This is a genomic window from Streptomyces sp. NPDC093097 (assembly GCF_044754325.1).
Lineage (GTDB): Bacteria > Actinomycetota > Actinomycetes > Streptomycetales > Streptomycetaceae > Streptomyces.
The window spans coordinates 56,385-114,055 of sequence record NZ_JBIVOW010000001.1; the positions used below are offsets into that span (position 1 = coordinate 56,385).

Here is a 57,671-nt window from a genome sequence, read left to right on the forward strand (position 1 = left end):
CGCGACGGCCAGTGGACCTGCGCGGGCTCGCCCATCCCGCCCGGCTACGTGCTCACCGGCCACAACAACGCCGGCTGCGGCAACATCGGCTCGTGGTTCCAGCAACTGCCCCGCGTCGGCCTCTCCATCTGCCCCAACACGCCTGTGCCGGCCGGCTACCGCCTTACCACCTTCAACGCCAACCTGTGCAACGGCCTCGGGGGTTGGCTCCTGGTCAAGGCCTGATCCGAACGGGTCTGCCGGAAGGCGCCGCGCGTCATGCGGTGTCTTCCGGCCCGACCGCGGAAGGCGGCCGCCGTTCGCGGCCTGTGCAGCCGGCCGGTTCGTGAGTTCCCGCGGGGGCGATCCGTGCGAGGACTTCTCGGAGATCCGGAGATCCGGAGATCCGGAGATCCGGAGATCCGGAGATCCGGAGATCCGGAGATTCGGGGATCTGGAGCACCGGATGCCGGAGTCCTGGTCATGGGGTTATCCCCAGGGAAAGTGTCGGGGCGGCCTCAGCGCGCTCGGGCTGGTGTGGGCGTCATGATCTTCTCAACAGCGGTTGACGGCACATGGGTTGGGGAGTGTTTGCATGATGGGGAATGGGAAGCGGCTTGCGGCGGTGGCTCTTGCGCTGGCCACGACGTTGGCCCCCGCGGCGGCGTACGCGGCACCGACGGTATCCGCGGCCGTCACCGCGCCGGACCCCGTCCGCGCGCTGGACCGGATCGCGCATCCGCTGCTGTCGGCGGAGCCGGGCGCCGATTCGGCTGACCTGCGCGACCTCGGGGTGATGGTCGGCGATGCCAAGGTGGTGGGCCTGGGCGAGGCGACACACGGCTCGCATGAGTTCTTCGCGTTGAAGGACCGGGTGTTCCGTTACCTCGTCGAGCAGAAGGGGTTCACCACCTTTGCCCTGGAGATGAGTTGGTCGGCGGGCCTGCGGATCGACGACTACGTCCAGCACGGCAACGGCAACGGCAACGGCAACGGCCACGGCAACGGCGACGCGCGGCAGGTTGTGCACGAGGCGATGGCAGGTTCCCCTTGGGACCGCGAGGAGTTCGTGAATCTGGTCCAGTGGATGCGGGACCACAACCGCCGGCACCCCGATCGGCCGGTCCACTTCCTGGGCGACGACATCGGCGCGCCCAGGCTCGACGAGCGCGTCTTCGACGCGGTCACCGACTACGTCCGGCGGGCCCATCCGGAGTCCCTGCCGCGCCTGGACACGCTCCTCACCGGCCTGCGCCCGCTCGACGACGCCATCGGCTACCTGAACCGACCGCTCGCGGAACGGCAGCAGAACGCGGCCAAGGCCCAGCAGGTGCTCAAGCTGATGGAAGGGCAGGGAGAGTCGGAGTCGGACAATGACGACTTCGCGTTCGCCCTGCAGAACGCCCGCAACATCGCCCAGACCTACACCTTCCTCGCCGTCAATGTCGACGACCAGGCCTCGTTGACCGCCATGGAGCGCTATCGCGACGAGGTGATGGCCCAGACCACGGAATGGTGGCAGCGGCGTACCGGTGGCAAGGTCCTGCTGTCCGCCCAGAACGGCCATGCCGGTTACACGGCCAGTGATCCCCTGACGTATCCGAAGACTCAGGGTTCGTTTCTCCGCGACACCTTCGGTGCGGACTACGTTGCCGTCGGCACCACCTTCGACCAGGGCTCCTTCCTGTCCAAGGGTCAGGCGCTGGGCGGTGAGTGGGAGAAGTTCACCGTCGGTCCGGCCGGTCCCGGCACGAATGAGTACACGCTCGACCAGGTCCGGTACCGCGATTACTACGCGGACCTGCGCAAGGCGCCTGCCGCCGCCCGCGAGTGGTTGGACGTCTCGCGTCCGACGTACGACGTCGGCACGGAGTTCCCGGTCGAGAAGCCGGCCGAGCTCGCCATCGGCCGGGCCTACGACGTCCTGGTCCACTTCCACACCGTCCGGGAGGCGAAGAAGCTGTAGTACCCAGAGGCCGGCGGCGCTGACGTAGTAGACGAGGAAAGGCCGGCGAGGGTGCATGCCTGGCCCAGGGCGGCGACATCCGGGCATGCGTGCCTGCATGCCTGCGAGCGCGGTCTCAGGACCGCCGCCCGAGTGTGAGGTACTCCCGCGCGGTGGTGGTCGCGCGGGCGGCGGCGAGGGCCAGGCAGACGCGGTCGCGGGTCAGCGGCAGGACGGCGAAGCGGATGCCGGTGGCGTCCCGTACCGCGTTGGCCAGGGCGGGGGCGACGGGGGTGAACGGGCTCTCGCTCATGGACTTGGCGCCCAGTGGCCCGAGGGCGTCCGCGGTGTCGGCGAAGTAGACCTCGGTGCGCGGCACGTCGCCGAACGCGGGGATGTGGTAGTTGCGGAAGGTCGTCGTGAGGAGGTGCCCTTCCGCGTCCCACAGCAGGGACTCGTACAGGGCCGCGCCGACGGCCTGGGCGACGCCGCCCTCGATCTGGCCGCGGCACTGCATCGGATTGACGACCCGGCCGGCGTCCGCCGCGTGGACGCTCCGCAGGATCCTGATCTCGCCGGTCCCGGTGTGCACCGCGACCCGGAAGCCCTGCACGTTGAACGCGACCGAACGGGGCGAGCCCTCGCTCGTGGCGGTCGCGGACAGCTCCCGGCCGGCGGCCCGGGAGCGCGTCGCGAGGTCGGCGAGCGGGATGCGTGCCTGGCCGCAGCGCACGTGGTCGTCGGCGGGTGCACAGGCGGCCGGCTCGACCCCGGCGCAGTGCGCCCCGGCGGCGATGATGCGGGTTCGCAGTTCCTCGGCGGCCCGGGTCGCCGCCAGTCCCGCGACGACGATCCCGGTGGAGCCGAACGCGCCGGTGTCGTGGCCGAGACGGTCGGTGTCGGCGTGCATGATCCGGATCCGTTCGGGTCGGGTGCCGAGCACGCGCGCGACGAGTTGCCGCTGTGCGGTCGTCGTGCCGTTGCCGAACTCGGCCGTGCCGGTGGTGAGTTCGTAGTGTCCGTCGGTGCGCAGGGCGATTCGGGCCTCGGCGTGGTGTCCGTGCGGCGGGATGGTGTCGATCATCCCCAGGGCCATGCCCTGGCCGACGCGCCATTCCGCTCCCGCCGGCGGTCGGGCGCCGACGTCGCGGCGCAGCGCCGAGCGGACCAGGGCCAGGCACTGGTCCAGGCCGTAGCTGCCGATCTCGACGTCGTCCGGTGCGGCGCTGAAGCTCCGCATCGGATCGCCCGGCCGGATCACGTTGCGCTCGCGGAAGGCGATCGGGTCCATGCCGAGCGCGCGGGCCAGTTCGTCCATCGCCGACTCGACGGCGAAGATCGTCTGGCTGAGTCCGTAGCCGCGGTAGGCCCCGGAGGGCACGGTGTCGGTGTAGACGGCGTAGCCGTCGACCTTCTTGTTCGGGCAGCGGTAGACGGCGATCGACTCGTTGCAGCCGTGGACGACGGTGGTGGCGTGGTTGCCGTACGCGCCGGTGTTGGCGACCACCCGCAGCTGCAGTGCGGTGAGGGTGCCGTCGCGCCGGGCCGCGGCCTTGACGTGCACGCTGACGGGATGGCGGACGGCGGTGGCGGTGAACTGCTCCTCGCGCGTCAGCTCCAACTGCACCGGCCGACCGGTGCGCAGTGCCGCCAGCGCGACGACGTCCTCGGTGAACATCTCCTGCTTGGCGCCGAAGCCGCCGCCGACCCGGCCGCACAGCACCCGGACCCGGTCCCTGGGCAGCCCGAAGAGGGTGCACAGGGCGTCCCGGGTGAGGAACGGCACCTGACTGCTGGTCCGGACGGTGAGCCGGCCGGCGGCGTCCAGCCAGGCGAGCGAGGCGTGGGTCTCCAGGTGCGCGTGCTGGAGGCGGTGACTGACGTAGGTGTCCTCGTGGATGACGTCGGCCTCGGCGAAGGCCGCCTCGACGTCGCCGAGGTCGCCGTGCACCTCGGCGGCGATGTTGCGGCCGGCGTCCGCGACGTGCTGCCCGGGCCCCTTGTCGCCGTGCAGCACCGGAGAGCCGGGCGTCATGGCGTCCTCGGGGTCGAACACGTCAGGCAACACGTCGTAGGTGACAGCCAGTCGGCGGCAGCCCTCCTCCGCGGCGGCCACGCTGTCGGCCACCACCGCCGCGACCCGCTGCCCGGCGAAGCGGACCACGTCGTCGAAGAGGCGGGTGTCGGACGGGTCGAGGTCGGGGTCCTCGTGCCGTCCCGTGGAGTACCGGCGGGCCGGCGCGTCCTCGTGGGTGAACACCGCCCGCACCCCCGGCACCGCACGCGCGGCGCCGGTGTCGATCGCGGTGATCCGGGCGTGCGCGTGCGGCGCGTGCACCAACTTCGCGTGCAGCAGGCCCTCGACGCCGACGTCCAGGGTGTAGCGGGCCGTGCCGGTCACCACCTGCGGCCCGGCCGGCGCCGGCAGGTTCCGGCCCACCGACTGCCCTTCGGGATCGTCGTCGACCCGTACGACACCGTGGACGGCGTCCTCGATCGCGCGGTAGCCCGTGCACCGGCACAGGTTCCCCTTCAACGCCTCGGGGAGGTCCCGCCGTTGCTCGGGGTCGAGCGCGGCCACCGTCATGATCAGGCCCGCCGTGCAGAAACCGCACTGGAACCCCTGCGCGGCCAGGAAGTCCCGCTGCACCGGATGCAACGCGGCGTCGCCGGCGAGCCCTTCGACCGTGGTCACCCGGCGGCCGGCGGCGCGGAACGCCGGGAAGAGGCAACTGTGCACCGGCTCGCCGTCGACGTGCACGGTGCACGCCCCGCAGTCCCCGGCGTCGCAGCCCTTCTTCACCCCGAACCAGCCCAGCTCGCGCAGATAGGTCCGCAGACACTGACCGGGCCGCGGCTCCCCGGTGAAGACCCGGCCGTTGACCTCGATCCTCATCGCGCGCCCTCCTCCCGCCGCCAGGCCAACTCGGCGCGGATCTCCTCGGCGAACCGGACGGTCATCAGCCGCCGCCAGGCCGGGGCACCGTGCACGTCGTGGTGGTAGAGCCGCGGCGGAACGGCGCGCTCCAGCGCGGTGAGGAGCTCCGCCGCCCCGGGCAGCCGGGGGAAGGCCAGGCGGACCGGGCGGACGGTGGCGGCGGTCACGGTCAGCGTGAACGCACCGTCCTCGGGCGACCGCCGGCCGATGAGCAGTGCCGCGGAACGGCCGTGCGGGGTCAGGGAGATGCGGCGGAAGGCGGTGCGGCAGCGCAGCGCGGCGGCCGGCAGGGTGACCGAGCGCAGCAGCTCACCGGGCGCCAGCACGTTGCGCTGCGGGCCGGTGACGAAGTCGAGGGCGGCCACCTGCCGCACCCCGCCGTCGGGCCGCCAGAGGGTGCAGACCCCGTCGAGCGCCGTGGCCAGCGAGATCATCGGGCCCGCGGGCAGCGCCAGACACAGGTTGCCGCCCACGGTGGCCTCGTTCCAGACCTTGAACGAACCCAGCAACGCCCGCCGGCACTGACCGATCAGCGGGGCCGCGGTCCACTCCGCAGGCGGGTCGATCCGGCCGAGGCGGGCCAACGTGCAGGTGGCCGCGATCTCCAGCCCGTCGGCGTCGACCCGCCACGGTGGCCAGTCGAACCCCCGCAGGTCGATCAGGCGGCGGAGATGGGGTTGGGGTTCGGAGAACAGCCAGGTGCCGCCCGCCAGCCAGGCATCGCCCGGCCGCCAGGTCGCCTGGGCCGCGCGGCTGGGTGCCGCCACGACCGCGGTGACGGTGTTGAGATCCATCCGAACCCCCAGGCGGGCCGGTCGGGTTGGGCGGTCAGTACGGGTGCCGGTTCGGCTTGTCCGTCCATGCCTGGTAGGCACGGGCGCCCAACTCCGGGTACATCTGCGCGATGGCGATGCTCCGTTCGCCGGGGGGCTTGCGGAAGTCCTCGTACTGGAAGGCGTCGCTGAACCCGATCTCCTCGGTGGCCTGCCAGTCACAGCTGAAGTAGACGGCGTCGATCCGCGACCAGTAGATGGCGCTCATGCACATCGGGCAGGGGGCGCCGCTGGTGTAGATCGAGCAGCCCTGGAGCATGCGCGCACGCTCCGGCAACTGGTCCGGAGAACCCTCCGGTCGGGGCACCAACTCCAACGTGTACGCGTTCTGACGCACCTCGGAGACGGAGGGCGCATCGGGGTTGAGGAGTTGGATCGCCTTGCGGATGGCCTCGACCTCGCCGTGCGCGGTCGGATCCGCCGTCAGCAGCACGCGGTTCTGGCCGCGCGCGATGATCTCGCCGTCCCGGGTGATCACCGCGCCGAACGGGCCGCCCCAGCCCTCTTCGACGGATTCGGCGGCCAACGCGACCGCCTCGGCCATGAATTCCTTGTGCCCCATGACCGGTGCCTCCGATCAGAGCGTCGCGTCCGGCTCCCCGTGGAGAATGGTTGAGCGGAAGAACCCCCACCGCTCAATCAAACATCAATCTCACAAAGGCGCCTTTATGCCCCATATGTCCTTATGAACTAGTCTAGTAAGGGTGAGTTCCCCTGCAAGCCGTGGCTCCCGCAGCGACGTCGCGACCGTTGTGATCTCGCAGAAGGTCCGCGCGGGCCGGGCGGACGACTACCGCCGCTGGCAGGAGCGCACGAACGAGACCGTGCGCGGCTTCCCCGGATTCGAGGGGACGGAGCTCTACCCGCCCGAGGCCACGGGCGAGAACGAATGGGTCGTCGTCTTCCGGTTCGCGCACCTCGACCAGCTGTCGACCTGGCTGGATTCCGAGGCGCGCCGGGCGCTGATCGAGCAGGGACGCGACCTCTTCGAGGAGCCGCCCGCACAAGAGGTCCTCGTCGGCGGCACCCCCGTCCACGACTCCGTGACCGCGGTGATCTCCCACGAGGTACGACCCGACCAGGAACAGGACTTCGTGCGGTGGCAGGACCGGATGCTGGCGGCCCAGCGGACCTTCCCCGGCTTCATGGGATCCGAACTGTTCCGCCCGGTGCAGGGCGTCCAGGGCAAGTGGGTCGCGGTCTTCCGGTTCGACAACCGCCCGCACCTCGACGACTGGCTCGCCTCCGCCGCGCGCACCCGACTCCTCGACGAGGGCCGCGACTTCTTCGTCTCCTACGACGTGCGCAAGGTCGGCTCCGCGTTCGGCAGTTGGTTCCGCTTCGACACGCGTGCGGAAGAGGGCGCACCGCCCAACTGGAAGCAGGCCATGTGCGTGCTCCTGGCGCTCTATCCCACCGTCAAGGTCCTGAACCTCACGGCGGGTTCCCGCTTCACCGCGCTCGGCGTGCCCGGATACCTCAGCCTGTTCGTCTCGAACGTGCTGAGCGTCGCCATCCTGACCTGGCTGCTCCTGCCGTTGATCAACCGCATCTTCGCCTTCTGGCTGGTGCCCGCCCGCGCCCGGCCCCTGCGCACCGAGCTGGCGGGCGCCGCGCTGGTCGCCCTGTGCTGGGCGACGTTCCTGGTGCTCTTCGCGGTGACCACCGGGTGAGGGGGCGATGGCACGCTGCCGTGTGCCGTGTGCCGTGTGCCGCAGGCGCGTGGGGGACCCGCCGTCGTGGTTCGGCGCGTGGCAGGCGGGCCGCCCGGCAGCGCTCTGCCCCGCCTCACCATGACGTCACCTGTCGGTGATCTCGGAGAGCCATGCCGTGTCCTCCGGGCCCGGCGCTTCGGGGCCGGGTGCGGGCAGCCAGCGGACCGTGCCCGAGCGCAGCGCGACCGTGGCCCGTGGCCGCATCGGCCCGTCGCCCCTGCGGGAGAGCAGGACGAGTTCCCAGACCGTCGCCGTCATGGCGTCGAGCCGGGTGGCGCAGTCGGCGGTGACGCGCAGCGGATCCCGGGTCCGGCCCAGGGACAGATGCGGGGTGAAGTCCTTGGCGGGCCCACGACAGCGCGGGAACCGCTGCTGCAGCACGCGGTGCAGACCCGCCCACGGCGTCGTGCCGTCCGCCGCCGGATCGAGCCACACGGTGACGTACGCCCGCTGCCGGAAGGTGCGCACCCGGCTCAGCCGGACGGTGAAGACCGGCGTCCCGGCCGCCGCCGCGGCGAGCAACGGGGCCGCCCGCTCGAAGTCGGACTCCGGAACGAAGCCGAAGAGCACATTCACGTGCGGCGGCCAGCGGTGGATCTGCGGATCGTAATCCCAGCGGATGTCCTGGATCGCAGGCCAGAGCTCGGCAGGCGGGACCCAGGCCACCGCGGTGCGGTTCGTCGGGGAGACATCGAGGACGTCGGCGGGCTCGCCCCCGGCGAAGCTCGGGTTCGCCCGCGGGTCCCGCACCCGGCCGGCCCCCGACGCGTCGATGCGGTCCACACCGGTGGCCCGGTCCCAGACCACCTCGCCGTCCGCCTCGATGAACATCACCCGGTGCCACGGGATGTCGCCCCCGGGCACAAAGAAAGGCAGCGGGACGCGTGCGACGGCGTCCCTGCGCTGGCTGATCCCCAGCACGAACCGGGCCGGGTCGAACCGCGGGTCCCAGCGGACCTGGTGATAGACCTCGTCGCTGGTCCGCATCACGCCTCCTCTCCCGCTTGCGCACGTCCCCTTCCTCCAGGGTGCCGCCTGCCCTGTTCTCTACGGTCGCTCCGCTCGCGCTGTGATGCGTTGCGTGCGGTGGGTAACGGTGCTGGTGTGCGTCGAGGGGTGTTCTTGGCCGATGGGTGAGGGAGCCGTCGCCGACGCTCTCTGCCGTCAGCCGCTCCCGGAGACCAGGTCGGCGATGACGTCCAGCGCCCGGTGGTCGGCGAGTTCGGCGCGCAGGGCCTCGGCGCGGTCACGGTAGGAGGGGTCGGCGAGTACCTGGTTCACCGCCGCCGCCAGGCTCTCGACGGTGGGCCGGCCGGTGCGCAGGTTGAGGCCGCTGCCGCTCCACTCCACGCGAGCGGCGACCTCCGGCTTGTCCTCGCTCTCGGCGGCGATCACCAGCGGCACGCCGTACCCGAGCGCGGTGTGCACGCCGCCGTAACCACCATTGCTGATCAGCAGGTCGGCGTGCGGCAGCAGCGCGGTGAACGGCACATACCCGGCCGCGCGACTGTTCCTGGGCAGCCCCGGCAGCGCGGCGGTCAGAAGCTGCACACCGTCCCGCCGGGCGGTGGCCGCGACCACGAGCAGGTCCTCTCGGCCGGCCAGGGCGCGCAGGGTCGGCACCACCAGCGCGGTGAGGTCCCCGTTGGCGACCGTCCCCTGGGTCACCACGACCACCCTGCGGCCCTGCGCGCGCACCGTCTCCAACTCCGGCCACCACTCGGGCAGTTCCTCGTCACGGGCAGCGGGAATCGGCAGCCCGCCGACGAACCTCACGTTGCCGGGCAGATCGCTGCGCGGGTACTCGAATCCGGGCACGGTCAGTTGGAGGAAGTGGTCGGCGGCCTCCGCGAACACCCGGGCCCGCTCGCCCTCGGGCAGCTCCACCCCGGCGGTGGCGAAGGTCCGGCGCAGATGATCGGTCACCGGTCGGCCCAGCTCGGCCAGCCGATCGGCGAGCGCGGTGTAGGCGGCCCGCTCCTGCTCGTTGACCGGGGGCAGCAGGCCCGGACCGAACGGAGCGGTGTCCCGGCTCCCGAGCATCAGCGGGAACGTGCTGACGGCCACCGCCAGAGGCCGGTTGTCGGCCTTCCGGTCCAGCGACAGGGCGACTCCGCCGAGGAAGAGGCTGTCGTACACGACCGCGGTCGCCGGGAAGTCCCTCAAGATCCGGCGCAGCTCGTCGAGTTGGGTGGGCGCCGGATCGCCGAAGATGTGCATGGCGTCCCAGGCGAGCCGTTCCGGTCCGACCGGTACGCGTTCCCGTTCCGGGAAACTCGCTGCGAGATCGCGGTCGTCGTAGTCCGCGGCCCCGGGCAGCGCCCGGAAGGTGCAGTTCGCCGCCGCGGCCTGTGCCGCGAAGCGCGACCCGCCGAGGAATAACACCTCGTGCCCCAGGCCGGCCAGATGGCCGGCGATCCGGAGCAGGGGACCGGTATGGCCGACCACGGGCGTGGCAGCGACGATGATTTTGGACATCCGAGAGTTCCCTTTCGTCCTCACCGGCTTCCCGGCTTTCCCGGCCGGTGAGGTTGTTCGTCCCGCTTGCTGAAATGCGTTCGCCAGGGATGAGGCACCCGTGAGCGGTGGGCGCCCCGGCAGCCGCGGCGGCCGTCCCCGGCAGGCCGGTGAACGGCACGATGCCGGGGTGGTCCTCGTCGACCTGCCCGTTCGGGCCGGGCGTCCCTGGGGTCCTCGGCACCACCGTGGCAGGGCTCGCTAAACGGTTGATCAACGTTTGATCGCCCCGCTGACCGCCACTCTGAGAGGGGTGTCCTCCTCGTCGCCGGGGGCGTGGGGCGCCGTCGAGGGTGCACAGGAGGGTGGGGCGGAGGGTGCCGGTGAAGATCACCGTGTGGGTGGCAGCGCGCTGACACCTCGGGTCGCCAACTCGTCAAACACGGCCACAAGTTCGGTGGGAAAGGCTGTGTTCTTGTCGAATCGGTGTGCTTCTGGGGGTAGCGGTGGCGCTGGCCGATCATGAGGTTGAACAGGTTGCGTTGAGCGACTGCGTGCCAGTCTCCGTGGTTGTCGCGCCGGCGCCGGTAGTGGGCCTCGCACCTTCAGGTTGACGTTCGTGGGGCCGAAGACCGTCCATGCGACGTTGCTGTCGCCGACCCGTTCACCGGGCGGAGCGGCCTTCTCCAGCCTTTCCCGGGCCTGCCACCAGTTGCGTTGCCGGGCATCGGCCATCACTGCGACGAGCTCCAAAGCCCCGTGCATGGCGGCCGCGTTGGCCGTGGCAGGCGACTGCCGCAGTCGCCCGACGGCCAGGGCGGCGACTTCGCCGGCCTCCGCTACGGCTCCCGGCTGATCGTGGGAGAGCGGAACGTGGCCAAGGTTCCGCACGCCGCGCCGGATTCATGCCCATGTACGCAAGTCCGCTGGGAACCCCAAGAATCCCCAGCGGTTTGCCTCCGCCCGCGTGGAGAAGGGGTGCCCGTACTCCTGGCCTCGGCGGTCGCGTCCGGTTCCCCTCCGTCTGGGTGGGGAGGTCTCCGAACGTCAGCGCTGTTCGAGGATCTCGGTCTTGCACCGGTTGTATTCGGCGACAGCGGTTGTTGCTCCGTCGAAGAAGTCCTCCCAGAAACCGAGCCGCTGCCACTCCCGTGGCGCCAGGGTCAATCTCCCGTCGTCCAGCCCGGCAACCCAGCAGTCGGGAACCCGATCGCTTACGACGGTGAACATGGAGGCGTCCCACAGGCCTGGGCTGTCGAAGGTCCCGGGCGCACTGTCGGCCGGATCCGGGATCCGAAGGAGCACGCCTTGCGCCGTGGTAATTACTTCCAGGACGGGGTATTCCGCTCCGATGCGCATGCCTGGGTGGTCGTTGTCTGCTTTGCCGGTCACGGGGTTGATGATGTGTTCACAGCGAACGATCATCCATTCAGCCTATAGAGCCCATCGCGCAGAGAAGCCCGCCCCAGCCCGCCGCACGCCCGGTCACCACTTCTTGGCGAGGGTTTCGAGGGGATCTGCGGTGCTGGCCCGCTTGATGCGTCCGGCCGCGGTGACGGCGTCGGCAATCCAGCCACGGGCCTGGAGGGTGCCGCCGAGGTGGCCCGCAAGGACATCGGTGAGGGCCTTGTGCCGAGCGTCCTGGCCGAAGGCGTCGAGGACCAGTCCGGCAAGAGAGCCGAAGACGCCCTCCTCAGCCTCGCGGACAGCGGCGGACATCGTCGCACGTATCCGGGAGAGGCCCGCGGCGGCCTTCACCCCGCGCCAGAAGTCAGCCTCGTCCCGGCCGGGCAGGGTGTTGAGAAGCGCGGCCAGCTGCTGCTCGTCATTGGTCACGTCAATCTCCTTCACGTAGGTGTCCGGTCAGTATCGGTGTCTTGTCTCCACGAGGGGCCCCCTTTCCGCCCTACTGCGCCCCTCCAGATCGACCGTGGCCGGCCGGATCTGCCGCTTCGGAACCGGGCCGAAGAGCCCGCCCCGCGCCACCGGGCCCCGCGCAAGCGCATGCTGAGGTCAGCAGGGCAAGGCGGGGCCCGCGTTGGGCGTGCGGTGCTGTGGGGTTGTTGCCGCGCTGTCGTCGTCAGGTCAGGAAGCGGCCTTCGGCATGCGCAGGGTGGTGAGGTAGTCGACCGCTGCATCGACCGTGGTCGGGCTGTTGTGCCAGGCGGTGTGGCCGTCGGTGTTCCAGCGGAGGAGTTTGCTGGTGGGGAGGGTGCGCCTGACCCGGTCGGCGAAGGGCGGGGGTGTGGCCACGTCGTGTGCGCCGGAGAGGAGGAGGACGGGAGGGAAGGTGGTGGGGACGTGCCACGTGTGCGGCTTCCAGGGGGAGCTGACCGGCCAGCCGGCGCAGCCGCTGGCGATGTCCCAGAACTCGGAGTAGCCGCGCAGGGTCGGTCCGGCCTTGCGTACCTCGCGCACGGCTGCCGGGAGGGTGGTCTCGGCGTCGGCCGGGCCGGGGATGTCCTGGCAGATGATCGAGCGGTACGAGGCGTATTCGGGGTTGTTAGCGGCGGCGAAGGGAGCGAGCGGGGCGAAGTCGTTGCTGTCGGCCGTCTTCCGCAACGCGGTCGCGAGCATCTCGTAGAACTTCGGTGTCTGGAGGCCGGTGTTCACCGCATGTGCGATCTCCTCGGGGCGCACCCGTCGGTCGGCGTCCTTGATCGCACCGTCGTCGGCGCGGTGCAGTAGCGAGGTCAGCAGGCCGCGGACGTCCTGGCCGTGCAGTGCGCTCGGTGCGTTCTCGTCGGACCAGCGCGCGAACCGTCCCACGCCGTCCTCCACGGCGGCCGCGTCGATCTCGGCCATCCGGCGCCAGGTCAGCGACCGGTCCACCACGCCGTCCACGACCATCGCCCGCACTCTCGCGGGGTAGAGCTCGGCGTAGCTCTGGGCCACCATGGTGCCGTAGGAGAGTCCGAGGAAGCTGATCGTCCGTTCTCCCAGTGCCGTGCGGACCGCGTCCATGTCCCGGGCGATGCTGCCGGTGTCGAGGTGGGCGAACAGGGGGCCGGTGCCCTGGGCGCAGTCCTTCGCGAAGTGCCGGTTGCTGCGCACGAGTGCGGCGGCGGCCGAGCGGTCGGCGGGGAACCTGCTCACCGAAAGGTCCACCGGTGCAGGGCAGTTCAGCGGGGGATTGATGCCGGTGCCGCGCGGCTCCACGGCGACGATGTCGAAGCGGTCACGTATCCGCTGCGGGAAGTACTGCTCGCGGGCCTGTGCGTCGCGGAGGTATCCGACCTCGCCGTCTCCGGGGCCGCCGGGGTTGAAGAAGAGCGTCCCGACGCGGTGTTCGGGATCGGCCGCGGGCAGGCGCGCGACGTCGACGGTCGTGCGGGGAGAGGTCCCGGGCCGGGACCAGTCGACCGGCACGGAGAGCTGCCCGCACCGCAGCGTCTCCGACGGGTCCGCCCCGCTGCACCGCTGCCAGTCGATCCGTGGCGCCGTCGGTGACGCGGCCTGCGCGGGGGCGGTGAGCCCCATGGTGGCGAGGACGGACAACGCCACCGCTGTCATCTTCTGCAAACCGAACCGCATGGGTATTCCCCTCACTTGTCACTTGTCACTTGTGCTGTTGGTTGTGGTGCGATGTGTGCGTCAGGCAGTCGTCCGGGTCTGGGGTGCCTGGCTGGTGCTACGTCGTGCGGAGGGCGGTGATGACGGTCATCCGGCCGACGCGGCGGGCCGGCAGGACGGCGGCTGCGAGTCCGGTGAGCACGGTCAGTGCCAGTGCCGCCAGTACCAGAAGTACGGGTGGGCCGCCGGTCGTTCCCACGGTGGAGGTGACCGAGCGGGCGGCCGTCCAGCCGTAGCCGAGGCCAAGGGCGGTGCCGGTCACCGCGGCGGCCAGGGACAGCAGGAGCGCCTCCATGGTGAGCATGCGGCGCAGCTGCCCGCGGGACATCCCGATGGCGCGCAACATGCCGATCTCGCGGGCGCGTTCGGTGATGCTGAGCATCAGCGTGGCCGCGACGCCCAGTCCGGCGATGGCGACCGAGAAGCCGAGCAGCGCCATGGTGATCAGCATCATCCGGTCCAGCAGCGAGCGCAGACCCTGCGCCTGCGCTTCGGTGTCGGTGACCCGAACGTCGGGGTGGTCGGCCAGTGCCCGGTCCATGGCCCGGCGGGCAGTGGGGTGGTCGGTGCCGGGGGAGGGGCTGATCCAGGCCGTGGTGACGGCCGCGCCGGGGGCGAGCCGGTCCAGGGTCGCCGGTGTCACCAGCAGGAAGGCCCCGCTCTGGAGCGTGAACGGCAGGCTGCTGCGCCCGGGTTCGATCCGCAGGGTGGTGCCGGGTCGGCCCGCCGCCTTCGCCACCTGGTGTACGCCGGCGTTGTCGAGGCCGCTCAGCGCGGTGCCGTCGGCGAGCGTGCGGGCCCGGTCGATGCCGTCGGTGCGGGTGTTGAGCCGGGCCGGGTCGACGGCGGCGACCAGGGTGCCGTGGCCGTCGATCTCCACGGTCGCCGAGCGGACCGGCGTGACGACGAGCCCGCGCTGCGCACCGAGCGCGGAGAGCGCCCCGGCGGGCAGCGGGCCGCCGGTGGGGGCTGCCGAGAAGACTGCGGGCTGGCGCGCGGAGACCAACGGCACCAGGGAGTTGGAGGTGATCGACAGTGCGGTGACGGCGCTGACCAGCACCGTCACGCCGAGCAGCAGCGCCGAACCGGTGGCGCCGGTCCGCGCGGGGTTGAGCCGCAGCTGTTGGGTGGCGAGGCGCCCGGCTGTGCCGCCGAGCCGCCGCGCGGGGGCGCCCAGCGCGGCGACGACCGCCGGCAGCAGCCGGTGGCTGAGCCGCAGCACCCCGAAGAAGCTGCTGATCGCGCCGAGCGTGACGGCGAGCAGGGAGAGCGGCGGTGCGCCCAGCGCCCCGAATGCCAGCAGTGCCACGCCCGCGAGCAGCAGCGCCGCGGACCACGCGGCGGCGCGCAGCCGGGCCGGACCGTCGCCCACCGTGCGCGCACCGCCGAGCGCGGCCAACGGCGGCACCGCCGAGGCGGCCTTGGCCGGACCGCGGACGGCCAGCAGGGTGAGCAGGACGCCGAACAGCCCGGCCAGGACGACGACCACCGGGGACGGCAGGAGCGAGAGGTGCACGGGCCCGAGGTCGGCGGTACGGGCCAACGCCGTACCGGCGGCACAGAGCCCGGTCCCGAGCAGCGCCCCGGCGGCCGAGGCACCCACCCCGAGCAGCAGGCCCTGACGGCGGATCAGCCGATGGATCTGCGCTCGGTCGGCGCCCACGCAGCGCAGCAGGGCGAGCTGTTGGGTGCGCTGCCCCAGCACCACCGAGAAGGTGTTGCTGACCACCATCCGCGCCACCGCGAGGGCGATCAGGACGAAGGAGAGGGCGGCGATCAGCACCACTCCGTAGAGCGTCTTGCTCTGCCGGGTCGCCTCGGTGACGGACGCATCCCGGGTGCGGGTCTCGACGGTGGGGCCGAGCGCGGCGCGCAGCGTCTGTGCGCCGCGCGCCCGCGAGGCGTCCGGCAGGAGCCGGACGTCGAGCTGGGTGGCGGTGACCCCGGTGCCGTACTGCCGCACCGCGCCGTCCGGTACGCCGATGACCGGGTGCCCGGCGAAGCTGGGCGCGCCGCGGCCGTCCAGGGTGCCGACCAGGTGGGCGGTGGCGGTGCCGCCGTCGGCGCGGACCAGTCGGATGTCCGCGCCGGGCGCGGCGGCGATCCGCCGCGCGGTGTCGGCATCGAGCAGGACCTCGCCCGGGGCGCTCGGCCACCGTCCGTCCTTGAGCAACTGCCAGCGCAGCGCCGGGTCGGCGGCGACCGAGCTCACCACCGCGGCGTCGCCCAGCGGCCGCCCGTCCGCGGTCAGCACCCCGCCCCGGCCGGTCAGTCGCAGTGCCACCCCGGCCACACCGGTCACCTGCCGCGCTCGGGCGGCCGTTTCGGTCTCCAGTGCTCGCTTCGCCACGGGGGTCACCTGCACGTCACCGGGCCCGACCTCGGCGGCGGCGGTCTGGCTGAAGGAGTCCACCAGCGCCCCGCTGCCGCTCACGGAGGCGATCAGGAAGGCCACCCCCAGCGCGATCGCGGCCCCGGTGAGGACCAGTTGCCGCAGCTGTCCGCGCAGCTCGGCCACGGTGTATCGGTACGTCGTCATCTGCCCTCGGTTTGTCCACCCTGAGCAGCTATGACGTGCCGTCAGGAACACCACCGAGCCTATGGACCGGCCCCCTCCTTCCTCGTCAGCATCAGGTACGCCTTGTGGTCAGCCTCAGGTCGCGCCCGCCCGCACCGCGTCAACCCTCAGAGGTATGCCCGGGCCCGTTCCCCTGACGTGCGGGGTGGTCAGGCCGCGTGGAGCGCGACCGTGGGGTCGAGCCGGGAAGCCCGGATCGCCGGGTAGAGACCGGCCAGGACACCGATGACGAGCGTTGCGCCCAGACCGCCGCCGAGCGACCAGAGCGGTACGACGGCGACCCAGCCCTGCGCCGCGGCGAAGGCGAACGTGGCCGCCGCGCCGAGCGCCGCCCCCGCCACCCCGCCCAGCGCCGACAGCAGCAGCGACTCGGTGAGGAACTGGAGCCGGATCGCGGCCCTGGTGGCACCGATCGCCCGGCGCAGACCGATCTCCTGCCGGCGTTCCAGGACCGAGACGACCATGGTGTTGGCGACACCGACCCCGCCCACCAGGAGGGCGACGGCGCCGAGGCCGAGCATCAGGCCGGTGAGTCCCTTGTCGGCGGCGGCCTTCGCCGCCAGTGCGTCGGAGGGCCGGGACACCTTCACGGAACCCTCGTTGCCGGGCATGACCGTCCGCGCCAGCACCGCCCGGACGTCGTCGACCGAGGCGTCCGGGGACCTCTCGAAGACGGTCGTGGGGTGGCCGTCGAACCCCAGATACCTCTGCGCCGCCGGGAAGCCGACCAGGGCCATGCGGTCGAGGTTGGGGACGAGTTCGACGGGGCTGAGGATGCCGACGACCACGACGTACCGGTTGTTCATCATGATCTTCTCGCCGGGCTCGGTGATGCCCATCCGCTCGGCCGCGACGGCTCCGAGGACGGTGACCGGGAGTCGTTCACCGGCGCGGTCGAGCCAGCGGCCCTTGGCCACCCTGGAGTTGAGGGCGGTCAGCAGGTCCGTCCGGACGGCCTGCGCGGTGACTCCGGCCGGCTGCTCCTCGGGAACGACGTCGCTGCGGCGGATGCGGGCATCCAACTGCCCGATGGCCGTGGCATGTTGCACCGGGCCGATGCGCTCGACCATGGCCTCCACGTTCTTCGGCAGCTTCACCTCCCGGCCCAGGGCGTCCTTGCCGGCCTCGACGGTGAGCAGATTCGTCCCGAGGCGGTCGAGCCGGGACATCAGGTCGGCCCGGCTGGACGTGGAGAGGCCGACGACCGCGACCATGGTGGCGATGCCGATCGCGATGCCGAGGGCGGAGAGCACCACGCGGGCACGGCGGGCGCGCAGTCCGAAGGCGCCGACCCGCAGGATGTCGGCCGCGGCGAGGCGGGCGGGTTTCAGCGCCGGGCCGGTCATGAGGCCGCCCCGCCGGAACGGGAGTCGCCGACCACGGCCCCGTCCCTGAACCGTATGCGGCGGGGCAGCGAGGCGGCGATCTCCTGGTCGTGGGTGATCACGCAGATCGTCGTGCCCAACGCATGGAGTTCGTGGACGAGTTGCATCACGATCTCGCCGGATGCGCTGTCCAGCGCGCCCGTCGGTTCGTCGGCGAGCAGCAGGTCCGGCTCGCCGACCAGGGCGCGGGCGATGGCGACGCGTTGCTTCTCCCCGCCGGACAGCTCGTCGGGCCGGTGCGAGAGCCGGTGACCGAGGCGGACCCGCTCCAGTGCGCTACGGGCCCGTGCCCGCCGCTCCTTGCGCGGCACGCCCGCGTAGAGCAGGCCGTCCGCGACATTGTCGACCGCGTCCCGGCCGGGGGACAGGTGGAAGTGCTGGAACACGAAACCGATGTGCCGAGCCCGCAGCGCGGACAGTCGACGCTCGCCGAGCGCGGCCACATCGTGTCCGGCCACCCGGACGCTGCCCGACGTGGGCCGGTCGAGGGTGCCGATCAGATTGAGCAGCGTGGACTTCCCCGACCCGGACGGGCCGACGATCGCGACGAGTTCGCCCCGGTCGACGTGCAGGTCCACACCGCGCAGGGCGTGCACACCGCCGGGGTAGGACTTGGCGGCGGCCTGGAGTTCGACGAGTGTCATGGCTTGGCCACTCCGACCCTCATGCCCGCGGAGATGCCGCCGCCGCTGACCTCGATACGCCCGTCGGCGGTCATGCCGGTCGTGACCCGGACCATCCTGGCGGTACCGCCCTGGACGATCTGCAGGCCGTAGCCGCCGTTCTCGCCGCGCAGCGCGACGACCGCCTCGACGGGCACGGTCAGCACGTTCCGGCGGCTCTCGCTGACGAACTTGACGCTGGCGGTGGCCTTGGCGTCCTCGGTGGCGAGGGCGGACCGGTCACCGTCCAAGGCGACCTCGACCGTGATGCCGTCCTGGCTCGGCTCGGCGGAGCCCCCCGGCGTCTCGGGCCCGACGGTTCCCGCCACCTTGCCGCCGACGGCCCTGCCGCTGGGCAGGGTGACCTCGACCTTGGTGCCCCGGGACGTCAGCGCCGCGTCGGTCTGGTCGAGCCGGGCCCGCACGACCGGTGTGGTCGAGGCGACGGTCAGCACGGGCTTCTCCGGGCCGATCTGGTCGGCGAGTGCGGCGTCGGCCGCCACCACCCGCACCGCGCCGGGCTGGAAGACGATGTCCCCCCTGCCGATCCGGCCGTCCGCGTTCTCGATGCCGAGCGACTTCTGCCAGCTCTTGACCGCGGCTTCGGTGCCCTTGTCGTAGCGGGTGTCGACGTAGAGGTTCGCGCCGAACCCCAGGTCGCGCAGGTTGCGCTCCAACTGCAGGACGTCGGGGCCCCGGTCACCGACCTTCATCGCCCGGAACACCGGCGTCGGCCCGTACATGAGGATCACCGGCCGGGCATCGCGCTCGTACAGCCGCTGCCCGGCCACGACCGTCCGGCCCTCCTCGGCGGCCTTGGTGACCGTCCCCTCGACCGGGGACTTGACGGTGCGACGCCGTGCGAAGTCGAGGTGTCCGTCGACGGTCTTGCTCTGCACGAGGTCGGTGCGGGTGATCTCGGTCGTGGCGGGAGGCAGGGCGCCCTTCTTCTCCGCCTGCGCGTCCCGGTCACCGCCGCCGAGGACCAGGGCTCCGGCGCCGAGCGCCGCAACGGCCGTCACCGCACCGGCCGCGACCAGTGCCTTTCGTCGGGTCACTGCATGCCGTCCAGACCGTCGAGCAGCTTGTCCTTGCACGTCTGGCGGGCCTGCTTGTACGCGGGGGATTCGGTGTCGATCTGCGGCGCCGCCGGGCTGGGGTCGCCGCCGGGCATCACGTTGCCGCCGGAGAGCGTGGGGTTGGTGAATTTCGAGACGCCGTGCTTCCGCATGCAGGTGGCGTGCGCCAGGAACGACTCGTACTCCTTCTGCACGTCGCGCTTCGGCTCCAGGCGCATGGCGGCGGACATCTCCGTGCCGCAGGCCCCCCTCTTGCCGCCCTTGGACGCCTCCTGGTTCCCGGGCCTCCGGGCGATCTCGTCGATCTTCGTCCAGTCGAGATAGCCGCTCAGCTTCGGGTCGGGAAAGTCCTTGATGCCGCCCTTGCCGCGCATGCACTGCACGTACGTCATCTGCGCGTCGTAGAAAGCGCCCTTGTCGCCGGCGCCGCCCTGCGTGCCGGAACGCGCGGTGTCCTGGCCGGCGGAGGCGGTGTCCCCGGGAACGGAGGCGATGTCCTCGCCCGTCTTGAGCCCGTCGCCCCCGCTGCCGCAGGCGGCCGAGAAGACCAGTACGGGAAGCGCGAGGAGCGCCGCCAGACGAAGACGGCCCGCGGCACGGGATGGTGTTCGCATGTCCATGCCGTCAACGCTCAGCCCCTCACATGATGGGCGGTGGATGCCCGGATGATGGGGACGTAACAATCGGCCGCGCGGCGCGATCCTCCGGGCCGACCCGGTCTGACATGGGCAAACGCTCCCGCATAATCGGGGTCATGCCGCATGTGCTGCTCATCGAGGACGACACCTCCGTACGCGACGGGATGGAACTCGTACTGCGCCGACACGACTACGACGTATCCGTGGCCGGCGCCGGCGAGGAGGCTCTCCCCCTGCTGGACGGCCTTCCCGGGAAGCCCGTCGAGCTCGTGGTCCTCGACCTGATGCTGCCCGGCATGGACGGCTTCGAGGTCTGCCGCGCCATCCGGGCCCGCAGCACCATCCCGGTGATCATGCTCACGGCCCGCGGCGACGACCAGGACATCGTCACCGGCCTCGAAGCGGGCGCTGACGACTATGTGGTCAAACCGGCCACGTCCTTCGTACTTGAGGCGCGTATCCGGGCGGCACTGCGCCGTGCCGAACCGGTGCCCGGCTCCGTGCCGGGAGAGCAGCACGCCGGGCTCTTCATCGACCGGGTCGGCCTGACCGTGACCAAGCTGGGCACGCCCGTCCCCCTGCCGCCGATGGAGCTGCGGCTGCTGCTGGAGCTGTCGGCATCCCCGGGCCGGGTGTTCAGCCGGGAGCAACTGCTGGCCTCGGTCTGGGACCTCGACTACCTGGGCGACTCGCGACTGGTGGACGCCGCCGTGCGCAGGCTGCGCACCAAGATCGAGGACCTCCCCGCCCAGCCCCGGTACATCCAGACGGTCCGGGGTTTCGGCTACCGGTTCGGCCCTCTGTGAGCCACGGATGAGAGATCTCCGGGCCCGTATGGGCGGGCTGCGCATCCGCCTGGTGGTCACGTTCGTCCTCGTCACCCTGATCAGCGCGGTGACCTCGACCACGCTCGCCTACCGCGAATCCCGCAACGCCGTGCTGGAGCGGGCCCAGAACGCGCTGAAGACCGATTTCCGCAGCCGGGTCAGCGATGTGGCGACCGACCTCGACATACCCCCCGACCAGAGCACGCTCACCCGCTTCGCCGCGAGCGTCTCGCGCGGGCTCGGCGGTGACCTCGTCGTCGCCCGGTACCACGACCTCACGGCCGCCTCGGATTCCCGGGCGGACCAGACACGGATCACCCCTGAGCTGCGGACCGCGGTCAGGACCACCGGCCGGATGCGGTTCCAGCGCGTCGAGTGGCACGGCGAACCGTTCCTGGTGATCGGTGCGTCCGTGGCCTTCGACACCGGGCGCACCTCCGACCTCGACGTCTTCACCATCGCCCCGCTCAGGGCCGAGGAGGAGGACATCGCCGTACTGCTGGCCACCGTCCGGGCCGGAACCGTCCCGGTCGTCCTGCTGGCCGCGGCACTCGCCCTGCTCGCCGCGCGCACCGTGCTCCGCCCCGTACGGGACCTCGGCCGGGCCACCCGCATGCTCGCCGCCGGTGAACTCTCCACCCGTGTCACGGTGAGGGGGCGCGACGAACTCGCCCAGCTGGCAGAAACCTTCAACGACACCGCCGAGAGCCTTCAGACCTCCGTCGCCGAGCTGCGTGAACAGGAGGCGCGGGCACGCCGGTTCGTCGCCGACGTCTCACACGAACTGCGCACCCCGCTCGCCGCGATGACCGTGGTGTCCACCGTGCTGGACGAGGACGTCGACCAGCTGCCGCCGGACTCCGCCCTGGCCGCCCGCACCGTCAGTACGGAGATCGCCCAGCTCACCCGACTCGTCCAGGACCTCATCGAGATCTCGCGCTTTGACGCCAGAACCGTCTCGCTCGACGCCGTCGAGACCGACCTGGCGGAGCTGGTCCGCACGACGCTCACCCGGCGAGGCTGGCTCTGCGAGGTGCGCACGGATCTCGCCGACGGAGCGCGGGCGGTGGTCGACCGGCGCCGGCTCGATGTCGTGGTGGCAAACCTCGTCGGCAACGCGCTGCAACACGGGGCCCAGCCCGTGACTGTGGTGCTTCGCGCCACGGACGAGGAGATCACCGTCGAGGTCACGGACTGCGGACCCGGCCTGCCCCCTGAGGTCCTGCCGCAGGTCTTCGACCGCTTCTACAAGGCCGACACCGCTCGCAGGCGGTCCGAGGGCAGCGGCCTCGGCACCGCGATCGCGCTGGAGAACGCCCAGTTGCACGGCGGCACCATCGAAGCCGCCAACCGCGCGGAGGGCGGCGCGGTCTTCACCCTCCGGTTTCCCCGCAACCGTCCGAAGGATGTGCCATGAGGACCCCCCGCCTCCGCGCCGCCGTGGCCCTGCTCCTGGCGGCCGTCGCCGGCTGCGGCATCAGGCCCACGGAAGTCGTCGACGCCGGTGAGCCCATAGCGGGCCTCGCCAAGGGCATGCGGATCTACTTCGCCTCGGACACGGGGCTTCGCGGCGTCTCGCGGCCGGGCGTGCAGGTGCGCAACCTCGACTTCGCCCTCAAGCTCCTCTTCGCCGGCCCGAACGAGGCGGAGCAGAAGAGCGGACTCACCAACCTCGTGCTGCTCAACGGCTCGTACCACGCCTTCGCCACCGGCAACCGCGTCACCCTTGACGCACCGGACACCTACCTCTCCGCCGACGACCGCCTCCGCAACGGACAGTTGGTGTGCAGCCTGGCCCGCGCCCAGGCGGTCCTCCACCCCACACTCCGCCCCGACGACATCCAGGTCACCCTCCGTCCCAAGGGCGAGCCACTGGGCCCGTACCAGTGCTCCTACTTTCTGGGCAGTTGAGGCAGTTGAGGCAGTTGAGGCAGTTCGGCGGGAGGGCGGCACCCGTCGCACCCGCGCCGGCGGCGTCCGCGCGCTCCTCGCCGTCACCCGACCCGAGCCCCGTACCGCGGACCCGTCACGTTTCAGTAACCTGGCTGAAACCCTTGACGTTTCTCCTGGCTCGTTCTTAACCTCACTGCACCGCTCCTTGGCAGTTCCAGCAGTTCCAGCAGTTCACGTGCTGCGGCGCTTTCCGCAGTGTTTTGACAGGCATAGACAACAGACCACCTGTCGGTGGCTTCGTCGTGCCTTTTTCTGTGCCTTCCCCGTGCCGCCGGCAGGTCTTCCTCGAAGGCGGATTCATGGCACAACGTCCGGGCGTCTTTGGCGTCACCGACGTCGTTGCGCTCATCGACGGGCTGGGAAAGATCACCGGCCGGGCGCAGGTCATCTGGTTCCTCGTGTTCGGAGGGCTGTTCCTCGACGCCTATTCGAACGCGGCGCTGAGCGCCGGTCTGGGACCGATGACGTCCCAGATGGAGCTCACCAGCACCCAGGTCTCGATCCTCACGGCCACCGCACCGGCCCTGGCGATCCTCTTCAACCCCCTCGGCGGCTGGCTCGCCACCCGCATCGGCCGCGTCCCCCCGCTCCTCATCGCCAAGGTGTTCGCGATCGCGGGCGGTCTGCTCGCCGCGTTCGCCGGCGACTTCACCGTCGTCTGGCTCGGCCGGGTCCTGGTGGGCATCGCGTACGGCATCGACTTCGCGGTCGCCATGGCGCTGCTCGCCGAGTACACGCCCGCGAAGCTGGGCGGCCGGCTCAACCTGTGGCAGGCCGTCTGGTACGTCGCCACCACCAGCAACCTCGCCCTGGCCCTGGTCTTCTTCCACCTGGACGTCGGCGCCGACATCTGGCGCTGGTCGGTCGGTTCGGCCGCGGTCGTCGCCGCCGCGCTGCTGCTGGCCCAGGCACTGATGCTCAAGGAGAGCCCCGCCTGGCTGGCGAGCAAGGGCCGGCTGGCGGAGTCCGTCGCCAACCTGGACCGGATCTACGGGATCAAGGCCGTCGCCGGTACGCCCGACGCGACGACCCGCACCGCGGCCCAGGCACCCGCCATCGGATTCCGCCAGGCCGGGCTCCTGTTCAAGGGCGAGTACCTGCCGCGCACGATCCTCTCCTCGGTGATCTCGCTCGGGCAGTCGATGCAGTACTTCGCGGTCGGCTGGTACCTCCCGCTGATCAGCCTGGCGATCTTCGGCGAGAGCTTCGAGAAGGCCACCGTCGGCTCGATGGTGTTCAACGCCTTCGGTATCGCCGGCGGGTTGCTGTCCGCGTACTTCGGCCGCCGCCTGGGGCTGCGGCTCAGCTCCGCCGCCGGATTCGCCGGGGTCTTCGTGGCCCTGGTCGCGATGGGGCTGACCTTCGAGAAGGCGCCCATGGCCGTGGCGTTCCTGCTGCCGGTGCTGTTCATCCTCTGCCACTCGGCGGGCCCCGGAGCCAACGGCAAGTCCATCGCCGCGCTCTCCTACAGCAGCGACGTCCGCGCACTGGGCACCGGCGTCACCGGGATGGTCGGCAGCTTCGGCAGCGTCGTCGGACTGTATGTGTTCCCGCAGATCAAGGACTCGCTCGGACTCGCCGACACCTTCCTGGTGCTGTCCGCCGTACCGCTGCTCGGCCTGCTCACCTGCCTGGTGATCAAGTGGGACCCGATGCGGGCCGCCGCGCCCGACGAGGCCGCCGGACCGGACCGCGACACCACCGCGACGCCCTCCGTACCGGTGCGCTGACCGCCGCCGGACCCGGCGCACCGCACGACGGTCCCCTCCCCGCCGCATCCGCCTCTCCCCATCCGCCCCCTCCGCACGGCTCGCTCGCGATGTCCGACTGAAAGGGCTGCCATGACGCAGACATTCCCCGGCGCCTCCCCACGGCGCGGTGTGCTGTCCATCGACGAGGGCACCACGGGCACCCGGGCCGGAGTCGTGCTCGACTCGGGCGCCACCCATGAGGTGTTCTACCGGCCGATCAAGGTCAGCCATCCCGACGACCTCTCGGTCGAGCAGGACCCGATGGAGATCTGGACCGCCACCGTCGAGGTGGCCCGCCAGGCATGCGGCCGGGCACGCGAGGAGGGCATCGAGATCACCTCGGTCGCGCTGTCCACACAGCGGGCCACGGCGATGCTCTGGGACCGGGTCACCGGACTGCCCCTGCTGCCCGCCGTGGTGTGGCAGGACCGCCGGTACGCACACGAACTCACCGCCTACGAGGCGGAATGGGACGCCGCCCTGCTGGCCCGGCAGGGCAGGCCGGTCGGCGCCCGCTCCCCGTTCCTCTGGGCCGCCCGGCAGATCGCCGCACACCGGGAGGCGGCCGAGGCGCACCGGGCCGGACGGCTGCTCTTCGGCACCGTCGACACCTGGCTGATCTGGCGCCTCACCGGTGGCGCCGTACACGCCACCACCCCGACCAACGCCGCCTCCACCGGCGGATACCTGCTCGACCGGCACGCCTGGGACGAGGAATGGATCGGCCACCTCGGCTTCCCCCTCGACCTGCTGCCCGAACTCCGCTCCGACGACGCCGGATTCGGCACCACCGACCCGGCCGCCCTCGGCAGCGCCGTCCCGCTGACCGCGTCCATGGGGGACCAGCACGCCGCCCTTGTCGCACTCGGCGGTCTCGCCACCGGACAGGGCATGTGCATGTACGGGACCGGCGCCTTCGTCGACGCGGCGACCGGCACCACACCCGCCCTGCCCCGACCGGACATCGCCGGAGTCCTCGCCCAACCCGGCCGCCGGCAGGGCGACATCACCCACTACAGCCTGGAGGCGTACACCTCCACCGCGGGTTCCGCGCTGCGCTGGCTCTGCGACGATCTGCGGCTGTTCGCTTCGCCGGAAGAACTCGGCGCGGAAGCGGGCCGGGTCCCCACCCGGCCGGGCCGCACCCCGCGCTTCGTGCCGGCGCTCGCCGGGGTCCGTACGCCGGTCTGGCACCCGGAGGCCACCGCGTCCCTCAGCGGGCTCACCCTGGCCACCACCCGCGCCGACCTCGCCCGCGCCGTGCTCGACGGGATCGCGCACTCGGTGTGCGACCTGATCGACGGGGTCGCCGACACCATGGGCACCCCGTTCACCCGGCTCCGGGTCGGCGGCGGCGTCTCCGGCAGCGACCCGCTGATGCAGATCCAGGCCGATCTGACCGGCCTGCCGCTGGAACGGGTCGCCGACTCCGCCACCGCGAGCCTGCGCGGCACCGCGTACCTGGCCGGCGTGGCCCAGGGCCTGTGGTCCTCGCTCGAAGAGGTCGTCGAGGCGCAGCCGCAGGGCCGGGTCTTCGAGCCCTCGCTCACGGCGGCCGAGCGCACCGCGTCGCGGGCCGCCTGGCACGACGTGCTGGACACCCAGCTGACCGACCCCGCACCAACACCCCTGTGACAGCCCACCTTTGTGACAGCCCACCGCCGAACCCGCACCCCCCACTGACGGCCCCCGGCCGTCGCACCGGCGACCCGCACCCGATGGGGCCGCCGCACCGAAACACCAGGAGTTGATGTTGTGATCACCATGCCCGCCCGGAAACCGCGGCGCACCGCCGCGGCGACCCGCCGGACACCGCTGCTGCTCGACCGGGCCGACCTCAAGCGCCGGTTGGCCGACGACACCTACGACGTGCTGGTCATCGGCGGTGGCGTCACCGGCGCGTACGCCGTGCTCGACGCCGCCTCGCGCGGTCTGCGCGCGGCCCTGGTCGAGAAGGACGACTTCGCCTCCGGCACCTCGTCGAAGTCGTCGAAGATGGTGCACGGCGGCCTGCGCTACATCGAACAGGGCAATGTCAACCTGGTCCGGCACTCACTCCTGGAGCGCCACCGCTTCCGCAAGAACGCCCCGCACCTGGTGCACCGGCTGCCGTTCCTCTTCCCGATCCTGGAGAAGGAGGGGGTCTTCGACGCCCGCCTGGCCAAGGGCTTCGAGGGCCTGCTGTGGACGTACGACCTGGTCGGCGGCTGGCGCATCGGCAAGCTCCACCAGCGGCTCACCGTCCCCGAGGTGCTCGCCCAGGCACCGACACTGCGCGCGGAGAACCTCAAGGGCGGGCTGATGTACTTCGACGCCCGCACCGACGACGCCCGCCTCGTCCTCACCCTCGTCCGCACCGCCGCCGCGCTCGGCGCGACGATCCTCAACGGGGCCACCGCAGAAGCCCTGTTGATGCAGCGGGGCACGGTGTGCGGGGCCCGGGTCGCCGCGGACGGCGACACCCTCGACATCCGCGCACAGGCCGTCGTCAACGCCACCGGAGTGTGGACCGACGAACTGGACGCGAAGGCGGACGAAGGCCACCGGCCGCAGATCCGGCCCGCCAAGGGCGTCCACATCGTGGTGCCCTGGGACAAGGTGCGGATCAACTGCACGGTCACCGTGCCGATCCCCGGCCGGGCCCGCCGCGCGACCTGCACCCGCTGGGGCAACAACGTCGTGCTGGGCACCACCGACGAGGACTACCAGGGATCCCCCGACGACGTGCACTGCACCCGCCAGGAGATGGAGTTCCTGCTGGAGGGCGCCAACACCGCCTTCGAGGGCGAGCTCACCCCGGACGACGTGGTCGGCTCCATCGGCGGACTGCGCCCGCTGGTCGGCGGCAAGGAGGGCGCCACCCTCGACATGCGCCGCGACCACCACATCACCGTCGGCCGCACCGGCATGGTGACGGTGACCGGCGGAAAGCTCACCACCAGCCGGCACATGGGCGAGCTCGTCATCGACAAGGTGATGGCCCTCCTCGGCCGTAAGGGACGGAGCCGCACCACCGACCTGCCGCTCCTCGGCGGCGCCGGTTACGACTCCGAGGCCGTCGCCGCGTCCGGCGGCATCGCCGCGCACCTGGGCGAACGCTTCGGCACCGAGGCCCGCTTCGTCGGCGACCTCATCCAGGACGACCCCGCGCTGGCCGAACCGATCGTCGCGGGACTGCCCTACACGAAGGCGGAGGTGGTCTACGCGGCCCGCGCCGAACTGGCCCGGTCCGTCGACGACGTCCTCTCCCGCCGCACCCGGGCCCGGCTGTTCGCCCGGGACGCCTCCGCCGACGCCGCCGCGGCCGTCGGCGCGATCCTCGGCCGGGAACTGAACCTCACCCAGGCGGAGGTCGAGCGTTCGGTCGCCGAATACCTCGCAGCCGTCCGTCACGAAAAGTCCGTACTCCTCGAAGGGGCAGCAGCATGATCAGCCGTCAGACCATCACCCACCCGTTCAACCGCGGCAACTACACCGTCGGCGCCCCCAGCTTCGCCAAGTGGGCGCAGAACACCCCGATCGGCGACGGCGAGGCCGCGCTCCAGGCGAACCCCGTCGAGGTCCCGGAATCCGTGGTCGAGGCGCTGCGCGAGGCCGCGCACGCGGTGCACACCTCCCGCGAGGAGGTCGTCACCCGGACCCGTGACTGGTGGGCCGGATCGATGATCGGCGAGACCGAGGGCCGCCCCGCGACCCCCAACGCCGTGATCGTCGAGGCCGCCGACGCCGACCAGGTCGCGGCCGTGCTGCGGATCTGCCACCAGGCAGGCATCCCGGTCACCCCGTCCGCGGGCCGCTCCAACGTCACCGGCGCCGCACTCCCGGTCTTCGGCGGCGTCGTCCTGGACGTGTGCGGACTGAACAAGATCGTCGGCTTCGACGCCGAGTCGAACGTCGTGGACGTCCAGGCCGGCATGTTCGGCGACCTCTTCGAGAAGCAGCTCCAGGAGGAGTACGGCGTCACCACCGGCCACTGGCCGTCCGCGTTCGCCGTCTCCACCGTCGGCGGCTGGATCGCCTGCCGCGGCGCCGGCCAACTCTCCACCCGCTACGGCAAGATCGAGGACATGGTCGTCGGCGTCGACGTCGTGCACGCCGACGGCACCCGGGCCACCTACGGCGACTACGCCCGCGCCGCGGTCGGCCCGGATCTGCGCCAGCTGTTCATCGGCTCCGAGGGCACCCTTGGCGTCATCGTCTCGGCCCGGCTGCGCGTCCACCCCCTGCCGGAGTACGCAAGCGCCGCCGCCTACGGCTTCACGACCTTCGCCGAGGGCCTGGACGCCTGCCGCAGGATCATGCAGCGCGGCGCCACCCCGGCCGTCCTGCGCCTGTACGACACCCTGGAATCGGGCACCCACTTCGGCCACCCGGAGACCCACCTCCTGCTCATCGCCGACGAGGGCGACCCGGCCATCGTCGACGCGTCGCTCACGGTGGCGAGGGAGGTCTGCGAGGAGTCCGGCGCCGCACTGGACGGCCAGGCCGTCTTCGCACGCTGGCTGGACGAGCGGATGCTGGTCGGCAAGTCCGCCGACGGCTTCACGCCCGGCCCCGGCTTCGTCGCCGACACCCTGGAGATGGCCGCGTCCTGGACCGACCTCCCGGTGATCTACGACGAGGTCGTCGCCGCGATCCAGGCAGTGGACGGCACCCTGGCCGCCTCGGCCCACCAGTCCCACGCCTACACCGACGGCGCCTGCGTCTACTTCTCGCTCCGCGGAGACGTGGCGCCCGCCGCACGCCGCGACTGGTACCGCACGGTGTGGGACGCGGCCAACGCCGTGCTCATCAAGCACGCCGCGGCGCTCAGCCACCACCACGGCTGCGGTCTGCTGCGCGGCCCCTACCTGGAGGAATCCCTCGGGGCCGGCTTCGCCACGTTCCTCGCGGTGAAGAACGCCCTGGACCCGGAGGGCATCCTCAACCCTGGCAAGCTGGGCCTTCCCAGCCGCTTCGGTACGTCCCCGCTGAGCTGACCTCAGCAACCACGGACCCTTGATCCCAGGTAGGCCCCCGCCATGACTCCTCTCCCGTCCCGGTCCGGCGCCGCGCTCGATGCCCGGCTGGTCTCCGCACTGGCCGAGGTCCCGGTCGTCGCCTCGGTCGTCGGCACCCAGCTACTGCGGCAGTTCCTGACCGCACCGGCCAAGGTGTGCATCGCCGCCTCGCTCCCCGTCGGGCAACTGCCCCAGGTGGTACCGGCGCTGTGCCGGGCCGGGAAGACCGTGTTCGTGAACGTGGACAGCAGCCCCGGTCTGGCCCAGGACCGGGGCGCGCTGGAGTTCATCAAGAACATGGGCGCGCACGGCGTGGTCAGCACCCGGCTCTCGCTCATAGAGAAGGGCCGGCCGCTCGGCCTGCTCACGATGATGAAGGTGTTCGTCACCGACCGGTCCACCCTGCGCCGCTCCATGGACGCGATCTCGCGCGGGGCGCCGGACCTGGTCGAGATCATGCCCGCCCCGATCGCCGCGCGGATGAGCGAGCAGGCCCAGCGCGCGATGTCCCCTTCGGTGGCCGCCGGATTCGTGGAGACCCCCGCGGACGTGGCGCTCGCGCTGGCCCTCGGGTCCGTCGCCGCCGCCACCTCCGACCCCCGCCTCTGGCACCTGCGCCGGGACCAGCTGCCGCCGGTCCCGCCCGCCGCCCTGAAGAGGCCCGCCGCACCATCCCAGGAGTAAGCCCCCATGTCCTACGTCGTCATCGCCCGCTACCGCACCAGGGAGGGCGAGGAGAACACCGTCCTCGCCCTGCTCGACACCATGGCCGCCGCCTCCCGCCAGGAGCCGGGCAACCTCGCCTACCGCGTCCACCAGGGCACCGAGGACCCGCGGGCGATCGTGCTGTACGAGGAGTACGCCTGCGAAGCCGACTTCACCGCGCACTGCGCCACCCCGCACTTCCAGGAGATCGTGCTCGGCAAGGTCGTCCCGCTGCTGGACAGCCGCGACGTGCTGCGCTGCACCCCGCGTCCGGAGGCGCGGATATGAAGACCCGTGCGGTGGTGCTGCGCGCCGTGTCGACCGCCCGCCCCTACTCCACGACCCGTCCGGTCGAGGTGGAGGAGCTGGAACTGGGCGCCCCGCGCGAGGGCGAGGTACTGGTCCGCATCGCGGCCGCCTCGCTCTGCCACTCGGACCTCTCGGTGGTCAACGGCGACCGGGTCCGCCCCCTGCCGATGGCGCTGGGGCACGAGGCGGTCGGCGTCGTGGCGGAGACCGGACCGGGCGTCAGCCGGGTCCGTCCCGGCGACCACGTGGCCCTGGTCTTCGTACCGAGCTGCGGCTTCTGCCCCGACTGCGCCGCCGGCCGACCGGCCCTGTGCGCCCAGGCCGCCGCGGCGAACGGGGCAGGGGCGCTGCTGCACGGCCCGCCGCTGCTGACCGACGGCTCCGGCACCCCGGTCCACCACCAGCTGGGCGTCTCCGCGTTCGCCGAACACGCGGTGCTGGCCCAGGAGTCGGTGGTGCCGATCCCGAAGGACATCCCGTTCGCGGTGGCCTCGATGTTCGGCTGCGCGGTCCTGACCGGCGCCGGAGCGGTCATCAACACGGCGGCCCTGCACCCCGGCCAGTCGGTGGCGGTCTACGGCCTGGGCGGCGTGGGCCTCTCCGCCGTACTGGGCGCCCGCGCGGCGGGCGCCTACCCGGTCATCGCCGTCGACCCGGTACCGGACAAGCGCGAACTGGCCCTCCAACTGGGCGCCACCCACGCCTACGCCCCCGACGAGGCCATCGAGGCGATCCGCGAACTCACCCCAAACGGCGTCGAGTTGGCCATCGAGGCAGTGGGCAACGCCAAGGTCATGGCCGACTGCCTGACGGCCGTGACCCGGGGCGGCACAGTCGTCTCGGTGGGCCTCCCCGCCCCCGACCGGATGCTGGAGGTCCCGGCGCTGACATTCGCGGGCGAAGGCAAGTCCCTGCTGGGTTCGTACATGGGCGACGCGGTACCCCGCCGCGACATCCCCCGGTTCCTCGGCCTCTGGCGGGCGGGCCTGATGCCGGTGGAACGGATGCACACCGGCACCCTGCCCCTGACCGACATCAACACGGCCCTGGAGGAACTGGCCTCGGGCCGAGCCATCCGCCAGGTCATCGACACCTCGGGGCTACTGGACACCTGACCCGGCCGGCCCCACCGCCACGGCGCACGACGGCGCCCCTTCCCGCCACGGAGGGGGCGCCGCCACCGGGACGGGAAGTACATCGGCCACACCAGCCAGAGTTCCCCCCAGCGCCGCGGCTCGAAAATGGTCACCGTCCTCGACGGCGAGGGCCATGGCGTCTACCCGAACCGCAACGCGTGCACGGACGGTACGGTCACGGACCAAAGCACGTGATGCAGCCGGCAAGGCCATGGATCGCGCCGCCGCCCTGAACCCCTTCGGATGACCATGAACCAGCATCAGCACCCCACACCCACCTGGAACGCACCAGGAACAGGCGCCCCCGCCCCCTACGCCTTCACGGTCGGTGTGCACAATCCGATCCCGGTCAACGGCCCTCACCCCCACGGCCTGCCAGCCGACGCCGAAATGAGCTCAACGATCACGCTGGCCGGGGCTGCGGCCGGTGACGTTCCCCTTGCCCGGGTGTACGAGGAACGATCGGCCCAGCGCTGGAGCCGCAAGTCCCCACGCTGCCTGTGGATCCACAGCGGCCCCGAGGGCACCCTGATGAGCACAGTCCAACCGACCGCTCCAGGCGTCCACGAGGTATCTGCGGCAGATGGCACACCACTTGCCCGGATCACGCGTCGCACCGGACGGTGGCTTCCCTGGCCTCGGCGCATCCGCTGGACGGTACAGACTCACACCGCATCCCAGCAGGTCACCGGCAAAGTCGGCAGCTGGTACGCGTGGTGGGGATACGCAATGACGGCCCCGCTCTGGCTGCTCTTCTGGCTCTGCCTGCTGAGCTACTCCCTGTTCGACGGGGGAGACTTCGACGCAGACATCGACGGCCCGACCCGGACCCGCTGGCGCACGCTCGGCCACGGCACGGCCCTCGACTACCGCGGCATCGAAAAGGCCTACCACCTCAAGCCGGCACACTTGGACATCCGAGTCGCCTACGCCCAGGCGCTCCTCCATGCCTGGGAACGCCGACGCTGAACTACTGAAAGCCACGTCGCCTCGCATGGTGACTGCCTCCGACCGACGGCACGGTGCTCGGCCCGCCGCCGATCGCCGGAGTCCTGCCCCGCCCGGAATGCCTTTGCTGGATGGCGATCCACGTCAGGTGAGGTGTGCGGAGCGGTCCGGTGGATGCGATATGATCATGATGCAGCTTCGGCCCGCGGGAGTGGGTGGGAGTCGCGCGTCTGTGGTCCAAGGAAAGACGTCCACCAACCGGTGGGAGATGCAGGTGCAAGGCCTGCCGGGCGCTCCAGCAAAGGGCCTTCCTCGTTGCGAGGGAGGCCCTTTTTGCTTTCTGCCGCTCCTTCTGCGGGTTGGGTGCCTGGATTCTGGCCGCCAGGTGGCGGTAGTAACTACCACTGACAGGACATGAGTTGAATGCGTGGTCGTGTTGGCGTTCGAGCTCACCCGGTATGCCTGTCCATGGTTGGTTGATAGGGGTTGCCGTGCCTGCGTCGATGTCGGGGGATGAAGTCCTGCAGTGGCTCACCAGGAATGGCTGGAGTCCGGGCAGGACTGTGGGGGAGACGGCTCGCGATTTTGTTTCCGAGGTGGTTGCCGAGTCTGAAGCCGAGGGATTTCCGGCAGTCCCCTTCGGTGCGGCCTTGAGGTTCATTGCTACCTATGGCGCGCTTGAGTTGACACACCCAAATGACCCCGAGAGTAGGTTGATCACCAATCCGACCGGCGGCTATGAAGGTGATTTCGGTGAAATCGCCGAGCTGTCACGAGAGTTGGGGAAGCGCCTGTTCCGGATCGGGTACGACCTTCCTGACGGAGGGATCTTCGTCGTGGCCGAGGGTGGAGAGTTCTACTGCATCCACCACACGGGCGCGTACTTTCTCGGCTCTGACGAATTCGAGTTCTTCAGCAACTGGGTGAGGGGTGACCTGCAAAGTCTCTGACCGTGGTGGAAACCCGGGCACGAAGTGGGCAGCGCACGCGACGTGTTGGCCCGAGCTGGTTGGCAACCGGAGGTGTGGCTCCCCGGTGAGCCCGCGCTCGCGGGACTGGGTGCGCTGATCGAAGGGCGTCGACCTCTGAGACGGATTCGGCGAAGTACCGGACCAAGGCCGATCCTCAACCCGCCTCGTCCGCAGGCCAGTTGAGCGTGGTACGAGCCTGCCGTACGGCTTTCTCCGGTGTCAGGCGCGTGCCGCGCGCGTACGCCGCCTCGAAGGCGGGTTCGCCCAGGGCTGCCTGTGCCGCGGCGGTGATGCGGTCGGTGTCGCCGCGTTCGGCGGGTGGTAGTGGGGCGCCTGCGCCGCGGCGTGCCGCGTCCGCCGCCCCGAGCAGTGCGGCGGCGCAGTCGGGGCCCGGCCCGCGTCGGTCCAGGGCCGCGGCGCCCGCGAGGCCCTCCGCGGACAGGGCGAGAGCACGCGGCTCGTCGAGGTGGCGGGCGACGTCCAGGCCGCGCAGGTGATGGCGCACGGCCTGGTCCGCGTCGCCGCGGAGTTCGGCGAGGAAGCCGAGTTCGGCGAGGAGCAGATGGTCGCCCGCCGGGGAGGACACATCGGCGTAGCCGTCGCGGATGTGCAGCAGGTGCGCCTCGGCCGTATCGAGATCGCCGGAGCGGCGCGCGCCGAGTGCGAGGCCCATCTCGGCATGGATCCGGCCGTAGGTGTAGCCCTGTTCGGTGGCGCTGCGGCGCGCCTGCTCGTGCAGGTCGCGGCCCCGGTCCCAGTCACGGGCGAGCAGCGCGAGCCGCCCGAGCCCGGAGAGCCGTGCCGACACCTCCGTCTCCAGTCCCAGCTCCCGTGCCAGGCACAGCCCTTCGCGCTGGAGGCGGGTCGCCTCGGCGTACTCGCCTCTGATCTCGGCGAGCGAGGCGAGCGGCGACACGGTCTGCAATTCGCCCCAGCCGTCGCCCAGTTCACCGAAGAGGGCGGCGCTGCGCAGTCCGTCCCGGCCGAGCGCGTCGAGGTCGCCGCGGACCAGGGCGATCATCGCCCGCAGGCCGAGCGCGGCGGCCGTTCCCCACCGCTCGCCCGCAGTGCCGGAGAGGGCGAGCGCCCGGGCGTTGTGCTCCTCGGCGGCAGTGATCTCGCCCGCGCTGAACAGGCCGTACGCGCACAGCCACAGGGCGCGGGCGCGGCGCACGGGGTCGGTGACGGCGTCCGCGTGCGCGGCGGCGGTCGCCGGGACGCGGTCGCCGGTGAGGTGGGCGAACGCGGCGTGCAGCAGGGCGAGTTCCGGGACCGGTGTCCCGGAGGCGGTGGCGATGACCGTCGACAGGCTGCGGCGCGCCTCGGTGAGCCGGCCGCGCAGCAACCACCACCAGGACAGGGCGGTGGCGAGCCGCACGGCCTCGTCCGCCCCGCCGGCGGCGGCTCTGCGCACCGCTTCGTCGAGCGCCGCACGCAGATTGCCGGCCTCGGCGTCCAGACAGGCGAGCTGGGACCGCTGTTCCGCGCCACGCAACCGGGGTTCGGCGCGCTCCGCCAGCGCGAGGTAGTGCCGCAGATGGCGTTCGCGTACAGCGGTGACGTCCCGCATCTCGTGCAGCCGGTCCCTCGCGTACGCGGCGACGGACTCCAGGAGCCGGTAGCGGCGCCCGGTGGGCCCGTCGACGACGGCCACGAGCGACCGGTCGACGAGCCGCGTCAGGGCGTCGACCACTTCCTCACGGCCGACGCCGTCGCCCGCGCACACCGCTTCGGCGGCGGCCAGGTCGCAGCCGCCACTGAGCACGCCTAGGCGGCGCAACACGATGCGTTCGGGCGCGCTCAGCAGTTCCCAGGTCCAGTCGATCATCGCCCGCAGCGTCTGCTGGCGGGCGGGCGCACCGCGCTGCCCGGCGGTCAGGACGCGGAACCGATCGCCGAGCCTGGCGGCCAACTCCCGTACGCCCAGGGCGCGGACGCGCGTGGCGGCGAGCTCCAGGGCGAGCGGGAGACCGTCCAGGCGGCGGCAGATCTCGGCAACCGCGTCACGGTCGGCGGGCGCCAACGTGTCCGGATCCGGCAGAAAACCAGGGGCACGGGCGGCGGCGCGCTGGAGGAAGAGCCGTACGGCGTCGGCGGTCCGCAGCGGCTCGACCAGGAACACGGCCTCGCCCGCCAAACCGAGGGGCTCCTGGCTGGTGGTGAGGACGCGGAGATCGGGCGCGGTCCGCAGGAGCAACTCGGTGAGTTCGGCCGCGGCATCGACCACATGCTCACAGTTGTCCAGGACGAGCAGGGCCCGGCGGTCCCGCAGCGCGGCGGCGAGCCGGTGCGCGGGGGAGGAGGCGGCAGCCGACGCGGTGATGCCGGGCACGGCGGACGGGGCGTCGTCCCGGATGCCGAGGACGGAGGCAACGACCTGGGCGAGGTCGCCGGTGGAGGTGGTGGCGCGGACTCCGGCGAGCTCCACGAGCCAGCCGCCGTCGGGGTGTTCGTCGGTCGCCGAGGTGGCGGCCGCCACGGCGAGGCGCGTCTTTCCGACCCCACCGGGTCCGGTGAGCGTCACCAGGCGCTCCTTGGACAGGAGACGGGAGAGTCGAGCGAGGGGCTCGTCGCGGCCGATGAGGGCAGTGAGCGGGACGGGGAGGTTGGAGCGGGCGGACCTCGGGGGTGGCTCGGTCGCCGACAGGCCGGTGCCTGGAGCCGTCGACCCGGTGATCGGGGAGGCCGGGGAGGGGCCCAGCTGGGGGTCCTGGCGGAGCAACGCCTGGTGCAGTGCCACGAGCGCCGGGCCGGGATCGACCCCGAGGTCCTCCGCAAGGCGGGACCGCAGGTCCTCGTACGACGCGAGGGCCTCGCTCTGGCGGCCGGCCAGGTAGAACGCCCGCATCTGGAGGGCGCGCAGGCGCTCCCTCAGTGGGTGCCTGGCGACGAGGTCGGCCAGTTCTCCGGCGAGCAGGACATGGTCCCCCGCTTCCAGGCGGGCTTCGGCCTGCTCCTCCACCACGGAAAGCCGTTGTTCGGCGAGGCGCCGCGCGGCCCCCCGCACGAACTCCTCGTCCGCGAAGTCTGCGTACGCGGGCCCCCTCCACAGATCGAGGGCCTCGGTGAGCAGAGCCGCCCGGGCACGCGGGTCCCGCACCGGACGAGCCCGAGTCACCAGGGCGTGGAACCGCTCGGCGTCGACCTCGTCGGAGGCGGGGTCGAGCACCAGCCGGTAGCCCGGAGCCTGCCGCACCACACGGTCTGCGCCGAGCACGCGGCGCAGCTGGGACACCTTGGCCTGGAGAGCGCCCGCCGGCTTGCCCGGCAACGCGTCGCCCCACAGGTCGTGGAGGAGACGGTCCGAGGAGACCGTACGCCCTTCGTGCGCGAGGAGATCCGCGAGCAGCGCCCTGACCTTGAGCTCGGGGACCCGGACCGGTTCCCCCTGGTCGTCCCACACCGCAAGTGGGCCGAGCACCCCGAATCGCATGCGGACAACGGTACATCCGGCTGCCTGGCGGCCGGCCGGACTGCCAGGACGCGGGGATCGAGCAGCGCCTGGTACACCCTGCCGCAGGGCCATGGCCCGCAGCGGACCGTCAGCGGTTCCGAAGGCTTTCCGAAGCGCCCGCGAGCACAGTCGATTCCGCGCGGAGTGACGTGGTGCGCCCGGCAGTTGGACCCGTCGGGAGGGAGCGGCAGGCATGACCAGGTACGCGGGCCTGACGGCCCCGGTCCGCCAGGCCCAGGCATCCGCAACACCCCGTGCGTACCGACGCACCATGTCCCCAGAAGATCCGGAGTAGCAGGCATGAGCAGTTCACTCGACACAGCTGGAACCGCGGCCGCTCCCGGCGAGAACGGCCGCGCCGCACCACCCAGGCAAGCCCGCAAGGGCGGAGCCGAGGAGCAGCAAAGGCTCCCGCTCCTGGCTTTGTCGGCGCTCGCCGTCGCCGTCTTCCTCACCAGCCTCACCGAGACCCTCCCCGCGGGCCTGCTCCCCGCGATGAGCGGCGACCTCCGGGTGAGCGAGTCCGCGACCGGCCAGACCGTCACGATCTACGCGATCGGTACCGCCCTGACCGCGATCCCGCTCACCGCGGCCACCGCGGGGTGGCGGCGCAAGCGCCTGCTGCTGACCGCGATGGCGGGCTTCGCCGTCGCCAACACCGTCACGGCGGTGTCGTCGAGCTACGGCCTGACGATGGTGGCGCGGTGCGTCGCGGGCGTCGCCGCCGGACTGGCCTGGGCCCTGCTCGCCGGCTACGCGCGGCGCATGGCCCCCGTCCCGCTGCAGGGCAAGGCGATCGCCCTCGCCATGGCGGGCATTCCGGTCGCGCTCTCGCTCGGCGTCCCCGCCGGCACCTTCCTCGGCGAGACCCTCGGCTGGCGCGTGGCGTTCCTGGCGATGACGGTGCTCACGGTGGTGCTCCTGCTGTGGATCGGCGCGGCCGTGCCCGACTACCCGGGGCAGGAGCGCGGCGATCGGCCGAGGATGCTGCGGGCGCTGCGCGTCCCGGGCGTGGCCCCGGTCCTGTTCGTCACGCTCGTCTTCGTCCTGGCCCACACCGTCCTGTACGCCTACGTGGCCACGTTCCTGAACGACCTGGGCATGGGCCGCAGCACCGGCCTGGTGCTGCTCGTCTTCGGTGCCGCCTCCCTGCTCGGCATCTGGATCGTGGGCGCCCAGATCCACCGTCGGCTGCGCTCATTGAGCATCGCCAGCGCGTTGTTGGTGGCCGTGTCCGCGGCGCTGCTGGCCGTGCTCGCCGACAGCACCGCCCTCGTGTACACCGCGGCCTTCCTGTGGGGCCTGGGCTGGGGCGGCGTCCCCACCCTGCTGCAGACCGCCGCGAGCGACGCGGGCGGCGACTTCGCTGACGCAGCCCAGGCGATGCTCGTCACGCTGTGGAACGTCGCCATGGCCGGCGGCGGCGTCCTCGGTGGGATCCTGCTCAACCTGATCGGCAGCGGCTCCTTCCCCTGGACCGTGCTGGCCCTCCTGCTGCCGGTGCTCGCGGTCATCGTCCTCGCCCGACACCACGGCTTCCCCGCCAGGCGCCCCGGCGCATAACGCGGCGGACGGGCCTCGGCTCCGAGGCGCGGGACGCCCCGGAGCGCCGTCCGCGCATCCGTTTCCCCCTGATGCGGGACCACTGGCGCACCGCGGTCCTCTGCCGCGGGACCGACAACGCCCCGGGGCACGCCAGGCGGGTCAGTGCCGCCTGGCGTAGCTCAGGACCTGTGAGCGCGCCTTCTCCTCCGTCAGGCCGAGGGCCTCGGCCACCTTGCTCCAGGACAGTTCGTCGAGCTGGATCTGGCGGGCCGCCGAGGAGGCGATCCAGCGCGTGGCGCGTTCCACCCCGGCCGCGGCCCGCAGCGCGGCCAGCGGAGCGTCGTCGGCGAGCTTGGCCAGGCGTTCCTCCAACTCGGACGTCAGGTCGCTGACGTCCTGGGGGAGCGGGATCTGGCGGGCTTCGACGTCATCGATGTGCGTCGCCCAGTCCTCATAGGGACCTTCGATCTCGTGGTAGCGGTCCTCGGCGACCTGTGCCCAGTCGATCGGGTAGAGCCGGGTGCCGCGCCATCCGCACGAACAGGCGGCACGCGCCCCGGTGGCCACCGGCCGGCCCCCGTCGCCGTCATACGCCCACCACTCGGTCGTGGACGGCATATAACTCCCGCTCCCCACATCGAAATACGCGGGCCCCGGCTCGCTGCCGTCCGCCAACACGGCCCCGGCCTCCCCCTCGTGACAGGAGCCGAACTCCTCTGTGCGCCACGCCATCCCGCGCCTCCCTTCACCTGTTTCCGGCCGCATATGCCTAGGGCCAGCCTGCCGAACAAAGAAGTCCGGGAAGCCCCGAACACCCAAAAGAAGTAGGGGAGTTTTCCGTCCCGAGGGTGGTCGCGGCATGCGGGCCGCGGCCTGATCCTCGGTCTCGACGTCGGCCTCAACCTTCGGCCGGTCCGTGAACTCGGCGTCGTCGACTTCCCGTTGGTTCTCGTGGGAATGCAGACCTTTCTGGATTTCCGGTATCGGCTGTCGACGGTGCCGCTGCCCGCAGGTCGTCCGCAGGCCGTCCGGCGGCTGCCTGACAGCCGCCCAGTGGCTCCGGACAAGGGGGCAGGCCGTCGGGCGGTCCGAAAGAGCGCTGCTCAGGCAGATGATCCGGCGGGGTGCGCCCCCCTGCGACCCCCGTGCGGGCCGGCCGCCCGGGTCCGCGTCGATCATCGCCGCCCGATCGCCGCCCCGATCACGGCCTGGTTTCCCGCCCTGCCCCGAGCGAGATCTCGGGCACAAGCCTCCCCGGCCCCCGCAATGGTCAGGAGCCCTCCCGGCGTGATCGATAATCGATTATCGCCGTGAGATAGGGCGCAGGATTAGACCAAATTATTGAAAAGGTAAATAAGGTGGACACGGATCTCTACGCACAGCAGAACGGATGTAGCCCGCCATGGACATGAGCGCGGCCAGCAAAAAGAACCTCAGCCTCTTCGCCCTGATCATGATCGGGCTGGGGTCCATCTTCGGCTCCGGCTGGCTCTTCGGAGCCGGTCAGGCCGCACAGGTCGCAGGCCCCGCGGCGCTGGTCGCCTGGGTTATCGGGGCCCTCTTCATCGGCATGATCGCGATGTCGTACGCCGAGGTCGGGGCCGCCTACCCGCTGCCGGGTGCCATGGCGCGCTTCGGTTCGCTCACCCACGGCCCGGTGCTCGGCTTCGTCAGCGGCTGGGCGGTGTGGATCGCGATCGCCTCGCTGATCCCGATCGAGTCCATCGCGGGCACCCAGTACATGTCGTCCTGGAGCTTCGGCTGGGCCCAGGGGCTCGTCTCCGACGGCAACCTCACGGCCTCCGGCACGCTGATGGCGCTGTTCCTGACCTTCGCCCTGTGGTTCGCCTGCTACTGGTCGGTCGCGCTGCTGGCCCGGGCCAACACGCTGCTGACCCTGGTGAAGTTCGCCATCCCGGTGCTCGCGGTCGCCGCGCTGATCGCCTCCGGCTTCCACACCGGCAACTTCACCGGCCACGGCGGCTTCGCCCCCAACGGCTGGTCCGCCGTGCTGACGGCCGTCACCACCTCGGGCGTGATCTTCGCCTTCAACGGCTTCCAGGCCGTCGTCAACCTCGGCGGCGCCGCCCGGAACCCCGGCCGGGCCATCCCGCTCGCGCTGGTCGGCGCGCTCTCCCTGGGCCTGGTGATCTACCTCGCCCTCCAGGTCGCGTTCCTCGGCTCGGTCCCGCCGGAGAAGCTCGCCGCGGCCGGCGGGTGGCACGGGATCAACTTCGCCTCCCCCTTCGCCGACCTGGCCAAGCTCCTGATGCTGCACTGGGTCGTCACCCTGCTCCAGTTCGGTGCGTTCATCTCGCCGTCCGGCGCCAACATCGGCAACGTGGCCTCGGCCTCGTACATGGCGCAGAACCTCGCCGAGACCGGCTTCTTCCCCAAGAAGATCGCCGAGGTGCACCCCCGCTACGGCACCGCCCGCCCCGCGATGTGGCTCAACCTGGGCGTCTCCGTGCTCCTGCTGCTCACCATCGGCCACAGCTGGGAGGCCCTGGCCAGCGTCGTCTCGGCCGCCATGGTCGTCTCGTACCTGATCGGCCCCATCGCGGTGGGCGTCCTGCGCCGGACCAGGCCGGACCTGCCGCGCCCGTTCCGCCTGCCGGCCGCCTCGGTGCTCTCCCCGATCACCTTCGCCTTCGCGGCGTGCGCCCTGTACTGGTCGAAGTGGCCCAACACCGGCAAGGTGACCCTGCTCGTGCTGATCTCCGTGCCGATCACGGCCGTGGTGCTGCGCCGCCGGGGCGAGCAGAAGCTGGGACGGAAGTTCGCCGCGGCCTGGTGGATGATCGGGTTCCTGCTGTGGCTGTCGGCGCTGTCGGCGCTGGGCAGCCCGGCGTTCGGCGGCAACGGTGTGCTGCCGGACGGCGTGGACATCGCGCTGGTCGCCGTCTCGGCCCTGGGCTTCTACTTCTGGGCGGTGCGCGCCGGCGTCCAGGCCCACCGCGAGGGTCTGACGGACCCCGACCCCGAACTCGCCACCGAGCCCGAGCCCGAGCGCGGGCCGGAGCCGGAGCCGCACGTCGTCCCCGGCCAACGTTCCGGGGACCGCGAGGCCCTCGTCTCCTGACGCGAAGCCCGCTCCCGAAACGACACCCGCGGACAGCCGCCGGGACAGGCCATGGCCCGTCCCGGCGGCTGTCCGCTTTCGTTGACCTTCGCTCGCGATCTCGACCCTGAGCCCGCCTCCGACGACGCGGAGACGGGCCCAACCGGGACCGTTGCGGTTCTCCTCGGTGCCTGGACCTGCCTCACGGCGCGGGTCGGTGGTCCTCGTTCTCCTTCAGCTCGGCCAGCACCTTCCTGCTCGCGAGGGTGAAGGGATGTTCCGGGCCAAGGCTGTCGGCTCGCCGTGCCACCACGTCGTCCATGAGATCCACCGCCGCCTCGACGTGCCCGAGCCTGTGCCGGATGCGGGCGTGCAGCTGCTGCGCCGCGAGCGCGATGGGGTAATCGGGCCCGAAGCGACGCTCGTACAGGGCGGAGACGAGCCGAATCTCCTCATCGGCCTCCTGGAACCGCCCCAGCACATAGAGCGCCCAGACATGGTTGTGCCGGGCCCCCAACGTGACCGTGTGGTCCGCGCCGAGGTGCCGTTCGCAGTCCGAGGGCAGGGAGAGCAGCGCTGCGTGCTCCTCCGTGCCGAGTTCGGCCGCCGACAGCATCGTCAGCAGGCTGGCCTGGGAACGCAGCGTCAACGGGTGTGCGGGTCCGAGCGAGGCCAGTCGGCCCGCGATCGTGGCACGGAGCAGCGCGAGGGCCTCCGCCCGTCCGCCGAGATTCCGGAGAACCAACTGGAGCCCATGGGCGCTGTCCAGGGTGTCCGGATCATCAGGCCCGCACAACCGCTCCTGAACGTCCTTGACGTGCCGCAGCAGCGGCTCGGCCTCGGCGTACCTTCCCAACCGGAAGAGTGCCCGACCGGCCCTCGAACGTGCCGCCAGCACCACGCGGTGCTCCGCGCCGAGGGCCTGCTCCGCGAGCTCCACCGCACCATGGGCGGTCTCCCAGGCAGTGAGGTAGTCGCCGGTACGGTGCAGGGCGGTGGCCAGGCGCGTGGCGATGCCGACCAGCCCGGCCGTCACGGCGGGCGTCGCACCACGCCGCAGCATGGCGAGGACATGCGGGCTGAGCAGGCGCAACTGCGGGTCTTCCGGGCCGGCATCGGGCAGTTGCGGAACGGCCGCGTCCAGCAGCCTGCCGGCCGTCGAGCCGACGGTGGCCAGCGATTCCGGCGGCGTCGCGGCGGCGACGCTGTCGAGCAGGACCCCGTGCGTCTGCACGCACCGCACCCCGACGTCGACCAGTTCGGTCAGCGACTGGTCGAGCAACGCCCGCAACGCGGTCTCCGTACGGGCCCGGGGGAGCGCGCCGCCGATCTCCGGACGGTTCAGGAGGGACAACGGCAGTGGCTCCGGGGCGAATCGGGCGAGCAGCCGGAGCAACGTCACCGCTTCGGGCAGGCCGCGTGCTTCGAACGCGTCGAGGGTGAGGTGCCAGGTGCGCCCCACCAGGTGGCGCGGGTCTTCGTTCGACAAGATGTCAGCTCCTTGGTCGATGAGCTGGACGCGCTCTCCTTCGTCGAGGTGCCGCCGGTAGGCGTCCATCGTCCAGGGGTCGAGCACCTGGTGGGACAGGAAGCCGCCCGCCAGCGTCAACGCGAGCGGCAGCCGCCCCAGCCGGTCCGCGATCTCCGCGGCCTGCCCCAACGTGCCGCTGTGCGGGGCCAGATCGCACAGCACCCGCGCGGCGTCCTCCCGCGGCAGCACCCCGATGTGCTGCAACTCCGCTCCCGGCCACCAACGGGCGGCCGCACGACGGGTGGTGACCACGACGATGCCGCGGGGGCTCGTCCGCAGCCAGCCGCCGTCCCGCAGGATCTCGGGATCGTCCGCGTTGTCCAGTACCAGCAACCACGGTTCGGCGGACCGGTCGAGGTGTTCCCACACGAGGTCCGCGCCGGGCCGCAGGCCGTTGCGGGCGGCCAGCAACTCGCCGTCCGTGGCACCGCGGTCGGCCGCGACGGCGAGCATGCCGGAACGCAGCCCGGCGCGATCGGAGGCGTTCACCCAGAGACCGACGCACCCCGCGGTCCGCGTCGCGAACCCGAAGACGGCATGGGCGACGGTGGTCTTCCCGCAGCCGCCCATGCCATGGAGCACGAAGGCATGGCCGCCCTCGCCCGCCGTGACGCTTCTCTGCAGACGCTCCAGCACTTCGGCGCGGTCGCGCAGCACCACCGGCGCCCGGCCCATCGCCGGGTGGCGCACCGAGTCCGGCCCGGCCAGGCCGGGTTCCTCGCTGCCGTGGTAGTGGTACTCGCTGATGTGCTGGTCCCGGGAGGACTGGTAGACGCGGCCGCCGTCCTCGGCATGGCCGTCCATCGCGCCCCTCATCGCTCGTTGATGTGCATGTCCCGGCCCGCCTGGTAGATCCGCGCCCGCCCGGACGCGGTGGCGCGCTGAGTGATCCGCGCGGCGCCCGGGGCGGTGTCCGGGCTGAACTCGTCGAGCAGCCCGCGCAGTTCCTCGACGACTTCCGGATGAGCGAGCAACAGCCGGCGGAGGCACCCCTCCCACTGCTGCCGCAGTTCACTCAGCATCTCCTGGTCGTCTGCCGAGTGGGCGCGCAGGACTTCTTCGCGGCTCGCGTCCAATTCACCGGAAATGATGCGCGCTCTGTCAGGCTGGAGGCGCTGCCACAGTCGGGTGAAACGCTCACGGGTGTGTTGCCAGGCCTCCGTTGTCATCAGAGTTACCAAGGTGGTTCCAGCGGTTTGTGCGAGCGACGTTAATTCCGGATCCACAGTTCCCCCAATTGAATGATTGCTGCTCTGAATTTCTTCCCATAAGTCCACAAAACGGGCCATCGGTGGCCATGTGGGGTTGCGGGACGGTCTCAAGGTCAGCATGGTGGCATCGTCAATCCGAACGGGCAAGTGGCTCGTGGGGTATTCCTCTGACATGTGCCGGAGTCCGCTTTTCCTGGACGGCTCGGTGTTTGCTACTGGTCGCCCGCACGTTCGGACGCTAGGGTGGAAACGTTTCGGATCATTTGAGGAGGTGGGGTTATGGCCAGGCCGTGGGAAGCCGACCCGACGACGCGTTTCAAACGACGTCTAGGGAAATCCCCGCAAGAATTAGGGGTCACCACTGACGACCCTGACTGCCCAGACGTCTGGGAGCTTGAGAACGGAGATGTCGCCATCATCGGCAGGGACCTCACGGATACGCTCGGGAAGGCACTTCCGGCGGGTGTGTCGGTCGGCGATGACGAGCGTCTCGTGGTCATTCCGAGGAGCATGATGATCGCCGCGAAGTCGGATATCCCCAGTGTTTGAGTCGTTCCAGCGCGGCACCTCAGAGCATCTGGACCGGCCGACGTACCACCAGGACTTTCGGCACCACTACGAGAACGGCATCCGCTTCCTGCGGAAGCTTGAGCGGGGGCAGAGCTTCAAGGAGCGAGGATTCCCCAGCTGGGAGGCTTTCGCCGCCGGCGAGTGGAGCGAAGCGCTCTCCCTGATCGAGGAGAAGCGTGCCATCTATACCGCGCAGTTCCAGAAGGCCGCCGATCTCGGGATTCTCGGGCGCCGGCTCCGCGTGGTCGAATTCCCCGTCACCCCGTACGTCCAGTGGGAGTTGTTCGTGCTCCGGCTGCGCGTGCAACTGGGCGACAATATTCGCGTGATGGATTCCCGCCGCATCGCGGAGCTCGAAACCGATCACCTTGTTCCCGAAGTCGTGATCCTCGGCGACGAGGTCATGTATGAGGTGGTCTACGACGACGACGGGAACGCGGCGGGAGCCAATCGGATCGCGGACCGGGCGGCGATCGAGGAAACCTCCGCGGGCTTTGACGCGCTTTACCGCCAGGGTGAAGATTTCATGGAGTTCTTCGACCGGGACATCGCGGAGCTCGACCCTCCGGTGGTCGGCCAGCGCGTGGGAAGTTGCTGACCTGGGGCAGACGACTCCGCTGCGGAAAACGGTGGCAGGTGGCCGGCGATGCGATCGCCGGCCACCTGCCGCGCTGCGTCGTGGCCGGTTTGTCGCGCCGGTCGCCCTGAGGGCGGGAACTCTGCGGTCCGTCATGCCACGATGGCTGCCGCGGCGGGCCGTTGCGGCCCTCGGCATCGGGTGCCAAGTGCTACGGGGAGGACACGGAGTGTCGGCTCTGGGGGAACTGAAACTGGCCGTCGACGGGCCGGACGGAGAGGCCCAACTGCGGTCTCTCCAGCAGTGGTTGGCGTCGGACGACGCGCTGCGCGGCCGGGTGCGGTGCGCTGACGCCCCGCCGCAGCCCGGCCATATGGGCAGCTCCCTGGAGGTGCTGACCGTGGTGCTCGGGTCGGGCGGGATCGCCGGGCTGGTCGCGCCGTTGTGCACCTGGCTGACCAGTCGGCGCCCCGATGTCGCGGTCAGTATCGAACGCGCCGACGGCCGCAAGGTCAGCGTGGACGTCAAGCGGGCCACCGACCCGCAGGCCGTGCTGCGCGAGGCGCAGTCGCTGTTCGACTCGCTCGACGGACCGGGCGAATGACCGGGCGAATGACCGGCCGCTGAGCTCCCGGCGGGGCTGCCGGTCGGGGCACCGGGGCGGGGACTCCGGCCATTGAGCGCCGGAGTCGGTGCGGGAGCGGCCACCGGCGCGGGGCGGCCATCGGCGCGGGAGCGGCCACCGGCACGGGGGAGACCGCCGGCGCGGGCCGGTGAGCGGTCCCTGCCGGTTGCCCCGGCGTCGTGCGGCCCGAACCCTCGTCGCGCCGTGCCCCGGAAGGGGCGTCGGAGGGGGATATGCGGCGGGCCCCGCGTGCGAAAGGGCTTCAATAACGCACCGAAATCCGCCCTGCATAGCCTCCCGCTACGAGCCTTGAGTGTGTACCAGGCCACACGGCTCCGCAGACGTCGCAATGCCGAGAGCACGAGCCCTTCGTCGGGCCACGAGGAGTTCCGGAAGATGAGCGGTTCCAAGACTGCGGGTGCGGCAGCGTCCGGCACCGAGAAGCTCTGCGGGGGCGTCCCGGCGCACTGGCAGGGCCAGTCGCAGGCGATCCCTGAACTCAGACTTCCCGAACTCGTCGAGGCGCAGGTGCGGCGCACTCCCGACGCCGTCGCCGCGACCTTCCGCGACGAGCACCTCACCTACCGCGAGTTGAACGAGCGGGCCAACCGGCTGGCCAGGCTGCTGGTGGCCCAAGGCGCCGGCCCCGAGCGGATCGTCGGCGTGATGATGCCGCGCTCGCTGCACCAGATCGTCTCGCTGGTGGCCGTGGCCAAGTCCGGTGCCGCCTACCTCCCGGTGGACATCGAGTACCCGGCCGAGCGGATCGCCTACATGCTCGGCCACTCCGACCCGATCTGCCTGCTCACCACGGCGGACGCGCCGGCCGCCGCCGGACTGGAAGACCGCCTGGTCCTGCTGGACGACCCGGCGGTGGCCGAGGCGCTGCGCGGACTCCCGGCGGGCGACCTCACGGACGCCGAGCGGATCGCGCCGCTGCACCTGGCCAACCCGGCCTATGTCACCTACACCTCGGGCTCCACCGGAACGCCCAAGGCCGTGACGATCGAGCACCGTTCCCTGGCCGACTACCTCGCCTGGGCACGCAAGGACTACCCGAGCCTGGGCCCGGGCGGCACCTCGCTGTGGCACTCGCCGGTCTCCTTCGACATGACCGTCACCGAGCTGTGGGGCCCCCTGGTGTCCGGTGGCCGGGTGCTGGCCGCCGCGCTGGAGGAGGACGCCTTCGCCGACTCCGTCTCCTGCACGTTCATGAAGGCGACCCCCAGCCACCTGCCGATGCTCAACCTGCTGCCGGACGGCTACTCGCCCACCGGCGAACTCATGCTCGGCGGGGAGGCCCTGCTCGGCGCCGCGCTGGAGGAATGGCGCCGCCGCCACCCCGAAGCCACCGTCATCAACGTCTACGGACCGTCCGAAATCACCGTCAACATGGCGGAGTTCAGACTGGCGCCCGGACTGCCGACCCCTGAGGGCGTGCTGCCGCTCGGCCGGCTGATGGACAACATGCGCGGCTACGTCCTGGACGACCGGCTGCGCCCGGTGCCGCCCGGCGTGACCGGCGAGCTGTACATCGCGGGCCCCGGACTGGCGCGCGGCTACTTCAAGCGGCCCGCGCTGTCCGCCGAGCGGTTCGTCGCCGACCCGTTCGGCGCGCCGGGCGACCGGATGTACCGCTCGGGCGACCTGGCGCAGTGGCAGGAGGACGGGCAGCTGGTGTTCCGCGGCCGCGCCGACCACCAGGTCAAGGTCCGCGGTTTCCGGGTCGAACCGGGGGAGATCGAGGCCGTGCTCACCCGGCATGCGCAGGTCTCCCGCGCGATCGTGCTGGTGCGCGAGGACCGGCCCGGCGACCAGCGGATCGTCGCCTATGTCAGCACCGCGGAGGGCGCCGCCGCACCGGACGCCGCCGCCTTGCGGGCGCATGCCGCGGAGGTCGTGCCGTGGTACATGGTGCCGTCGGCGTTCGTCGTGGTCGAGGAGTGGCCGCTGACGCCGAACGCCAAGGTCGACCGCAAGGCGCTGCCCGCCCCGGAGTACACCACCGGCACGGGCCGCGCCCCCCGCACTCCCGCGGAGGAGGCCCTGTGCGGTCTGACCTCCGAGGTGCTCGGCCTGGACGGGGTCGGCATCGACGACAACTTCTTCGAGCTGGGCGGCCATTCGCTGCTGGCCAACCGGCTGACCAGCCGGATCCGCGCCGCCTTCGACGTCGAACTGCCGATGAGCGCGGTGTTCGAAGCGCCGACCGTGGCCGAACTGGCCGCCCGGGTGGCCGACGCGGGGACGGCGCGTGCCGCGCTGGCGCCGATGGCGCGGCCCGCGCGGCTGCCGCTCTCGCTCGCCCAGCAGCGACTGTGGTTCCTGTACCAGCTGGAGGGCGCGAGCCCCACCTACAACGTGCCGGTCGCGATCCGGCTGACCGGTGACCTGGACCGTACGGCCCTGGAAGCGGCCCTGGCCGACGTGGTGGAGCGGCATGAGGCGCTGCGCACCCGCTTCGCGGCGGAGAACGGCGATCCCCACCAGGTGATCCTGGACGGTGAACAGGCCCGTCCGACGGTCGAGTTCGTCGAGCCGGGCGGTCAGGGAGAGCTGGCGGCGGCGCTGGCCGAGCAGGTCGCGCACGGCTTCGACCTCACCGCCGGAGTGCCCCTGAAGGTCACGCTCTACCGGGTGTCCGACCGCGAGCATCTGCTCCTGGTCCTGCTGCACCACATCATCACCGACGGCTGGTCCAGGGACCCGCTCACCCGCGACCTGTCCGCCGCCTACCGCGCCCGCGCCACTGGCCGGGCACCTGCCTGGCAGCCGCTCCCCGTCCAGTACGCGGACTACGCCCTCTGGCAGCGGGACGTGCTCGGCGACGAACGCGACCCCGACAGCAACCTCGCGCGTCAACTCGCCTTCTGGAAGCAGGAGTTGGCGGGATCGCCCGAGCTGCTGGAGCTGCCGTCGGACCGTCCCCGGCCGGCCCGCGCCAGTCACCGGGGCGCGGTCACCCGCTTCGCCGTCGGCGCGGAACTCCACGCACGGCTGGTGGAGTTCTCCCGTGCCTGCGATGCCACGGTGTTCATGGTGCTCCAGGCCGGGCTCGCTGCCCTGCTGTCGCGCCTGGGCGCCGGGACCGACATCCCCATCGGCACCGCGGTGGCCGGACGCTCGGACGAGGCGCTGGACGATCTGGTCGGCTTCTTCGTCAACACCCTGGTGCTGCGCACCGACGTCTCGGGCGACCCCACCTTCCGCGAACTGCTCGCCCGGGTACGCGAGAGCGACCTGGCCGCCTACGCCCACCAGGACACCCCCTTCGAGCGGATCGTGGAGGCCGTCAACCCGGTGCGGTCGCTCTCCCACGCGCCGATCTTCCAGACCATGCTGACGTCCCAGAACACCCCCGAGGACGGCCTGGCGCTGCCCGGACTGGACGCGGCGACGGAGGGCGTGGCCAAGCCCGCCGTCCAGTTCGACCTCTCCTTCCACACCAAGGAGAAGGCGGACCAGGACGGTGCGCCCACGGGCATCGACGGGATGCTGGAGTACGCCACCGACCTCTTCGACCGCGCCACGGTCGATGCGCTGACCGCCCGATTGGTACGACTGCTCGACGAGGCCACCGCCCAACCGGACGTGTCTGTCGGCGCGTTGGAGATCCTGACCGAACAGGAACGCCGGCAGGCACTGGTGGAGTGGCAGGGCCGGCCGCACGCGCTGTCGGGCGAGACGCTGCCCGCCCTCATCGAGCGACAGGCCCGGCGCGTGCCCACCGCCCCGGCGGTCGTCCACGGCGACACCAGCCTCACCTACGCCGAACTGAACGAGCGGGCCAACCGACTTGCCCGGCTCCTGGTGGAGCGCGGCGTCGGCCCGGAGCGGTATGTCGCGGTGGCCCTTCCGCGGTCGGTGGACCTGGTGGTGACGCTACTGGCCGTCACCAAGGCCGGCGGCGCCTATCTCCCGCTGGACCCGTCCTATCCCGCGGACCGGCTGGGATTCATGCTGCAGGACGTGGCACCCGTCCTGATCGTCACCGCACAGGGCGTGCTCGACCACGTCCCCGCGCCCTGCCCGGTGCTCGCCCTCGACGCCCCGGAGACCGCCGCCGGGCTACCCGAGCGGGACGCCACGGACCTCACCGACGCCGACCGCCACAGCCCGCTGCTGCTGGACAACGCGGTCTTCGTCATCTTCACCTCCGGCTCCACCGGCCGGCCCAAGGGCGTCACCGTGCAGCACCGCTCGCTGGACGCCTACCTCAGCTGGACCCGGGACGCCTACCCCGGCGTCGCCGGACGGGCCCTGGTGCACTCCCCGGTCGCCTTCGACCTCACCGCGACCGGCCTGTTCGCCCCGCTGACCTCCGGCGGCTGCGTCGAACTGGTCGGACTCGACGGCCGCGCCCCGGCGACGGACGACCGGCCGCGCCCCACGTTCGTCAAGGCCACCCCCAGCCACCTGCCGCTGCTCATCGAACTGCCCGCCCAGTTCTCGCCCGAGGAGCAACTGGTGCTCGGCGGCGAGTCGCTGATGGGCGAGGTGCTGGACGAGTGGCGGGGACAGCACCCCGGCGCCACCGTCATCAACGAGTACGGCCCCACGGAGACCACCGTCGGCTGCTCCGAGTTCCGCATCGAACCGGGCGACACCGTCCCGGCGGGCGTGGTCACCATCGGCCGGCCGATCTGGAACACCCAGATGTACGTGCTCGACGCCCGGCTTCGCCCGGTCCCCACCGGCAGCCCCGGCGAGGTGTACATCGCCGGCGACCTGGTGACCCGCGGCTACCACCGGCGACCGGACCTCACCGCGGGCCGCTTCGTCGCCAACCCCTACGGCCCGCCCGGCAGCCGGATGTACCGCTCGGGCGATATCGCCCGGTGGCGGGCGGACGGCCGGATGGAGTTCCTCGCGCGCGTCGACGACCAGGTCAAACTGCGGGGCTTCCGGATCGAACTGGGCGAGATCGAGGGCATCATCGGGGCGCATCCGCGGGTCGCCCAGGTCGCCGTGATCGTCCGCGAGGACCAGCCCGGCGACCGGCGACTGGTCGGCTACGCCGTCCCCGCCCCCGGCCAGAGCCTCGACTCCGCCGCACTCCGCCGCCACGCGGCCGCACAGCTGCCCGACTATATGGTGCCCGCGGTCTTCGTCCTCCTCGACGCCCTCCCGCTGACCGTGAACCGCAAGCTGGACCGCAAGGCACTCCCCGTGCCCGACTACGGAGCGACGAGCGGCACCGGCCGCGCACCGCGCACCGCGCAGGAGGAGATCCTGTGCGGCGCCTTCGCCGACGTCCTGGGCCTGCCGCGGGTGGGCGTGGACGACAACTTCTTCACGCTGGGCGGGCATTCACTGCTGGTCACCCGCCTCATCGCCGGTATCCGCCGCACGCTGGGGACGGAGCTGTCGATCCGGTCGGTGTTCGAGGCGCCGACGGTCGCGCAGCTGGCCGCGCGACTGGGCGACGCGACCGCGACCGCCCCGCCACTGGTGGCGGCCGCCCGCCCCGAGCGACTGCCACTGTCCCACTCCCAGCAGCGACTGTGGTTCCTCCACCAGGTGGAGGGCCCCAGCCCCACCTACAACGTGCCCGTCGCCGTCCGGCTGACCGGTGACCTGGACCGTGCTGCCCTGGCGGCGGCCGTCGCCGATGTGGTGGGGCGCCATGAGGTGCTGCGCACGCGCTTCGTGGAGCGGGACGGCGAACCGTGCCAGATGGTGCTGAACGGTGAAGAGGCCGCTCCGGAGGTTGAGTTGGTGGAGCTCGGAGGTGGTGCGGAGCAGCTGGCGGAGGCGCTGGCCGACCGGGCCGCGTTCGGATTCGACCTCGCGGCCGGCGTGCCGGTGAAGGTCACGCTCTTCCGGGTCGCCGAGCGCGAGCACGTCCTGCTGATCCTGCTGCACCACATCGCCAGTGACGGTTGGTCGATGGGTCCGCTGTCGCGGGACCTGTCCGCGGCGTACACGGCGCGTGCCGCGGGTCGGGCGCCTGACTGGCGGGCGCTGCCGGTGCAGTACGCGGACTATGCCTTGTGGCAGCGGGAGGTGCTCGGCGACGAGGGCGACTCCGGCAGCGTCCTTGCGCAGCAACTCCACTTCTGGAAAAAGGAGTTGGCCGGGGCGCCGGAACTCCTCGAACTTCCCCTGGACCGCCCCCGCCCCGCGGTCGCCGGCCACCGCGGCGCGACCGTGGAACTGGCCCTGGACGCCGAACTGCACCGGGGACTGCTGTCCTTCGCCCAGAACTCGGGCGTCACGCTGTTCATGGTGCTGCACACGGCGGTGGCCGTGCTGCTGTCCCGGATGGGGGCCGGTACCGACATCCCCATCGGCACCGCGGTGGCCGGACGCTCGGACGAGGCGCTGGACGATCTGGTCGGCTTCTTCGTCAACACCGTGGTCCTGCGCACCGATGTCTCCGGCAACCCCACCTTCCGCGAACTGCTCGGCCGGGTGCGCGAGACCGACCTGGCCGCCTACGCCCACCAGGACGTGCCGTTCGAGCGGGTCGTGGACGCCGCGGGGGTGACCCGGGTGCTCTCCCACACCCCGTTCTTCCAGGTCGCGCTGAATCTGGAGGACGGCACCGCCATCACGCCCGCCATGCCCGGGCTCCAGGTGCGGCCCGAGCCGATCGGCGCCCAGGGCGCCAAGTCCGAGCTGGTCTTCGGCCTGAGCGAGCGGCGCACCGCCACCGGTGAGCCCGCGGGACTCACGGGTGAACTCGTCTACGCCACCGACCTCTTCGAGCACCGCAGCGCCGAGGCCCTCGCCGAACGCCTGGTCCGCATGGTGCGGACCCTCGTGGCCGACCCCGATCGTGCGGTGGGCGAGGTGGAGATCCTCACGGCGGGGGAGCGGCAGCAGCTGCTGAACGGCCGTAATGCCACTGGATGTTCGGTTCCTGGGTTGACGATGCCGGAGTTGTTCGCGGCGCAGGTGGCTCGTACGCCGGAGGCGGAGGCGGTGGTCTTCGAGGACACCGTGGTGTCGTATCGGGAGCTTGATGAGCGTGCCAATCGGTTGGCTCGGTTGCTCATCGGGCGTGGGGTGGGGCCTGAGCGGTTGGTGGCTCTGGCGATGCCTCGGTCGGCGGACATGGTGGTGGCGGCGGTTGCGATTCACAAGGCCGGTGGTGCGTATCTGCCCATCGACCCTGACTATCCGGCGGACCGTATCGCCTACATGCTCGACGACGCCGACCCGACCTGCATCATCACGACCAGTGGGGTCGACCTCCCCGCTACCAGTCACCCGCGTGTCCTGCTGGACGGCACCGAGGCGACGACTGGCGATCTCCCCACCGGTCCGGTCCAGGACGGCGAGCGGATGGCGCCGCTGGAGCTGCACCACCCGGCGTATGTGATCTACACGTCGGGTTCCACGGGCCGTCCGAAGGGCGTGATCGTCACTCACACCGGTATCGCCTCGCTCGCCGAAGCGCACACCCGCCATCTCGACGTCCAACCGGGCTCGTGCATCCTGCAGTTCGCCTCCCTCAGCTTCGACGCCGCCACGTGGGAGCTGATCATGGCCCTCACGCACGGTGCGACGCTGGTGATGGCGCCTCCTGCCCGGCTGGCGATGGGGGAGCCGCTGACGAAGCTGCTCACCGAACAGCGGGTGACGCATGCGACGTTGCCCCCTGCGGTGCTCGGTGTGCTGCCGGCCGGGGGTCTGCCGGAGGGTATGACGTTGGTGGTGGCGGGGGAGGCTTGTCCGCCGGAGCAGGTGGGTCGGTGGTCGGTGGGGCGGCGCATGATCAATGCGTACGGTCCGACCGAGGCGACGGTCTGCGCGACGATGAGTGAGCCGCTGGCCGGTGCGGTCACGCCGCCGATGGGTGACCCCATCGCCAACGCCCAGGTCTATGTCTTGGATGCTGCTCTGCGTCCCGTGGCTCCGGGGGTGCCTGGCGAGCTGTACACCACCGGTCCCGGGCTGGCCCGCGGCTATCTCAACCGTCCTGACCTGACCGCGGAACGGTTCATCGCCAACCCCTACGGCGCCCCGGGCTCGCGTCTCTACCGCACGGGCGACCTCGTCCGCTGGGCGGCGGACGGCAGTCTGGAGTACCTCGGTCGCACCGACAACCAGGTCAAGATCCGCGGCCACCGCATCGAACTCGGCGAGATCGAAGCCGTCCTCACGGCCGCTCCGCAGATCGTCCGGGCGATGGTGCTGATGCGCCAGGACCGTCCCGGGGACCAGCAGATCGTGGCCTATGTCGAGGCGCAGACCGGCGCGTCCGGGGCGGCGCAGCTCGTCGAGGAGCTGCACGCGCGGTGCACCGAGCGGCTGCCCGGCTTCATGGTGCCGTCCGCGATCGTGCCGGTCGAGGACTGGCCGCTGACGCCGAACGGGAAGGTGGACCGCAAGGCCCTGCCGGCCCCCGACCAGCCGACCGGGTCCGCCGACGGCCGGGCGCCGCGTACGCCGCAGGAGGAGAAACTCTGCGCGATCTTCGCGGAGTTGCTGGGCGTGACCGGGGTGACCATCGACGACAGCTTCTTCCGGCTGGGCGGCCATTCGCTGCTGGTGACCCGTTTGATCAGTCGGGTGCGGTCGGCCCTGGGCGCGGAACTTCCGGTCCGCGCGGTCTTCGAGAGGCCCACCGTCGCCGGACTGGCCGAGGAGATCGGCACGGCCCGCCGGGCGGTGCCCGCACTCCGCCGTATGCGCAGCTCCTGACCCCTACTCGCACCCGCTCGCCTTCAGTTCCAAGAGGAGTTCCGCCCATGTACCCGTTGTCGTTCGCGCAGCGGCGGCTGTGGTTCGCTTTCCAGGTGGAGGGCCCCAGCCCGACCTACAACATCCCGATCGCGATCAGACTGACCGGCGACCTGGACCGTACGGCCCTGGCAGCGGCCGTCGCCGATGTGGTGGAACGGCACGAGGTACTGCGCACCCGCTTCACCGAGCAGGACGGCGAGCCCTGCCAGGTGATCCTGGACGCCGAACAGGACCGGCCCGCGGTCGAGTTCGTGGAGCTGGACGGCCCGGAGCGGTTGGCGGAGGTGCTGGCCGAGCGGGCCGGGTACGGGTTCGATCTCGCGGCCGGGGTGCCGGTGCGGCTCACGCTCTTCCGGGCCGCCGCGCGTGAGCATGTGCTGCTGATCCTGCTGCATCACATTGCGGGGGACGGCTGGTCGATGGGTCCGCTGTCGCGGGACCTGTCCGTCGCGTACACGGCGCGCATCGCGAGCCAGGCACCGGACTGGGAGCCGCTGCCGGTGCAGTACGCCGACTACGCCCTGTGGCAGCGCGAGGTCCTGGGTGAGGAGAGCGATCCCGGCAGCGTCCTCTCCCAGCAGCTGGACTTCTGGCGGACGGAGCTGGCCGGGGCGCCGGAACTCCTCGAACTCCCCCTGGACCGCGCCCGCCCGTCCGCCGCCAGTCACCGCGGCGCCGCGGTGCGCTTCGCCCTGGACGCCGAACTCCACGCGCGCATAGCGGAGTTGGCTGAGGCGAGCCAGGTCACGGTGTTCATGGTGCTTCAGGCCGGGCTCGCCGCCCTGCTGTCGCGCCTGGGCGCCGGTACCGACATCCCCATCGGTACGGCGGTGGCCGGACGTTCGGACGAGGCGTTGGAAGACCTGGTGGGCTTCTTCGTCAACACCGTCGTGCTGCGCACCGACGTCTCGGGCGACCCCACCTTCCGGGCACTGCTCGCCCGGGTCCGCGAGACCGACCTGGCCGCCTTCAGCCACCAGGACCTCCCGTTCGAACGCGTGGTGGAGGCGGTCAACCCGGTCCGGTCGCTGTCCCACGCGCCCGTCTTCCAGACGCTGCTGTCCTTGCAGAGCGCGTCGGAGGGCGGGTTCACCATGCCGGGCCTGGAGGTCGCCGTCAGCGACCTGGACACCGGCGTCGCCAAGGTCGACCTCACCTTCTCCCTGCGGGAGCGGCACACGCCCCGGGGCGGCCAGGCAGGCATCGAGGGCGAAGTGCAGTACGCCACCGACCTGTTCACACAGGAGACCGCACAGGCACTGGCCGACCGGCTGGTGCGCCTGCTGAGCGCCGCGGTGACGGATCCGGACCGCCGGGTCGGGCAGGTGGAGATCCTCGCGGCGGCGGAGCGGGCACAGCTCCTCACCGGCTGGAACGACACCGCCCGCGACGGCGCCGCCCGTACGATGCCGGCGCTCGTCGAGGCGCGGGTGTCGGCCGCGCCCGACGCGCCGGCCCTGACGTACCGGGGCCGGACGCTCAGCTACCGGGAAGTCGACCAGCGCGCCAACCGCCTGGCCCGGCTGCTGATCGCCCACGGCGTCGGCCCCGAGCACATCGTCGCGCTGGCGCTGCCGAAGTCCGCCGACATGGTGGTGGCGGCCCTGGCCGTCCAGAAGGCGGGCGGCGCCTATCTGCCGGTCGATCCGTCCTATCCGACGGACCGGATCGCCTACATGCTGGCGGATGCTGCGCCGACCTGCCTGGTGACCACCTCGACGACGGCCGCGAGCCTGCCCGCCGCGTCCTGCCCGCAGGTCGTACTGGACGACACCGCCGTCACCGCGCGGCTGGCGGAAGTCTCCGACGCCGCCGTGGACGACGGCGAGCGCTCCGCCCCGCTCGACGTCCACCACCCCGCCTACGTCATCTACACCTCGGGATCGACCGGCCGCCCCAAGGGCGTGGTCGTCACCCACCGCGGCCTGGGCGACCTGTCGGCGAGTGTGGCGGAGCGCTATCTCCTCGACCGGGACAGCCGGGTGCTGCAACTCGCCTCGCCCAGCTTCGACGCCTCGGTGCTGGAGACGGTCATGGCGCTGACCAACGGCGCCACGCTCGTGGTGCCGGACGGGCAGCAGCTGGCCGGTGCGGAACTGGCCCGGGTGCTGGCCGAGGAGCGGATCAGCCACACCCTGATGCTGCCCGCGGCGCTGGCCACCCTGCCCGCCGAGATCGAGCTGCCGCACCTGCGGACGCTGGCCACCGGCGCCGACAAGATCGGCACCGAACTGGCCGCCCGGTGGTCCCGGCGGCACCGCATGATCAACTCCTATGGCCCCACCGAGGCCACGGTCGTCGCCGCCATGAGCGACCCCCTGACCGGCGACGGCACCCCGCCGATCGGGGGCCCGGTCGTCAACGGGCGGATCCACGTCCTGGACAGCGCACTGCGCCCGGTGCCCACGGGAGTCGCCGGCGAGCTCTACACCGCCGGACCCGGCCTGGCCCGCGGCTACCTCGGACGCCCGGCACTGACCGCCGAACGCTTCGTCGCCGACCCCTACGGCCCGCCCGGCTCGCGGCTCTACCGCACCGGCGACGTGGTGCGCCGACGCGCCGACGGCACCCTGGAGTACCTCGGCCGCAGCGACAACCAGGTCAAGCTCCGCGGCTTCCGCATCGAACCGGGCGAGATCGAGGCCGCCCTGTCCCGAGCCGCCCATGTCACCGACGCACTGGTCATGGTCCGCGAAGACACGGCCACCGGGCAGCAGTTGGTGGGCTACGTCACCACCGACGGCACGGCCCCCGAACCCGCCGAGCTCCGCGCCCACCTCGCGACCGCACTGCCCGACTACATGGTCCCGGCCGCCTTCGTGGTGCTCGACGGCTGGCCGCTGACCCCCAACGGCAAGATCGATCGCAAGGCCCTGCCCGCCCCCTCGTTCGCCGGCACCACCGGCACCGGACGGGCTCCCCGCACGCCCCGCGAGGAGATCCTGGCCGGCGTCTACGCCGAGGTCCTCGGCCTGGACACCGTCACCGTCGACGACAACTTCTTCACCCTGGGCGGCCATT

General features: G+C 71.6%; 39 protein-coding genes and 1 pseudogene (2 of these 40 cut by a window edge). 23 read left to right on the forward strand and 17 right to left on the reverse strand.

Features of this window, described 5'->3' with window-relative positions; all coding sequences use genetic code 11:
* Both ACIQE0_RS00285 and ACIQE0_RS00290 read left to right on the forward strand, forming a co-directional pair.
* Positions 1–225 carry the 3' portion of a hypothetical protein gene (locus ACIQE0_RS00285; RefSeq protein WP_402327914.1) on the forward strand. It extends 390 nt beyond the left edge of the window, so the window shows 225 of its 615 coding nt (coding positions 391–615); its start codon lies beyond the left edge, outside the window; its stop codon occupies positions 223–225.
* A 349-nt stretch (positions 226–574) separates the two neighbouring features.
* On the forward strand, positions 575–1,945 hold the full coding sequence (locus ACIQE0_RS00290) for an erythromycin esterase family protein (RefSeq protein ID WP_402327916.1): 1,371 nt from the start codon (positions 575–577) through the stop codon (positions 1,943–1,945).
* Between the two features lie 115 nt (positions 1,946–2,060).
* On the opposite strand, the gene ACIQE0_RS00295 is transcribed toward ACIQE0_RS00290, so the two are convergent.
* Genes ACIQE0_RS00295 through ACIQE0_RS00305 form a run of 3 tightly spaced genes read right to left on the reverse strand, consistent with a single transcriptional unit; the run spans position 2,061 to position 6,257 of the window.
* Complete coding sequence (locus ACIQE0_RS00295) at positions 2,061–4,820, reverse strand: molybdopterin-dependent oxidoreductase (RefSeq protein WP_402327917.1); 2,760 nt, start codon at positions 4,818–4,820, stop codon at positions 2,061–2,063.
* Positions 4,817–5,656 (reverse strand): FAD binding domain-containing protein, encoded by an 840-nt coding sequence (locus tag ACIQE0_RS00300; protein WP_402327919.1) that lies wholly within the window; start codon positions 5,654–5,656, stop codon positions 4,817–4,819. Before ACIQE0_RS00300 ends, ACIQE0_RS00295 begins: the two co-directional genes overlap by 4 nt.
* Before the next feature lie 34 nt (positions 5,657–5,690).
* On the reverse strand, positions 5,691–6,257 hold the full coding sequence (locus ACIQE0_RS00305) for a nucleoside deaminase (protein WP_402327921.1): 567 nt from the start codon (positions 6,255–6,257) through the stop codon (positions 5,691–5,693).
* Positions 6,258–6,399: 142 nt separating this feature from the next.
* Between ACIQE0_RS00305 and ACIQE0_RS00310 the strand changes: the two genes are divergently transcribed.
* Positions 6,400–7,368, forward strand: a complete 969-nt coding sequence (locus ACIQE0_RS00310) for an antibiotic biosynthesis monooxygenase (RefSeq protein ID WP_402327923.1) — start codon at positions 6,400–6,402, stop codon at positions 7,366–7,368.
* 126 nt (positions 7,369–7,494) lie between these two features.
* Here the strand turns inward: ACIQE0_RS00310 and ACIQE0_RS00315 are convergent, their stop codons facing one another.
* From ACIQE0_RS00315 to ACIQE0_RS00360, 10 genes are all read right to left on the reverse strand, one after another.
* Complete coding sequence (locus tag ACIQE0_RS00315) at positions 7,495–8,397, reverse strand: RNA repair domain-containing protein (RefSeq protein ID WP_402327925.1); 903 nt, start codon at positions 8,395–8,397, stop codon at positions 7,495–7,497.
* A 177-nt stretch (positions 8,398–8,574) separates the two neighbouring features.
* Complete coding sequence (locus tag ACIQE0_RS00320; protein ID WP_402327927.1) at positions 8,575–9,888, reverse strand: glycosyltransferase; 1,314 nt, start codon at positions 9,886–9,888, stop codon at positions 8,575–8,577.
* A 1,026-nt stretch (positions 9,889–10,914) separates the two neighbouring features.
* Positions 10,915–11,292 (reverse strand): hypothetical protein, encoded by a 378-nt coding sequence (locus ACIQE0_RS00325; protein WP_402327929.1) that lies wholly within the window; start codon positions 11,290–11,292, stop codon positions 10,915–10,917.
* A 60-nt stretch (positions 11,293–11,352) separates the two neighbouring features.
* A complete protein-coding gene (locus ACIQE0_RS00330) occupies positions 11,353–11,703 on the reverse strand; it encodes a hypothetical protein (protein ID WP_402327930.1) in 351 nt (116 codons plus the stop codon).
* Positions 11,704–11,952: 249 nt separating this feature from the next.
* Positions 11,953–13,401 (reverse strand): alpha/beta hydrolase, encoded by a 1,449-nt coding sequence (locus ACIQE0_RS00335; protein WP_402327932.1) that lies wholly within the window; start codon positions 13,399–13,401, stop codon positions 11,953–11,955.
* 97 nt (positions 13,402–13,498) lie between these two features.
* Positions 13,499–15,979 (reverse strand): ABC transporter permease, encoded by a 2,481-nt coding sequence (locus ACIQE0_RS00340; protein WP_402327934.1) that lies wholly within the window; start codon positions 15,977–15,979, stop codon positions 13,499–13,501.
* A gap of 188 nt (positions 15,980–16,167) precedes the next feature.
* Complete coding sequence (locus ACIQE0_RS00345) at positions 16,168–17,364, reverse strand: ABC transporter permease (protein WP_402327936.1); 1,197 nt, start codon at positions 17,362–17,364, stop codon at positions 16,168–16,170.
* Entirely contained in the window at positions 17,361–18,047 is a 687-nt protein-coding gene (locus ACIQE0_RS00350) for an ABC transporter ATP-binding protein (RefSeq protein WP_366330152.1), read from the reverse strand. Before ACIQE0_RS00350 ends, ACIQE0_RS00345 begins: the two co-directional genes overlap by 4 nt.
* Positions 18,044–19,123, reverse strand: coding sequence for a peptidoglycan-binding protein (locus ACIQE0_RS00355; protein WP_366330151.1), 1,080 nt, complete (start codon positions 19,121–19,123; stop codon positions 18,044–18,046). Before ACIQE0_RS00355 ends, ACIQE0_RS00350 begins: the two co-directional genes overlap by 4 nt.
* Entirely contained in the window at positions 19,120–19,764 is a 645-nt protein-coding gene (locus ACIQE0_RS00360) for a hypothetical protein (protein ID WP_402327939.1), read from the reverse strand. The genes ACIQE0_RS00355 and ACIQE0_RS00360 overlap by 4 nt, the downstream gene beginning before the upstream one ends.
* 134 nt (positions 19,765–19,898) lie before the next feature.
* Between ACIQE0_RS00360 and ACIQE0_RS00365 the strand changes: the two genes are divergently transcribed.
* From ACIQE0_RS00365 to ACIQE0_RS00425, 13 genes and pseudogenes are all read left to right on the forward strand, one after another.
* A complete protein-coding gene (locus ACIQE0_RS00365; RefSeq protein ID WP_366330149.1) occupies positions 19,899–20,588 on the forward strand; it encodes a response regulator transcription factor in 690 nt (229 codons plus the stop codon).
* A 7-nt stretch (positions 20,589–20,595) separates the two neighbouring features.
* Complete coding sequence (locus ACIQE0_RS00370) at positions 20,596–22,026, forward strand: ATP-binding protein (RefSeq protein WP_402327941.1); 1,431 nt, start codon at positions 20,596–20,598, stop codon at positions 22,024–22,026.
* Positions 22,023–22,520: a hypothetical protein gene (locus ACIQE0_RS00375; RefSeq protein ID WP_402327943.1), complete on the forward strand. Its 498-nt coding sequence runs from the start codon at positions 22,023–22,025 to the stop codon at positions 22,518–22,520. The genes ACIQE0_RS00370 and ACIQE0_RS00375 overlap by 4 nt, the downstream gene beginning before the upstream one ends.
* A 341-nt stretch (positions 22,521–22,861) precedes the next feature.
* Entirely contained in the window at positions 22,862–24,292 is a 1,431-nt protein-coding gene (locus tag ACIQE0_RS00380; protein ID WP_402327945.1) for an MFS transporter, read from the forward strand.
* A 111-nt stretch (positions 24,293–24,403) separates the two neighbouring features.
* Entirely contained in the window at positions 24,404–25,948 is a 1,545-nt protein-coding gene (locus ACIQE0_RS00385; RefSeq protein ID WP_402327947.1) for an FGGY family carbohydrate kinase, read from the forward strand.
* A 120-nt stretch (positions 25,949–26,068) separates the two neighbouring features.
* Positions 26,069–27,742, forward strand: coding sequence for a glycerol-3-phosphate dehydrogenase/oxidase (locus ACIQE0_RS00390; RefSeq protein WP_366330144.1), 1,674 nt, complete (start codon positions 26,069–26,071; stop codon positions 27,740–27,742).
* Positions 27,739–29,292 (forward strand): FAD-binding oxidoreductase, encoded by a 1,554-nt coding sequence (locus ACIQE0_RS00395; protein ID WP_402327949.1) that lies wholly within the window; start codon positions 27,739–27,741, stop codon positions 29,290–29,292. The genes ACIQE0_RS00390 and ACIQE0_RS00395 overlap by 4 nt, the downstream gene beginning before the upstream one ends.
* A 42-nt stretch (positions 29,293–29,334) precedes the next feature.
* Entirely contained in the window at positions 29,335–29,997 is a 663-nt protein-coding gene (locus ACIQE0_RS00400) for a glycerol-3-phosphate responsive antiterminator (protein WP_402327951.1), read from the forward strand.
* A gap of 6 nt (positions 29,998–30,003) precedes the next feature.
* Entirely contained in the window at positions 30,004–30,306 is a 303-nt protein-coding gene (locus ACIQE0_RS00405; RefSeq protein ID WP_402327953.1) for a putative quinol monooxygenase, read from the forward strand.
* On the forward strand, positions 30,303–31,442 hold the full coding sequence (locus ACIQE0_RS00410; protein WP_402327955.1) for a zinc-binding dehydrogenase: 1,140 nt from the start codon (positions 30,303–30,305) through the stop codon (positions 31,440–31,442). The genes ACIQE0_RS00405 and ACIQE0_RS00410 overlap by 4 nt, the downstream gene beginning before the upstream one ends.
* 750 nt (positions 31,443–32,192) lie before the next feature.
* Complete coding sequence (locus ACIQE0_RS00415; protein ID WP_402327957.1) at positions 32,193–32,432, forward strand: hypothetical protein; 240 nt, start codon at positions 32,193–32,195, stop codon at positions 32,430–32,432.
* Between the two features lie 205 nt (positions 32,433–32,637).
* Positions 32,638–32,709: pseudogene (locus ACIQE0_RS00420) on the forward strand.
* 193 nt (positions 32,710–32,902) lie between these two features.
* Positions 32,903–33,361, forward strand: a complete 459-nt coding sequence (locus ACIQE0_RS00425; RefSeq protein WP_402327959.1) for an SUKH-3 domain-containing protein — start codon at positions 32,903–32,905, stop codon at positions 33,359–33,361.
* 175 nt (positions 33,362–33,536) lie between these two features.
* Here the strand turns inward: ACIQE0_RS00425 and ACIQE0_RS00430 are convergent, their stop codons facing one another.
* Positions 33,537–36,815, reverse strand: a complete 3,279-nt coding sequence (locus ACIQE0_RS00430; RefSeq protein ID WP_402327961.1) for a BTAD domain-containing putative transcriptional regulator — start codon at positions 36,813–36,815, stop codon at positions 33,537–33,539.
* A gap of 321 nt (positions 36,816–37,136) precedes the next feature.
* Between ACIQE0_RS00430 and ACIQE0_RS00435 the strand changes: the two genes are divergently transcribed.
* Complete coding sequence (locus ACIQE0_RS00435) at positions 37,137–38,399, forward strand: MFS transporter (protein ID WP_402327962.1); 1,263 nt, start codon at positions 37,137–37,139, stop codon at positions 38,397–38,399.
* A gap of 141 nt (positions 38,400–38,540) precedes the next feature.
* Here the strand turns inward: ACIQE0_RS00435 and ACIQE0_RS00440 are convergent, their stop codons facing one another.
* A complete protein-coding gene (locus ACIQE0_RS00440) occupies positions 38,541–39,113 on the reverse strand; it encodes a hypothetical protein (RefSeq protein ID WP_402327963.1) in 573 nt (190 codons plus the stop codon).
* Between the two features lie 670 nt (positions 39,114–39,783).
* On the opposite strand from ACIQE0_RS00440, the gene ACIQE0_RS00445 reads away from it, so the two are divergent.
* Entirely contained in the window at positions 39,784–41,463 is a 1,680-nt protein-coding gene (locus tag ACIQE0_RS00445; RefSeq protein WP_402327965.1) for an APC family permease, read from the forward strand.
* Between the two features lie 181 nt (positions 41,464–41,644).
* On the opposite strand, the gene ACIQE0_RS00450 is transcribed toward ACIQE0_RS00445, so the two are convergent.
* Together ACIQE0_RS00450 and ACIQE0_RS00455 are read right to left on the reverse strand one after the other, a co-directional pair.
* Positions 41,645–43,789 (reverse strand): tetratricopeptide repeat protein, encoded by a 2,145-nt coding sequence (locus ACIQE0_RS00450; protein ID WP_402327967.1) that lies wholly within the window; start codon positions 43,787–43,789, stop codon positions 41,645–41,647.
* On the reverse strand, positions 43,786–44,304 hold the full coding sequence (locus ACIQE0_RS00455) for a hypothetical protein (RefSeq protein WP_402327969.1): 519 nt from the start codon (positions 44,302–44,304) through the stop codon (positions 43,786–43,788). Before ACIQE0_RS00455 ends, ACIQE0_RS00450 begins: the two co-directional genes overlap by 4 nt.
* A 159-nt stretch (positions 44,305–44,463) precedes the next feature.
* Here ACIQE0_RS00455 and ACIQE0_RS00460 point away from each other — a divergent pair, with 159 nt between their 5' ends.
* The 5 genes from ACIQE0_RS00460 to ACIQE0_RS00480 all read left to right on the forward strand — a co-directional run.
* Positions 44,464–44,733 (forward strand): hypothetical protein, encoded by a 270-nt coding sequence (locus tag ACIQE0_RS00460; RefSeq protein ID WP_402327971.1) that lies wholly within the window; start codon positions 44,464–44,466, stop codon positions 44,731–44,733.
* Entirely contained in the window at positions 44,726–45,352 is a 627-nt protein-coding gene (locus ACIQE0_RS00465) for a DUF6879 family protein (protein ID WP_402327973.1), read from the forward strand. The genes ACIQE0_RS00460 and ACIQE0_RS00465 overlap by 8 nt, the downstream gene beginning before the upstream one ends.
* 208 nt (positions 45,353–45,560) lie before the next feature.
* Complete coding sequence (locus ACIQE0_RS00470; RefSeq protein ID WP_366330131.1) at positions 45,561–45,935, forward strand: hypothetical protein; 375 nt, start codon at positions 45,561–45,563, stop codon at positions 45,933–45,935.
* Between the two features lie 417 nt (positions 45,936–46,352).
* Positions 46,353–54,608: an amino acid adenylation domain-containing protein gene (locus tag ACIQE0_RS00475; protein WP_402327975.1), complete on the forward strand. Its 8,256-nt coding sequence runs from the start codon at positions 46,353–46,355 to the stop codon at positions 54,606–54,608.
* A 47-nt stretch (positions 54,609–54,655) separates the two neighbouring features.
* On the forward strand, positions 54,656–57,671 hold the beginning of the coding sequence (locus ACIQE0_RS00480; RefSeq protein WP_402327977.1) for an amino acid adenylation domain-containing protein. 4,817 nt of this gene lie beyond the right edge of the window; 3,016 of the gene's 7,833 nt are visible here — the first part of the coding sequence; its start codon is at positions 54,656–54,658; the stop codon falls past the right edge of the window.

What these genes read in the sequence shown, in the direction of transcription:
- ACIQE0_RS00290 (WP_402327916.1), top strand. Translation starts at nt 575, where the DNA reads ATGATGGGGAATGGGAAGCGGCTTGCGGCGGTGGCTCTTGCGCTGGCC.
- ACIQE0_RS00295 (WP_402327917.1), bottom strand. Translation starts at nt 4,820, where the DNA reads ATGAGGATCGAGGTCAACGGCCGGGTCTTCACCGGGGAGCCGCGGCCC.
- ACIQE0_RS00300 (WP_402327919.1), bottom strand. Translation starts at nt 5,656, where the DNA reads ATGGATCTCAACACCGTCACCGCGGTCGTGGCGGCACCCAGCCGCGCG.
- ACIQE0_RS00305 (WP_402327921.1), bottom strand. Translation starts at nt 6,257, where the DNA reads ATGGGGCACAAGGAATTCATGGCCGAGGCGGTCGCGTTGGCCGCCGAA.
- ACIQE0_RS00315 (WP_402327925.1), bottom strand. Translation starts at nt 8,397, where the DNA reads ATGCGGACCAGCGACGAGGTCTATCACCAGGTCCGCTGGGACCCGCGG.
- ACIQE0_RS00320 (WP_402327927.1), bottom strand. Translation starts at nt 9,888, where the DNA reads ATGTCCAAAATCATCGTCGCTGCCACGCCCGTGGTCGGCCATACCGGT.
- ACIQE0_RS00325 (WP_402327929.1), bottom strand. Translation starts at nt 11,292, where the DNA reads ATGATCGTTCGCTGTGAACACATCATCAACCCCGTGACCGGCAAAGCA.
- ACIQE0_RS00335 (WP_402327932.1), bottom strand. Translation starts at nt 13,401, where the DNA reads ATGCGGTTCGGTTTGCAGAAGATGACAGCGGTGGCGTTGTCCGTCCTC.
- ACIQE0_RS00340 (WP_402327934.1), bottom strand. Translation starts at nt 15,979, where the DNA reads ATGACGACGTACCGATACACCGTGGCCGAGCTGCGCGGACAGCTGCGG.
- ACIQE0_RS00345 (WP_402327936.1), bottom strand. Translation starts at nt 17,364, where the DNA reads ATGACCGGCCCGGCGCTGAAACCCGCCCGCCTCGCCGCGGCCGACATC.
- ACIQE0_RS00350 (WP_366330152.1), bottom strand. Translation starts at nt 18,047, where the DNA reads ATGACACTCGTCGAACTCCAGGCCGCCGCCAAGTCCTACCCCGGCGGT.
- ACIQE0_RS00360 (WP_402327939.1), bottom strand. Translation starts at nt 19,764, where the DNA reads ATGGACATGCGAACACCATCCCGTGCCGCGGGCCGTCTTCGTCTGGCG.
- ACIQE0_RS00365 (WP_366330149.1), top strand. Translation starts at nt 19,899, where the DNA reads ATGCCGCATGTGCTGCTCATCGAGGACGACACCTCCGTACGCGACGGG.
- ACIQE0_RS00370 (WP_402327941.1), top strand. Translation starts at nt 20,596, where the DNA reads ATGAGAGATCTCCGGGCCCGTATGGGCGGGCTGCGCATCCGCCTGGTG.
- ACIQE0_RS00375 (WP_402327943.1), top strand. Translation starts at nt 22,023, where the DNA reads ATGAGGACCCCCCGCCTCCGCGCCGCCGTGGCCCTGCTCCTGGCGGCC.
- ACIQE0_RS00380 (WP_402327945.1), top strand. Translation starts at nt 22,862, where the DNA reads ATGGCACAACGTCCGGGCGTCTTTGGCGTCACCGACGTCGTTGCGCTC.
- ACIQE0_RS00385 (WP_402327947.1), top strand. Translation starts at nt 24,404, where the DNA reads ATGACGCAGACATTCCCCGGCGCCTCCCCACGGCGCGGTGTGCTGTCC.
- ACIQE0_RS00395 (WP_402327949.1), top strand. Translation starts at nt 27,739, where the DNA reads ATGATCAGCCGTCAGACCATCACCCACCCGTTCAACCGCGGCAACTAC.
- ACIQE0_RS00400 (WP_402327951.1), top strand. Translation starts at nt 29,335, where the DNA reads ATGACTCCTCTCCCGTCCCGGTCCGGCGCCGCGCTCGATGCCCGGCTG.
- ACIQE0_RS00405 (WP_402327953.1), top strand. Translation starts at nt 30,004, where the DNA reads ATGTCCTACGTCGTCATCGCCCGCTACCGCACCAGGGAGGGCGAGGAG.
- ACIQE0_RS00410 (WP_402327955.1), top strand. Translation starts at nt 30,303, where the DNA reads ATGAAGACCCGTGCGGTGGTGCTGCGCGCCGTGTCGACCGCCCGCCCC.
- ACIQE0_RS00415 (WP_402327957.1), top strand. Translation starts at nt 32,193, where the DNA reads ATGACGGCCCCGCTCTGGCTGCTCTTCTGGCTCTGCCTGCTGAGCTAC.
- ACIQE0_RS00430 (WP_402327961.1), bottom strand. Translation starts at nt 36,815, where the DNA reads ATGCGATTCGGGGTGCTCGGCCCACTTGCGGTGTGGGACGACCAGGGG.
- ACIQE0_RS00435 (WP_402327962.1), top strand. Translation starts at nt 37,137, where the DNA reads ATGAGCAGTTCACTCGACACAGCTGGAACCGCGGCCGCTCCCGGCGAG.
- ACIQE0_RS00440 (WP_402327963.1), bottom strand. Translation starts at nt 39,113, where the DNA reads ATGGCGTGGCGCACAGAGGAGTTCGGCTCCTGTCACGAGGGGGAGGCC.
- ACIQE0_RS00445 (WP_402327965.1), top strand. Translation starts at nt 39,784, where the DNA reads ATGGACATGAGCGCGGCCAGCAAAAAGAACCTCAGCCTCTTCGCCCTG.
- ACIQE0_RS00450 (WP_402327967.1), bottom strand. Translation starts at nt 43,789, where the DNA reads ATGAGGGGCGCGATGGACGGCCATGCCGAGGACGGCGGCCGCGTCTAC.
- ACIQE0_RS00455 (WP_402327969.1), bottom strand. Translation starts at nt 44,304, where the DNA reads ATGCTGACCTTGAGACCGTCCCGCAACCCCACATGGCCACCGATGGCC.
- ACIQE0_RS00460 (WP_402327971.1), top strand. Translation starts at nt 44,464, where the DNA reads ATGGCCAGGCCGTGGGAAGCCGACCCGACGACGCGTTTCAAACGACGT.
- ACIQE0_RS00475 (WP_402327975.1), top strand. Translation starts at nt 46,353, where the DNA reads ATGAGCGGTTCCAAGACTGCGGGTGCGGCAGCGTCCGGCACCGAGAAG.